The 40783-nt window shown below is 71.6% G+C and carries 39 protein-coding genes, 3 pseudogenes and 2 CRISPR repeat arrays; of the genes and pseudogenes, 25 read left to right on the plus strand and 17 right to left on the minus strand.

The annotated features are described in order from the left end of the window. Positions 1–42: 42 nt before the first annotated feature. Entirely contained in the window at positions 43–1329 is a 1287-nt protein-coding gene (fxlM, locus tag FF041_RS22865; RefSeq protein ID WP_153524543.1) for a methyltransferase, FxLD system, read from the minus strand. Between the two features lie 596 nt (positions 1330–1925). On the opposite strand from fxlM, the gene FF041_RS22875 reads away from it, so the two are divergent. The 6 genes from FF041_RS22875 to FF041_RS22900 all read left to right on the plus strand — a co-directional run bounded on the left by FF041_RS22875 (position 1926) and on the right by FF041_RS22900 (position 6860). Continuing rightward, complete coding sequence (locus FF041_RS22875) at positions 1926–2336, plus strand: NUDIX hydrolase (protein WP_323392433.1); 411 nt, start codon at positions 1926–1928, stop codon at positions 2334–2336. A gap of 61 nt (positions 2337–2397) precedes the next feature. Continuing rightward, positions 2398–3612 (plus strand): helix-turn-helix domain-containing protein, encoded by a 1215-nt coding sequence (locus tag FF041_RS22880; RefSeq protein ID WP_323392434.1) that lies wholly within the window; start codon positions 2398–2400, stop codon positions 3610–3612. A 127-nt stretch (positions 3613–3739) separates the two neighbouring features. After that, a complete protein-coding gene (locus FF041_RS22885) occupies positions 3740–4954 on the plus strand; it encodes a helix-turn-helix domain-containing protein (protein ID WP_153524545.1) in 1215 nt (404 codons plus the stop codon). Between the two features lie 149 nt (positions 4955–5103). Then, positions 5104–5694: a hypothetical protein gene (locus FF041_RS22890; protein WP_194292131.1), complete on the plus strand. Its 591-nt coding sequence runs from the start codon at positions 5104–5106 to the stop codon at positions 5692–5694. A 176-nt stretch (positions 5695–5870) separates the two neighbouring features. Further along, positions 5871–6158 (plus strand): hypothetical protein, encoded by a 288-nt coding sequence (locus tag FF041_RS22895; RefSeq protein ID WP_153524547.1) that lies wholly within the window; start codon positions 5871–5873, stop codon positions 6156–6158. Positions 6159–6278: 120 nt separating this feature from the next. Then, positions 6279–6860: a hypothetical protein gene (locus FF041_RS22900; RefSeq protein WP_153524548.1), complete on the plus strand. Its 582-nt coding sequence runs from the start codon at positions 6279–6281 to the stop codon at positions 6858–6860. Here the strand turns inward: FF041_RS22900 and FF041_RS22905 are convergent. Next, positions 6857–7261 carry a hypothetical protein gene (locus FF041_RS22905; protein ID WP_153524549.1) on the minus strand — a complete coding sequence of 135 codons (405 nt, stop codon included), beginning with the start codon at positions 7259–7261 and terminating at the stop codon, positions 6857–6859. The genes FF041_RS22900 and FF041_RS22905 overlap by 4 nt on opposite strands. A gap of 51 nt (positions 7262–7312) precedes the next feature. On the opposite strand from FF041_RS22905, the gene FF041_RS22910 reads away from it, so the two are divergent. The 3 genes and pseudogenes from FF041_RS22910 (at position 7313) to FF041_RS22920 (ending at position 9171) form a co-directional block, all read left to right on the plus strand. After that, positions 7313–7453 carry a hypothetical protein gene (locus FF041_RS22910; RefSeq protein WP_153524550.1) on the plus strand — a complete coding sequence of 47 codons (141 nt, stop codon included), beginning with the start codon at positions 7313–7315 and terminating at the stop codon, positions 7451–7453. Positions 7454–7639: 186 nt separating this feature from the next. Further along, entirely contained in the window at positions 7640–7954 is a 315-nt protein-coding gene (locus FF041_RS22915; RefSeq protein ID WP_153524551.1) for a hypothetical protein, read from the plus strand. Positions 7955–8257: 303 nt separating this feature from the next. Continuing rightward, positions 8258–9171 (plus strand): annotated as a pseudogene (locus FF041_RS22920) (maleylpyruvate isomerase family mycothiol-dependent enzyme). Between the two features lie 119 nt (positions 9172–9290). Here FF041_RS22920 and FF041_RS22925 read toward each other — a convergent pair. Further along, positions 9291–10742, minus strand: a complete 1452-nt coding sequence (locus FF041_RS22925; protein WP_228388537.1) for an FG-GAP-like repeat-containing protein — start codon at positions 10740–10742, stop codon at positions 9291–9293. A gap of 78 nt (positions 10743–10820) precedes the next feature. After that, complete coding sequence (locus FF041_RS22930) at positions 10821–12218, minus strand: FG-GAP repeat domain-containing protein (RefSeq protein WP_153524552.1); 1398 nt, start codon at positions 12216–12218, stop codon at positions 10821–10823. Positions 12219–12487: 269 nt separating this feature from the next. Between FF041_RS22930 and FF041_RS22935 the strand changes: the two genes are divergently transcribed. After that, positions 12488–15160, plus strand: coding sequence for an AfsR/SARP family transcriptional regulator (locus FF041_RS22935; RefSeq protein ID WP_228388538.1), 2673 nt, complete (start codon positions 12488–12490; stop codon positions 15158–15160). A 90-nt stretch (positions 15161–15250) separates the two neighbouring features. Here FF041_RS22935 and istB read toward each other — a convergent pair whose 3' ends face one another. Continuing rightward, on the minus strand, positions 15251–16585 hold the full coding sequence (gene istB / locus FF041_RS22945; protein WP_323392437.1) for an IS21-like element helper ATPase IstB: 1335 nt from the start codon (positions 16583–16585) through the stop codon (positions 15251–15253). A gap of 433 nt (positions 16586–17018) precedes the next feature. On the opposite strand from istB, the gene FF041_RS22950 reads away from it, so the two are divergent. Beyond that, positions 17019–17384: a PH domain-containing protein gene (locus FF041_RS22950; protein WP_153486017.1), complete on the plus strand. Its 366-nt coding sequence runs from the start codon at positions 17019–17021 to the stop codon at positions 17382–17384. Here the strand turns inward: FF041_RS22950 and FF041_RS22955 are convergent. Then, positions 17381–18316 (minus strand): NAD(P)/FAD-dependent oxidoreductase, encoded by a 936-nt coding sequence (locus tag FF041_RS22955; protein WP_153524618.1) that lies wholly within the window; start codon positions 18314–18316, stop codon positions 17381–17383. The two genes, FF041_RS22950 and FF041_RS22955, sit on opposite strands and share 4 nt — an antisense overlap. Positions 18317–18567: 251 nt before the next feature. On the opposite strand from FF041_RS22955, the gene FF041_RS22960 reads away from it, so the two are divergent. From FF041_RS22960 to FF041_RS22990, 7 genes are all read left to right on the plus strand, one after another. Continuing rightward, positions 18568–19209 carry a helix-turn-helix domain-containing protein gene (locus tag FF041_RS22960; protein WP_323392439.1) on the plus strand — a complete coding sequence of 214 codons (642 nt, stop codon included), beginning with the start codon at positions 18568–18570 and terminating at the stop codon, positions 19207–19209. A gap of 140 nt (positions 19210–19349) precedes the next feature. Beyond that, positions 19350–19691, plus strand: a complete 342-nt coding sequence (locus tag FF041_RS22965; RefSeq protein ID WP_153524555.1) for a hypothetical protein — start codon at positions 19350–19352, stop codon at positions 19689–19691. Positions 19692–19811: 120 nt separating this feature from the next. Beyond that, complete coding sequence (locus tag FF041_RS22970; protein ID WP_153524556.1) at positions 19812–20375, plus strand: GNAT family N-acetyltransferase; 564 nt, start codon at positions 19812–19814, stop codon at positions 20373–20375. A 109-nt stretch (positions 20376–20484) separates the two neighbouring features. Further along, the gene (locus FF041_RS22975; protein ID WP_153524557.1) at positions 20485–21129 is read left to right on the plus strand and encodes a hypothetical protein; all 645 of its coding nucleotides are present in this window, start codon (positions 20485–20487) and stop codon (positions 21127–21129) included. Between the two features lie 310 nt (positions 21130–21439). Continuing rightward, a complete protein-coding gene (locus FF041_RS22980) occupies positions 21440–21850 on the plus strand; it encodes a hypothetical protein (RefSeq protein ID WP_153524558.1) in 411 nt (136 codons plus the stop codon). Positions 21851–21923: 73 nt separating this feature from the next. Beyond that, on the plus strand, positions 21924–23135 hold the full coding sequence (locus FF041_RS22985; RefSeq protein ID WP_228388539.1) for a PLP-dependent cysteine synthase family protein: 1212 nt from the start codon (positions 21924–21926) through the stop codon (positions 23133–23135). Further along, on the plus strand, positions 23132–24427 hold the full coding sequence (locus FF041_RS22990; protein WP_323392443.1) for an MFS transporter: 1296 nt from the start codon (positions 23132–23134) through the stop codon (positions 24425–24427). Before FF041_RS22985 ends, FF041_RS22990 begins: the two co-directional genes overlap by 4 nt. Positions 24428–24500: 73 nt before the next feature. Here FF041_RS22990 and FF041_RS22995 read toward each other — a convergent pair whose 3' ends face one another. After that, complete coding sequence (locus FF041_RS22995; protein ID WP_153524559.1) at positions 24501–24905, minus strand: pyrophosphohydrolase domain-containing protein; 405 nt, start codon at positions 24903–24905, stop codon at positions 24501–24503. Positions 24906–25147: 242 nt separating this feature from the next. On the opposite strand from FF041_RS22995, the gene FF041_RS23000 reads away from it, so the two are divergent. Together FF041_RS23000 and FF041_RS23005 are read left to right on the plus strand one after the other, a co-directional pair. After that, positions 25148–25450, plus strand: a complete 303-nt coding sequence (locus tag FF041_RS23000; RefSeq protein ID WP_153524560.1) for a hypothetical protein — start codon at positions 25148–25150, stop codon at positions 25448–25450. Between the two features lie 186 nt (positions 25451–25636). After that, a complete protein-coding gene (locus FF041_RS23005) occupies positions 25637–26674 on the plus strand; it encodes an alpha/beta fold hydrolase (RefSeq protein WP_153524561.1) in 1038 nt (345 codons plus the stop codon). Between the two features lie 175 nt (positions 26675–26849). Here FF041_RS23005 and FF041_RS23010 read toward each other — a convergent pair whose 3' ends face one another. Further along, entirely contained in the window at positions 26850–27245 is a 396-nt protein-coding gene (locus FF041_RS23010) for a VOC family protein (RefSeq protein ID WP_153485536.1), read from the minus strand. Positions 27246–27340: 95 nt separating this feature from the next. On the opposite strand from FF041_RS23010, the gene FF041_RS23015 reads away from it, so the two are divergent. Beyond that, entirely contained in the window at positions 27341–28126 is a 786-nt protein-coding gene (locus tag FF041_RS23015; RefSeq protein WP_323392445.1) for a TetR/AcrR family transcriptional regulator, read from the plus strand. Between the two features lie 135 nt (positions 28127–28261). Continuing rightward, a complete protein-coding gene (locus FF041_RS23020; RefSeq protein WP_228388540.1) occupies positions 28262–28792 on the plus strand; it encodes a hypothetical protein in 531 nt (176 codons plus the stop codon). A 39-nt stretch (positions 28793–28831) separates the two neighbouring features. On the opposite strand, the gene FF041_RS38070 is transcribed toward FF041_RS23020, so the two are convergent. Next, positions 28832–29005, minus strand: coding sequence for a hypothetical protein (locus tag FF041_RS38070; RefSeq protein ID WP_194292132.1), 174 nt, complete (start codon positions 29003–29005; stop codon positions 28832–28834). Positions 29006–29178: 173 nt separating this feature from the next. On the opposite strand from FF041_RS38070, the gene FF041_RS23025 reads away from it, so the two are divergent. Next, positions 29179–30333 carry a sensor histidine kinase gene (locus FF041_RS23025; protein ID WP_153524564.1) on the plus strand — a complete coding sequence of 385 codons (1155 nt, stop codon included), beginning with the start codon at positions 29179–29181 and terminating at the stop codon, positions 30331–30333. Next, the gene (locus FF041_RS23030) at positions 30321–30962 is read left to right on the plus strand and encodes a response regulator transcription factor (RefSeq protein WP_323392447.1); all 642 of its coding nucleotides are present in this window, start codon (positions 30321–30323) and stop codon (positions 30960–30962) included. The genes FF041_RS23025 and FF041_RS23030 overlap by 13 nt, the downstream gene beginning before the upstream one ends. Positions 30963–30992: 30 nt before the next feature. Here FF041_RS23030 and FF041_RS23035 read toward each other — a convergent pair. Further along, a pseudogene (locus FF041_RS23035) lies at positions 30993–31166 on the minus strand (CGNR zinc finger domain-containing protein); the annotation flags it as partial. 1145 nt (positions 31167–32311) lie between these two features. Here FF041_RS23035 and FF041_RS23040 point away from each other — a divergent pair. Then, on the plus strand, positions 32312–33556 hold the full coding sequence (locus FF041_RS23040) for a cytochrome P450 family protein (RefSeq protein WP_153524565.1): 1245 nt from the start codon (positions 32312–32314) through the stop codon (positions 33554–33556). Positions 33557–33721: 165 nt separating this feature from the next. Here FF041_RS23040 and FF041_RS23045 read toward each other — a convergent pair whose 3' ends face one another. From FF041_RS23045 to FF041_RS23070, 7 genes and pseudogenes are all read right to left on the minus strand, one after another. Beyond that, positions 33722–36214, minus strand: a complete 2493-nt coding sequence (locus FF041_RS23045) for an ABC transporter permease (protein WP_323392449.1) — start codon at positions 36212–36214, stop codon at positions 33722–33724. Continuing rightward, complete coding sequence (locus FF041_RS23050) at positions 36211–36999, minus strand: ABC transporter ATP-binding protein (RefSeq protein WP_153524567.1); 789 nt, start codon at positions 36997–36999, stop codon at positions 36211–36213. Before FF041_RS23050 ends, FF041_RS23045 begins: the two co-directional genes overlap by 4 nt. 254 nt (positions 37000–37253) lie before the next feature. After that, positions 37254–37587: direct repeats of the CRISPR family, unit length 28 nt. Positions 37588–37727: 140 nt separating this feature from the next. Further along, on the minus strand, positions 37728–37928 hold the full coding sequence (locus tag FF041_RS39255) for a DUF397 domain-containing protein (RefSeq protein WP_323392450.1): 201 nt from the start codon (positions 37926–37928) through the stop codon (positions 37728–37730). Next, positions 37925–38026 (minus strand): annotated as a pseudogene (locus tag FF041_RS39260) (DNA-binding protein); the annotation flags it as partial. The gene FF041_RS39255 and the pseudogene FF041_RS39260, both read right to left, overlap by 4 nt. A gap of 15 nt (positions 38027–38041) precedes the next feature. Next, on the minus strand, positions 38042–38257 hold the full coding sequence (locus FF041_RS23060; protein ID WP_153524569.1) for a hypothetical protein: 216 nt from the start codon (positions 38255–38257) through the stop codon (positions 38042–38044). A gap of 208 nt (positions 38258–38465) precedes the next feature. After that, positions 38466–38982: direct repeats of the CRISPR family, unit length 28 nt; unit sequence GGACCACCCCCGCGTGCGCGGGGCCCAC. Positions 38983–39134: 152 nt separating this feature from the next. Continuing rightward, positions 39135–39347: a DUF397 domain-containing protein gene (locus FF041_RS23065; protein WP_153524570.1), complete on the minus strand. Its 213-nt coding sequence runs from the start codon at positions 39345–39347 to the stop codon at positions 39135–39137. Further along, entirely contained in the window at positions 39347–40186 is an 840-nt protein-coding gene (locus tag FF041_RS23070) for a helix-turn-helix domain-containing protein (RefSeq protein ID WP_153524571.1), read from the minus strand. The genes FF041_RS23065 and FF041_RS23070 overlap by 1 nt, the downstream gene beginning before the upstream one ends. Between the last annotated feature and the right edge of the window lie 597 nt (positions 40187–40783).

Raw genomic sequence — 40783 nt, forward strand, 5'->3', positions numbered from 1 at the left:
AGGTCGTGGCACCGTGCGAGAAGCCGGGATCCGGCATATCGATCACTCTCCCTCTTCTTTGATGGGGTGGTGCGGAACGTCCTGATCCGCGGCCGGGGCCGGGGGCCAGGAGAGTGCGACCCGGCTGTGCTTCTTGTCGATGACCCGGCCGTCGGCCAGCTCGGGGATCTGGTCATCGGGGGTGCCCGCCGGGTAGACGGTGATGCGCGGGCCCGGTCCGCGGCGGTGGTCGCGGTCCCAGGCGCGAAGGTGTTCGGCGACCTCGTCGGCGAACCCGGTTGCTTCGGGACCGAGGGCGTGGGCCCCGTACTCGAAGAGTGTGTCGTCGGCGGTGAGGCGTGGGGTGATGTACGCGAAGTTCCGGCCGTCCTCGGACACGGCGGCCAGTGAGAACCGCTTGTTGTACGGGGCGACGAGGCCGGTGTCGAGATTCGGGTCCACGGCCATGGTGCAGAAGCCCGGCAGCACAGTGGCCAGGTACAGCTGGAGCGAGTCCACGGGAACTCCGCGTCTGACAGTCACCCCGGTCCAGGTCTCGACCCGAGGCGTGCGCACCGCGTTGTCCAGCAGACTCGGGTCGCCGGGTAGCCCGTCGTCGAACCGCAGGGTGATCTCATCGGTGCCGGTGAGCAGCAGCACCTGGGACTCGCGGGCCCCCGTGCCCTGCATGGGAACGAAACCGCAGATCCGCGCCGAGGTGCTGACCAGATGATCGCTGATCCGCTGGAGCGCGACCGAGCGCATCAGCCCGCGCATCCGGAGGGGAACGACGATCCGGCCCTGCTGGGTGAGCTGGGTGATCCAGGCGGGCGGAATGTCCCAGGCACCGACCGTGACGATGATCCGGTCGTACGGGGCGTGAGCCGGAACGCCGCCGTGGGCGTCAGCCGGGACCACCCTGACCTGCGGGTAGCCGTTCCCCTTCAGGAGGCGGCCGGCGCGGTCGGTGACCTCTGGGTCGATGTCCACCGTCGTGACCTCGCCGGCCTCGCCGACCAGCTCCGCGAGGTAGGCGGCGTTCAGACCGCCCGAACCGATCTCCAGGACCCGCATCCCGGGCCGGATCTCGGCCTGTTCCAGCATGAACGCCTGGATCTGGGGGGCGGATACCGAACTCACAGCCGATCCGTCGCCGTCCCGTTTGGTGATCACCGCGTTGTAGGCGCTGTATGCCTCCTCCAGAGACGCCTCGGGTGCGAACAGGTGTCTGGGGACGGTGCGGATGACGTGCGCGACCGCGTCCGAGACGATCGCGCCGTCCGCGATGAGCTCATCGACGACCTGCTCACGCAGTTGCGCGGCACGGGCCTCTTCGGTCTTTTCGGGCATGAATGGATGGATTCCTTCCGGGCGCTATTCTGAGAGCGGGAGGTTCGGGAGGCAGAGGAAGCGCCGCAGTGTAGTCATCCCGCTGCCTCTCCGCCGGGCGGTGAGAGTGATTCGGCCTTCAGCTCTGCCCAGACCCTTTTGCCTTGCGACTCGGCGTCGGCCCCCCTGGTCAACCCACTGGCCGGGAACGGCACGGTGCGGGACCTGTACGAGGCCATGGGGGTACGAAGCGATCAGCACACAGCAGCCCTCGCCCGACGGGCCGGTTCTCAATGCCATGCCGCGTGCCATACGACGATTGCCAGTACGTTCGCCCGAAGATGCCTCTCTGCCTCGGTAGCGGGGAAGCCGAACGCCCCTCGGTCACCGGCGATGTCGCACCACGCGGCCAGGCTGTTGAGCCGCCGTAGAGATGTGACTCAACAGTCGTACGGGCCGACGACCGACGTGCTCCCTGCGAGTACTTCCCGTCGCAAGTACCTCGCAGATGAAGCCGTCAACATCGACGTGATATGGGTGCCCAGAAAATCAGTCACCCGCTTCATCCCCGTCGATACGATCTCCCCGCCCGTCCTGGCCATCCTGGATGAGCAGACGTGACACAGCAGAACGCTGACGACCGGCCTGCGGTCGCCGCAGCCATCGTCGTGCACGACAACCGGGTGCTGATGGTGCGGCGTCGGGTCAGTGAGGGCCAACTCTCCTGGCAGTTCCCCGCCGGAAAGGTCGAGCCCGGTGAATCGCGCGAGAACGCCGCTGTACGGGAGACCCACGAGGAGACCGGGTTGAAGGTGAACGCCCTCGAACTGCTCGGCGAGCGCATCCATCCGGTGACCGGCCGACTGATGTCCTACACGGCCTGTGAGGTGGTCAGCGGCACGGCGCACGTCGCCGATGCTGAAGAGCTGGACGAAATCGCCTGGGTCGCCCATGCCGACATCCCCCAGTACGTCCCGTACGGACTGTTCGAGCCGGTGCAGCAGCACCTGGACGCCACACTGGGCTGACCCTCCAGGGGCCTACCATCGGGAAGGAGGGCACGCACCGGAGTCAACCGCTGAGGTGAACGTGAGCAACCTTTGGGCCGATCTGACCAACGGCGAGCGGATCAAGCACCTACGGGGCTCCGATCTGACACAGCAAGGACTGGCAGAGGCGTCGGGCCTGTCGTATGCCACAGTCCAGAAGGCCGAACAGGACCGTGGCGAGCTGTCCATCGGTTCACTGCTCAAGCTCGCTTCGGCGCTGAACACAGATGTCGCCGTCGTCCTCGGACAGCAAGCGCCGCGCCGGGGCATGAGGCAAGGCGACCGCGCCGCACTTCGGCAGCTGTCCGACGCCGTGCACGAGAGCGCCCTCGGCGAGTGGGAGGGCATCGACGACCCGGGCACGGCCGAGGAGCTGGGCCGCGCGCGCGACCTCGCGTGGGATGCGTACTGGGCGAGTGACACGGCGGGCGTGAGCGCCCTCGCGGCGAAGATTCTCATGGAAGGGCAAGTCAGGTACGTCAGCGCCACGGGTGCCGAGCGGGAGCGCCTCGGGTTGATCCTGGCGAGTACGTACCGCGTGGCCGCATCCTGTGCGAACGGCTTCGGGCAACGGGACCTCGCTCTCAGTTCGCTCACCTCCGCGAAGCAACTCGCCACACAAGCGGGTGACCCGGTGATGGCGGCCCTCCTTGACTCGACTCTGTCGTGGGTCTACCTCCGTGGTGCCGAACTCCCGCGCGCCGTCGCGGTCGCCGAGCGTGCGGCGCTTGCGATCGAACCGAGTTTCAGCACGGCGACCCGCCCCCAGCTGCTCGCCTACGGGCGCTTGATGATCTCTGCGGCGGTCGCCGCGTCGCGCCGGGAGAACGAGAGCGCGGCCGACGACTACATCTCTCAGGCCCACGCGGCTGCGGCAAGGCTCGGCAGTGACGAGAAGTTGTACGGCACCAGCTTCGGCCCGACCGCGGCGAAGACGGAGGCCGTCGGCATCCATGTCGCGCTGAAGAACTACGGGCGGGCACTCAAACTCGCCGACCACCCTGACATGCGGAAGCTCCCCAAGAGCATGTCGAAGGTGGCGAGGAACCGCTACCGGCTCGATGTGTCCCTCGCGCAGTGCGCGGCCGGCTTGCACGACGCGGCGGAACGCACACTGATCGAGGTGGCTCTCGACGCCCCTGAGTGGGTCAAGCACCAGGCTCTCCCCAGCGTCATCGGAAAGCGCCTGGCAAAGGTGTCGACGGCACGGGTCCGGAGCCTCAGCGAGCTGATCGGGGTCCCCTTGATCGCGTAGCACCTACGGAACGCAGGAGTCGGCCACCAGTCACCTCGGCCGCGCTTACGCCCCGTCGCCCCGCCCGTCTTCCAGGGGGGTGCAGACGGGCGGGACCCGACTGTCTACAGCGGCTTACGCTTGGTACATGGCTGAGCATCTGGGTGACCGGCTGGGGCGTCTGCGTCGACTCGCCGACCTGACGCAGGACGGTTTGGCGGAGCGGTCCGGGGTGTCCGTAGATGTGATCCGCAAGCTGGAGCAGAAGCGCAAGCACAGTGCCCGACTGCCTACGCTGCACCATCTCGCACGAGGCTTGGGCGTTGAGCTGACCGCCTTGCTCGGTGATCCGCCCGGCGTCCCGTCGAATGGCGAGGCCGATCCGCCGCAGCTGGTCGCTGTGCGGCGCGCCATCATGCCACCACTGTTTGCCCCGCCTCCCGAGCCGCAGGGTGTCGAGCGGCTGTCCCTCTCTCTCGTGCGCGGGGAGATCGCCAAGGGGTGGACCCTCTATCACGACGCCGACTTCGCAAGCCTCATGGAGGTGTTGCCGGGCATCATCGCGGATGCTCGATTGCTCGCCGCAATCGGCAACGATGCTCAACGATCGGGTGGTCAGGCAGTGTTGGGCAAGGCGCTGCAACTCGGCGGCCACCTGGCCATCCGGCTGGGTAAGACAGATCTGGCTCTATCGGCCCTGGAACACGCCATGCGCGCCGCTGAACAGTCGTCCGATCCGTTGCTGGCCCCGATGATCAGTAATTCTGTCGCATGGAACTACCAGCGCCAGAACCGTTTGTACGACGCTAGCCGATTGGCGGTTCATGCCGCCGATGGAGTCGAAAGGGACCACGGCGTAACGGCTGCTGGTGTGCGCGTATGGGGCGGGCTGCTCATGTCCGCAGCAACGAGTGCGGCTCGCAGCGGTGATTACGACACTGCCAACGACATGATGGTCACCGCCGAGAAGGCGACCGGGCTCCTCCGGAAGCTGCCGCCCCCTCATGACAGCAAGATGCTTTCGGTCTTCAATCGCTCCTCAGTTCGAATCGAACGAGTCCGGCTGGCCGTCCAACATGGGCGACCGGAAGAGGCGTTGGGCCTTGCAAAAGGAATGCGGCTCAGCAAGGACACTCCGCCGTCCTGGCGCACCTGGCTACTCCTGGACGTGGCCCGCGCCCACACGGACACAGCAAACGCTGAAGGGGCCGTAAAAGCTCTTGAGTCACTGCGTCGGATCGCGCCTGGATGGATGCGTCACCATACGCTCGCCGTATCGGTTGTGAACGATCTCTGGGCGGGTGCGAATCACCCTCCCGGGCTACGCAAGCTTGCTGAGTTTCTGGGAGTCGGAGCTCAATAGCGCGCAAAAACTAGGACGCTCCATCCCTGTGCATGCAGTGCCGCTGACGAGACGGTTTACGGGTTACAACGTCAGCAGAGGGTAGGACGGCCATGGCGAGCGCAGGCGCGACGGGACGTTCCGGCATCCGTCGTTTGTTGTGGTCCCTGATGCCGGAGGATCGCGAACACCGAGATCTCCTGGCCGAGTTACGGCGGCTGGAGCGTGATCCTGAGTTCGCCGCTGATCAGCGCGCCGAGCCAGCCGAGGGGTGGCGGCGGGTCCAGTTCGACAAGGGACCGGCCGTGACCGGCGACCCCCGGCAGGAGCACACCTACTTCGCGGCCGTCTCGGGCGAAGGGCCTGTGTACGGAACGGGTGAGATCGCCGGGACCATACTCGGCACGTTCTCCACGCCCTACCTCGGGCGGGCCCTGCGGTGGACGCGCACGCAAGCCGTGCGCATCGCCGATCGGCTCGACCCCCCACCCGGTGTTCCATGGCGGCGCGCCCTGTGCCCGGTGCCGCCCGCGCTCACCGCCGAACACGGCGACGCACCCACCGCGCTCCGGAACTGGGCCGGTGACGACGCGATCCGCCAAACCGCCTACCGCCGGCTACGCGACGGACAGCCGGTTATCTCCACCTTCGAGGACCACACCGGCCGGTACACGCTCATCGTCTGGCCCGTGCCCGTGCCCGTACGCCCGGCGAACCCCCTGCCCGCCGCGCCCCTCATCCGCGGAGAGCGATCCCGGTGAACCCGTCCAGGGGTGAGGCGCTCCGTACTCCCGAGGGTCTGCCGCCGTCCCACTGACCCCCCGCCCCTGTCGCCTGGCCACTTCGGCGACCGGGGGCGGGCACCACCCCCCGTCCGGCTGTCCGCGTGAGGGTCGACAGCCGGACGGGTCCCACACAGAACACGAGGAGACAGCCCGTGCCCCGCCGCACCAGAGCCGACCTGAAAGCCGCCCGGGAACGCGTCCTCGCCGACAAGGACACGGTGATCAAGCGCTACACCGAGGGCGAGTCATTGGCGTCCGTCGCCTGGGCGTGCGGCGTGCGGGACACATGGCTCAGGAGTCGGCTCATCGAATGGCGCGTACCGCTCCGCACACACGCCCAGGCGATGACCGCATGGTGGCGACGCCGCGCCGCCGACACCGAATCGACCTTCCGCCGAACGCAAGGACACCCACAGACTCCGCCCCTGCCGGACGCCTGATCAGGCTTCCCCGAGCTCGAAGGATTCCCGCAGGGACGGGCCAAACCCCGTCCGGCTGTCCGCGTGACGGTCGACAGCCGGACGGGTCCGGAAGGAACCCAACGAAGAGGAGAGTGGAGAATGAACGCAGTTCTTGTCCGTCCCGCCCCCGAGAAGGCGGCGGAGCGAGCACGCGAGATCCTGGCGACCATTGAGGCCGACCCGGAGTACGACCGTCTGCGGACAGCATGCGCGAAGTACAACGACGACTGGGCCAGCTTCCAGGGGTACGCCCTGGTGGACGGCTACGACATCGCCAAGGATGTCGAACCCCTGTTCCCGGAAGCCATCCGGGCCATGGCGATCAAGGCGGCCGTCTACGACATGACGGACAACGAATACGCCGCCGAGGTCCCCGTGGCCGTTCCTGTGGACGAGATGATCCACGCCCTGGCCGCCCAGTTCACGGTCCTGTCGCGCATTCAGGACCGGACCGGCATCCGGTTCGTCCACGCCACCGACCGTGAAGCGATCGGCCAGTTGGACCACGGCGACTACACGCATCAGGTCTACCGCGCCGCGTGGGGACCGCTGAATGAGCGGTACTGGTTCGGCAAGGAAGAGACCGAGAAGCGGCGGGCGGTCGTCAGCGCGAAGTACGAGCCCATGGGGATCTTCGACGGGGGCAGGCGATTCGCCCCCGGATTCGCCACGGCCGGCTAGCTGAGTGCGCGGCGTAGCGTCGTGATGGGGTCCAGGTCCGGGAACGCTTGCCGGATCTCGACCTGTGCTTGCCCAATCAGATCGTTGAGCAGCACAGGCGCTACGCCGTACAGCAAGTCATGCAGGTACGGGACCACGTCGGATGCGTCGGCGGGCAGGCACACGGCGACCTTCAGCGGTGAACCCTCGCTCTTGTACCGCGCGGCCGGAAGTCCAACCTTCGCGGGGTGGACACATACCGGTGTTCCGTCCGCTGTGTACCGGTGGCCATCGGCGGGATTGAACGGGCATTCCCTGGTCGGACGCTCGAACACGTCGAACTCGCCGAGCGGAAAGCGACGCGAGGGGCAGATGCCACAAGCACGATGGTGCACATCACCGGTGACGAAAGCGTCAGCCATGGCGGGAGCCTAGCGCCCATCTCCCGGAGCACCCATCCGAGTACGGCTCGGATGACGACCGCAGATGCCGCCGCCAGTCGCACCTTCGAAAGCTGGGAGCGCTCCGGATACCGCTCGCTCTCCATGCGGCGAGTGCTCTCGTCCGCGATCTGCTGCCACTTCGGGCGCATGGGGCCGGACTCGGCAACCTGACGGCACCCGCCACCCCATGGGGTGAACTTCCCTCTCATGGCGTGCGCAGAGGTGCACTGGATCTCTACCGTCGAACACGACAACGCCCCGACAGACCGCGCCAACGGTCCATCGGGGCTCGCCGAGACAGCTTTCGAGGAGCTGAACCGGCACCGCCGAAACAGCTACGTTGGAGCTGAACGACGCATGCTCGACTCTATCCTCCGTGCCCTCGTATGGGTGCTGAACACGATTCCGTGGACCCGCCGCGCCCAGCCCGGACGGCATACTGCCCAGTACCTCGCGGCACGCCCGGCACCCGTCCGCGTCAGCGCCTGGTCCCGTCCCTGGGCCGGACCGTCCGCCGAAGAGGCTCGGGCGATCTTCCAGGCCGAGGAGGCGCTGAAGCTCCCTCCCGTGAAGCGGGAGCGGTATTTCGCTGTCGCCTTCGCCGAACGCGGGTACGACTATCCCTATGTCGCCCCTGGAGTACACCAGATCCGCACAAAGGTGCCCGCCTGAACCAGCCGGTGATGGGGCCGCTGTTCCACAGGTGTTCGGCAGTGGCTCATTTCATCGCCCATGCGGAGTACGGGACTTGGGACCGGACGGGCGGGTCACGGCGGCGGACAAGGCCGCTTCCAGCGCTTCCTCCGGTGGGGAGGTTCCATGGAGGCATCGGGACGGATCTGCCCCAGCAGTCACGGGTACGGCGCGATGTCTTGTCGGGGGCTCGCTCTTGGCTGATTGTGTACGCAGGCGGTCCCGGGCCCCTCTGGCGGCCCAGCGATCGGCTGCCGGAGCGCGCACGATGGGGGAACGGGTATGGAAGCAGTGGGTCCGCGAGATGTCGTACGGGATGTTCTGCCCGAGGGGCTCGGCGACGCGATCCGGGCGACCGCCCGGGAGATCGCCGGGTGCTGGACGGGGTCGACGACACGAGCGTTCCGGTGCCGGGGTCGCGGTGGGCGGTAGGCGAGTCGGCGGCCCATCTGGCGTACGCCAACGAGCTGATGGCCGATCTCGCCGTGGGGCGGGAGCGCGGTCACGGGGACGGCACACCGCAGAGCCTGGCCGGGGCCAATGAACGGGCGCTCGCCGCGTTCCCCGAGCGGGCGGCGGGGCCGCTGGCCGCGATGATCGTGGCGCAGGCGGACAGATTCCTCGCGGCGGTGGCGGAGTCCAGGGCAGGGGCGGAGTCCGGGGCAGCGGCGGAGTCCGGGACGGCGGCGGACGGGCTCAGGGGCGGGGATCACCCGGCGGAGGACGCGGTGCTCGCGGACGACGCGGTGCGTACTCCCCTCGGTCCGATGAGCCGGGCTGTACTGGGCTCCTATCTGCTCACCCATATGCTCGGCCACGGCTACGATCTCGCCCGCGCCCTGGGCCGCCCCCATATGGTCGACCGGACCCGGGCCGGGCTCTGCGTGCCCTTCCTGCTCACCGTGATGCCGCTGGTCGCCGACCGTGCGGCGGCCGGCACGCTGACGGCCGGCTACGCCGTCCGGCTCTGGGGCGGCGACTCCTTCGGCGTCGTCTTCAGCGACGGCGTGGCGGTCACGGCCCGCCGCCCGCCGGACCGGCCGGACTGCACCCTCCTCATCGAACCGGTGACCTTTCTGCTCATGGCCCTCGGCCGGATTCCGACGTGGGGCGCGCTCGCGCGGGGGCGGGTGCTCGCCTGGGGCCGCAAGCCCTGGCTCGGCGCCCGCTTCCCGACGCTCTTCACCGCGCCCTGACCCGAGCTCGCCGTACCCGCCGGGCCTCGACACGGATCGCCGCCAGACTCTGACCACAGAGCACCCGCCGGGGGACGGTCACCGTGGGACACGGCGACCGCCTCCCCCCAGGCGGTGGATCAGTGCGCGAAGGCCCTGCCGAACCAGGCCACCCCGGTCAGGCCCACCGTGCGGGCCGTCATCGAGACGGCGGACTTGGCGGTGACGCCGGCGGCCGAGTCGCCCAGCACGGTCAGACCGCCGTACTCGTTCTCCCTCATCGCGCCGACGGCGAGCTCGGCGCGGCCGTTGCCGTTCACATCGAGCAGGCGCGGCGTGCCGAAGTTGTCGTCCTTCTCCGCGGCGCCGGGGGCGCCGGCGGTGTTCTGGCTGAAGGAGCGGGCGCCGTCCGTGGTGAGGCCGTTCGAGCCGCCGCGCAGCACGGTGACCGTGCCCGCGTCCGCCGCGCCCGAGACATCCTCGCCCTGGGCGGACACGGCGACGTCCGGGTAACCGTCGCCGTCGGTGTCGCCCACGCTGAGCTCGTACCCGAAGGTGTCCCACTCCTCGGCCGTGCCGGGCACCCCCGGCGAGTCCTGGTGGAGGACCAGCGGCTTCTGGTCGAGCGAGGGGCCGAACGGTCCGCCGCGCCAGACGCTGATCCGGCCGCCGAGGCTGCCGGGCGAGCCGTGCTCCGGCTCCAGCGGGGCGCCGAGCACCAGGTCGCCGTAGCCGTCCTTGTCGAAATCGGCGACCGCGCCCACCAGGCCGTCGGCCTTGGGGAGTTCGGTGCGGATCTGCTTGCCATAGGACCAGCGGTCCACGAAGACGATGCCGTTGGCGTCGCCGTCCGTGCTGCCGTTGAGGATGATGCGCTCCGGGACGCCGTCGCCGCTGAGATCACCGGAGATGACGTTGCGCACGGTGCCCATCTGGGGGTCGACCTCGTAGTCGGCGGGGGCTCCCTTGCGGGTGAAGGGGCCCTTGTAGTGGGTGGCCCCGTCGCGGGCGGCGACCGAGACGTCCACGTCGCCGTCGCCGTCATGGTCCGCGGCCGTGAGGTTCTGGCCGAAGCCCGCCCACTCGCCGAAGTTCGGGGCGGGCAGGGTGGCGCCGGAGGCGGTCAGACCGCTCCTGCCGCCCCAGATCACGACGACGCTGCCCCGGCCCTCACGGGTGCCGACGCTTTCCCGGTCGCTGGCGACCAGCAGATCCGTATAGCCGTCGCGGTCCAGATCGGCGGAGGTCATCGCCGCGCCGAACGCGTCGTACTCCTCGGCGGTGCCCGGCACGCCCGGCGAGTCCTGGGTGAGGACCTTGCGCTTGTCGGCCTTCACGCCCGTCTTGGAGCCGTACAGGACGACGACCGCGCCTGCTCCGTACTTGCCCTTCACATCGGCGTAGGACGCGCCGACCACGAGGTCGCGGTAGCCGTCGCCGTTGAAGTCGTCCTGGACGGCCTTCTCGGGGGCGGCGGCGTACGCCGGGGAGGCCGCGAGGGTCAGCGGCGCCAGGCCGGCGGCGGCCATGACGACGGCGGCGGCGAGCGCCACCGTGCCCACGGGACGCCTGGGGGTGGTGGTGGGGTTCAACTCCGGTCCTTCACTGAATGGTGGGGAGAAAGATGTGCGGGAGGGGCGCGGGGCAGGCTGGGGCGGCCCGGCCCCGGGTCAGCGGGTGAAGAGCGCGCCGAAGCGCGCCGCCCCGGAGAGCCCCGCCGCCGGAGCGGAGACGGTGAGCGCCCCCGAGGTCGTCAGCCCCTTCGAGGTCCCGCGCAGCCAGGTCAGCGCGCCCGCCGAGGAGTTCTCGCCCTCGGCGCCGATCGCCAGATCCCCGTATCCGTCCTTCGTCACATCCGCGAGCAGCACTGCCGATCCGAAGCGGTCGCCCCGCTCGGAGCCGCCGGGCACGCCCTGGGTGGACTGGGTGTACGCGGTCGCGCCCGTGGTGTCGAGACCGGCGGCGGTGCCGCGTACGACGGTGATCTGGCCCGCGTCGGACGCGGCGCCCAGGTCCTCGCCGGGCGTGCCGATGACCAGTTCGCGGTGTCCGTCCTTGGTGATGTCACCGGCCCAGACGGCCGCGCCGAAGCGGTCCCCGGCCTCGGCCGTCCCGGGGACGCCCGCCGACGACTGGTCGATGACGGTCGCCGGCGAGACGCCGCCGACCACGCCGTGGACGATGCTGACCGTGCCGCCGCCGGGCGCGTCAGGGTCGCCGATGGCCGCGTCCATCCGGCCGTCGCGGTTGAAGTCGGCCACCGCGACGGAGGATCCGCTGGGCAGCGGGTGCCCGTGGTCCAGCCCGCCGTTGGCAGAGGTGCCGCGGAACAGCAGGGTGCCGGAGCCCCGGCCGGTGACGATCAGATGGCTTCTGCCGCCGTCCTCCACCGCCGTCAGCGCGTCGATGCCGTACCCGTCGTAGCAGTCGGCCGAGATGCCCCCCATGGGCTGCGGAATGCTGCGGTCCCCGTCCCCGCGAACGGTGTGGACCCAGCAGTCGTCGCCGCCGAGGGCGAGGTCGGCGGCCCCGTCGCCGGTGAAGTCGGCCACCGCGAAGGAGCGGCCGTGGGCGTCGCGGTAGCGGTCCGGCTCGGGGATGGACACGCCCTTGCCGGGGCCGCTCTTCGCACCCCAGAGCACGACGAGCGAACCGGCGCCCGTGTCGGAACCGACCGACTCGCCCGGCGACCCGGCGAAGAGGTCCTGATGGCCGTCCCCGTCGTAGTCCGCCACCGCGACGGCCGCGCCGAAGCGGTCGCCCGCCTCGGCGGTGCCCGGGACGCCCGGGGAGTTCTGCGTCAGGATGACGCGCTTGCCGGGCCCGGACGCGGAGCCGTACTGCACCACGACGGCGCCGGCCTTCTTCGCACCGGCCACGGTCGCGTCCGGGGCGGCGGTGACGAGATCGCGGTAGCCGTCCTTGTTCAGGTCGTACGCCGTGTCGGCGCGGGCCGCCGCGGGCGCGGCGGCCACCGCGAGCAGCCCCCCGGTCAGGGCGGCGGCCGTGAGGGCGGCGAGCGCGACGGAGGTACGGGTGCGCTTGACGGCCTTGGGGTGTGCGGGCATCTCGGCTCTTCCGGGCTGGAGTCCACGGGGGCGTCCCGGGGACGGATACGACTCTGCGTTTGACGATCATGAGACCGCCGGGGACGCCCCGGGGTTGTACCGCGAAGGAAGGTTTCTTCAGAATCTCCCCGCCACCCGCGAAACCACCTCTACAGAACGCGTTCATGACACGCGGACAAATCCCGGGGCCCGCCGCGCCCACCCCTTTACGATCGACCGGGCCCGGCTCAGCACACCGCCGGGACGAGAACCACAGGGGGAAGAAATCGATGCACGCGCGACCGGCCGGAATCTCCTTTCAGCTGCTCGGACCCGTGATCGCCTGGTCCGGCGACGAGCCGCGCGAGCTCGGCACACCCCAGCAGCGCGCGGTGCTCGCCATGCTCCTGCTGCACCAGGGCCGACCCGTCCCGGCGCTGACGATCGCCGAGGGCGTCTGGGCCGATGAGGCGCCCCCGCGGGCCTATGGCGCCGTACGCACCTATGTGTCCCGGCTGCGCACCGCCCTCGAACCGGGCCGCCGCCCGGGGGCGCCGGGCAGCGCGCTCGTATCCGAGCACGGCGGCTACGCCCTCCGGCTGCCGGACGCCGCCGTCGACTCCCTGCTCTTCGACCAGGAGACGGCGAACACCCATGACCAGGACGATCCCCGGACCGCCTACGAGCGGCTCACCCGCGCGGTCGGGCGCTGGCAGGGCACCGCACTGGCGGGGGTGCCCGGACCGTACGCACAGCGCCAGCGTGACCGGCTGGCGGAAGCGAAGATCACCGCGCAGGAGACGCTGCACGAGCACGCGCTCGCCCTCGGACTGCACACCCGCTCCCTGCCGGAGCTCTGCGCGCTGACCGCCGAGTTCCCGCTGCGGGAGCGGCTGCACGAGCTGCTGATGCTGGCCCTCTACCGGTCCGGTCGGCAGGCCGACGCGCTGAGCCGGTACGCGCGGGCCCGGCGGCTGCTGGACCGGGAGCTCGGCGTCCCGCCCACCCAGCGGCTGACCGCCCTGTACCAGCGCATCCTGACCGCCGATCCGGCCCTCGGCCTCGGCCCGGCTTCCGGTCCGGCTTCCGATTTTGCCGGCGCTCCCGGCCCCCGCGCCGAGGCCGGCGCCGTACGCCCGGCGCCCCGGCCCGCTCCCGGGCGCACCGGCGGCCCCCGGCATCTTCCCCCCGGGCCCGTGGACTTCACCGGGCGGGCGGCGGCCGTCGCCGGGATCCACGCCTTCCTCACCGGGACCGCCGGGAACACGGACAGCCCCGGCCCCCGGGCAGCGGTCCTGACCGGCACGGGCGGCGTCGGCAAGACGACCGTCGCCTTCCATGTCGCCCACGCGCTCGCCCCGCGCTTCCCGGACGGGCTCCTCCACGCCGATCTGGGCGCGGGCAGCACCCCCGCCGACCCGGCGAGCGTCCTCGCGGACTTCCTCACCGCGCTCGGCGTCCCCCCGGACGACATCCCGCTCGACCTCGATCAGCGCGCCGCGCTCTACCGGACCGTACTCGCCGACCGCCGGATGCTGCTGGTGCTCGACAACGCCCTCGACACCGAGCAGTTGAGGCCGCTGCTGCCCGGCACCGCGGGCGCGGCCGTCCTCATCACCACACGGGCCCGGCAGCTGACGATCCCCGGCGCGCACCGGGTCGAACTGGATGTGCCGCCCGAGCCGGAGGCGCTCACCCTGCTCACCGCCATCATCGGCGCGGCGCGCGTCGACGCGGAGCCGGAGGCGGCCCGCTCCCTGGTCGCCAGCTGCGGCAGACTCCCGCTCGCGGTGCGGATCATCGGCTCCCGGCTGGCCGCCCACCCCCGGCGGGAGCTGGCCTGGCTCGCCGGGCGGCTGCGCCGCCGGAGCGCGCTCCTCGACGAGCTGCGCACCGACGGACTCGCCGTGGAACCGGCCTTCCGGCTGGGCTACGAGGCGCTGGCCCCGGAGCCCGCCCGCGCCTTCCGCGTACTGTCCCTGCTGGACGCGCCGGATCTGCCGCTGCCGGTCGCGGCGGCGCTGCTCGGCCTGGACGAGTACGCGGCGGAACACCTCGCCGAGACGCTGGTGGACGCCGGAATGATCGAGTCGCACGGGCCGGGGCGGTACCGCTTCCACGATCTGCTGCGGCTGTACGCGCGCGGCCGGGCCGAGGAGGCCGACAGCGCGGCGGAGCGGCACGCGGCGCTGACCCGCGTACAGGATCTGCTGCTGGCGAGCGTGGCGCGGGCGGCCGACGCCGTCATCACCGGGGAGCTGCCCGCGGGCTGGCTCATGGTGGGCGACCACCCCGGGCTGTCCTTCTCGGGGGTGGCGGAGGCCCGGGAGTGGTTCGGCGCCGAGCACACCCTGCTGACCTCGGTGGCCGAGCAGTCGCTGAACGCCGCCGGCTCGCCGCGCAAGGCGCTGGATCTGCTGGCGGTGATCGCGGTGGGCGGATTCTTCCAGGGGCGGGCGCACTACAGCGAGGTGAGCCGGCTCACCTCGCTGTGCGTCGCGCGGGGACGCTCGCACGGGGACGCGGAGTGTGTGGCGCGCGCTCTGCACACCCGGGCCTGGCTCTCCTTCACGGTGCGGCGGTTCGGGGACGCGGAGGCCGATCTGCGGGCGGCGCTCGACTACGCCGAGGAGTGCGGGGACGCGCTGCGGCACCATCTGTCGGGCGTGCTGCTCGCGCTGGTGCTGTGGGCCACCGGCCGGGCCGATGAGGCGGTACGGGCGGTCCGCCGGGCGGAGGCGTACGCGGGCGATCCGGCGGACCCGGACAGCCCGGCGTCGGTGGCGCGGTTCGTGGCCAGGCTGCATGTGGCGCTGGGCTCGGAACTGCCCGATCTGGCCGTGCTGACCCCGGTGATGCGGTCGGTCGACGCGACCGGGGGGTCGCTGGCCACGGCGGTCGGGCTCCAGCGGCTGGGGCAGCGGCTGGACCGCCCGGCCCCGGCCCCGGGGCGGGAGGGCTGACGCCGGACGGGGCCGCTCAGGGGGGCGGGGCGACGCCGGGCCGGACGCCGCCGCCCCTTCGGGCGGGGCGACCGGGACGACCGGGGCGGGTCAGCGTGGTTCGGGGGCGGTGGCGGTGGTGGCCGAGCGCGCGGCGCCGTGGCCGCGCAGCCGGTAGCTCTCGCCCGTCAGCGTGACGATGTCGGCGTGGTGGGCGAGCCGGTCGATCATGGCGAAGGTGACCGGGGTGTCGCCGAACACCTCGGTCCAGCGGGCGAAGGGCTTATCGCTCGTGACGATGACCGAGGCCCGCTCATAGCGGTGGGAGACCAGCCGGAAGAGGAGGCTGGTCTCCTCGGACTCGAAGGGGACATAACCGATCTCGTCGATGATCAGCAGCTCATAGCGGTCGAGCTCGGCCAGCTCCTCGGCGAGCCGCCCGGCGGACTGCGCCTCGGCGAGCCGGGCCGCCCACTCGGCCCCGGTGGCGAACTGCACGTCGTGTCCGGCCTGGCAGGCCCGTACGCCCAGCGCGATGGCCAGATGGGTCTTGCCGGTGCCGGGCGGGCCGAGGAAGAGCGCGTTCTCCCGGGTGGCGACGAAGTCCGTCTTCCCGAGGCGGGCGACGGTCTCCCCGTCGAGAGCGGGCTGCCGCCCCCGGTCGAACTCGTCCAGCCCCTTGCGGGTGGGGAATCCGGCGGCGCGGATCCGGGCCTCGGACCCGGAGGGGTCCTGGCCGCCCCGGCCGCCACGGCCGCTTCCGGGGGTGCGTACGGACTGCGCGGGGACGATCTCCCGCAGAGTGACGGTGCCGGTCGTCGACTCCAGGGGCCCGGCGGACAGTTCGGACAGGATCAGTGGTGCGCCGGGCCGTCCGGGGCGCGGGGCCGGCAGGGGGGAGCTGTGGCCGTGGTGTCCCCTCTCCATCGGGCCCGACATATAGGCGAGGATCGCGGCCGACAGGATGAACGCCATATGGATCACGGTCCCCCAGAGCAGGGAGTGCTGTGAGGTGTGGTCGACGTCCACGAACATCTGGAGCAGATGCACCGAGGAGATGCCCACGATCGCCGTGGCCAGCTTCACCTTCAGCACATTGGAGTTGACGTGCGACAGCCACTCGGGCTGATCCCGGTGGCCCTGGAGACCGATCCGCGAGACGAAGGTCTCGTACCCCCCGACGATCACCATGATCAGCAGGTTGGCGATCATCACCACGTCGACGAGCTTGAGCACCGCGAGCATGACGTGGGTCTCGTTCACATGGCCGCTGACGATGTGCTGGACCAGATGCCACAACTCGTTGAAGAACTTGTAGACATAGACGCCCTGGGCCGCCACCAGGCCGAAGTACAGGGGAGCCTGGAGCCAGCGGGTGGCGAAGAGCGCGTATCCCAGCGAGGGGGCCGCGAGGCTTCTGACATCCGGTTTGGGTGACGCGGGCACGGCGTGACTGAGCAACGCAGCTCCAATGGGGGTGGCGTAACGGCGGACGGGCGCAGCCCGCGTACACGCCTACAACGAACGGCATGGAGAGGCGTCACGGACGGACGGTCCGGACTCCGGCCGAAAACAGTGGTTTCCCTTCCGGCCCGATGGCGGGGATCGGAGTGTTCGATGAGCTGATGAACGATGATGTGATCGGTGGACGACTGCGCGAGCGAATCCGGCGGGACTTCCCGGATGCGGAGACCGCCGAGTACGCGGCCCTGGAACTGCGCTTCCTCGCCGCCGGTCCGGAGCGCTCCTGGCGGGACCCCGAACGGCGAATGGCCTTCCGTACTCGACCGGGCAACGGGCTCCCCGGAACTCTGATCGCACCGATTCAGCCAGGTATACAGTGTGAAAAATCTTGTGACTTCACTAGTGGGGGCTTGGCATGGGACTCTTCGGCAACGCGCATCCGATCGACCCGGCGGCGGCGCAGCAGGACTACGTTCGACTGCTGGGCCATGGCGAGCAGGTGCACGCCGCGTATCTGCTGGTGCGGGACACCATCCTCTTCACCGACCGCCGTCTGATCTTCGTGGACAAGCAGGGGATCACCGGCAAGAAGGTGGAGTACCACTCGATCCCGTACCGGAGCATCACGCACTTCGCCGTGGAGACCGCGGGCACCTTCGATCTCGACGCCGAGCTCAAGATCTGGATCTCCGGCAACTCCGTGCCGATGCAGAAGACGTTCACCAAGGGCGTCGACATCTATGAAGTGCAGGCCATCCTGACGCAGTTCGTCGCGCGCTAGAGGCGCTGGAGGCGCTCGGGCTCGCGGTGGGCCGCCACCGCGCGCCCGATCTCCTCGTCCAGCAGATCGTGGTCGACGGCGATCGCCGCCGCCGAGCCCATTCCGGCCGCCGTGATCACCTGGGCCCGGCGGTCGGCGACATTGCCCACCGCCCACACCCCGGGCACGGAGGTCCGGCCCGACGCGTCGACGACCACCCAGCCGTCGGCGTCCCGGGCACAGCCGAGCGCGGTCAGCGGACCGTCCTGGGGCGTCATGCGCGGCACGACGAAGACCGCGCTGCGGGGCTCCACCCGGCCCCCGGCGAGCTCGACCCCGCGGAGCCGGTCGCCGTCCGCCACCAGCCGTGCGACCCTGCCTCCGGCGATCCGCACCCCCCGGGCGGCCAGCCGCTCGCGCTCCCCGCCGGTCGGCTCCAGGGTGTGCGGGAAGAACACGACATCGTCCGACCAGCGCCGCAGCAGCAGGGCCTGACCGACCGCGCCCGGGTGGGAGCCGAGCACCCCGAGGGGGCGGTCGCGTACCTCGTAGCCGTGGCAGTACGGGCAGTGCAGCACATCCTTGCCCCACCGTTCGCGTACGCCGGGGATGTCCGGCAGCTCGTCATGGAGCCCGGTCGCCATCAGCACCCGGCGGGCCCTGAGGACCGACCCGTCCGCCAGTCCCACCAGAAAGCCGGGGGCGATGTGCTCCACCCGGGCCCGGATCGTCTCCACCCCGTATCCGGCCGCCTCGGCCCGGCCGGTCTCCAGCAGCGCCCCGGGGGACATCCCGTCCCGGGAGAGAAAGCCACGCAGCCGCGCGGCGGGGGCGTTCCTCGGGGCCCCGGCGTCGACGACGGCGACCCGGCGGCGGGCCCGGCCGAGCACCAGGGCGGCGCTGAGGCCGGCCGGGCCCCCGCCGACGATGACGACGTCGTACGGGGCGGCCATGCCTTCTCCCTCTCGGGGGGCGTCCCTTCGGGGGGCGTCCCTTCGGGGGGCGCTGGTCGCCGCCTCGCCGCTCACCGCCTCGCCGCTCGCCGTGCCTGCGTCCACCGTGCCGCCGTCCGCCGTGCTCTGCTCTGTCGCACTGTGCTCTGTCGCGCTCATGGGCGATCACCTCCGCGCTCAGCGTGCGACCGGCATCCCGAAAGCGGCAAACAATGTTGCCGTTTCCGGGACAGGCGAGGTGCAATGGCCCGGTGGAGCACTCACCAGACATCGCCCGGTCCCTGGCCGGGGTCGGCCCCCGGCTCAGGGAGCTGCGCGCCCGGCGCGCGATGACCCTCGCCGCCCTCTCCGACGCCACCGGCATCTCCAAGAGCACCCTCTCCCGGCTGGAGTCCGGCAGCCGCCGCCCCAGCCTGGAGCTGCTGCTGCCGATCTCCCAGACCTATCAGGTCCCGCTGGACGAGCTGATCGACGCTCCCGAGGTCGGCGATCCGCGCGTCCGGCTGACGCCCCGGAGGGTCAACGGCAGCGTCGTGCTGCCGCTGACCCGGCAGCCCGGCCCGCTCCAGGCGTACAAGATGGTCATTCCGGTCACCCGGAGCACTCCCGAGCTCTGCACCCATGAGGGGTACGAGTGGTTCTATGTGCTCGCCGGGCGGCTGCGGCTGGTGCTGTCCGACCGCGATCTGGTGCTGGGCGCAGGGGAGGCTGCCGAGTTCGACACCCGGGTGCCGCACTGGTTCGGCAGCACCGGCGACGGGCCGGTCGAGCTGCTCAGCCTCTTCGGCCGCCAAGGCGAGCGGATGCATGTCCGGGCCAGGCCCGGGGGCGGGTCGCGGAGCGAGGCCGGGGCCGCGACTGAGGACGAGGCCGGGGGCGGGGACGGCAGCTGATCCGGGCGGGCGCCGTCGCCCGGCCGGGCGCGCACGGGATGCCGGGGCGGCTGCTTGACGGCAGGGTGACCTTCAGCGGGACTTCCCACGCCGGCCCCGCCCAGCCCCGCCCGGCCCCGCCCGACCCCGAAGGACGGCCCATGTCCGTGACCCGTTACCGGATTCCCGCCTCCGTCGCCGGCGCCGCGCTGCTGGCCGTCGCCGCCACGGGCTGCTCCGGCCTCGGCCGCACGGCGGTGGGCACCATCATCTACAACACCTCCCAGCGCCACCCTGTCGTGGTGTCGAACCCCCTGGTCAGGGGCTGCCACCGGCTGGCCCCGCCGGGCGCGGTCAACCTGCACAACAACACTCTCGTCGATCTCGTGCTGTATCCGGCGGACGACTGCTCCGGCGGGAACACGGTCTACGTGGCGACGACGACCTCCGATGTCGTCGCGCCGGGCGCGGGCGCCTGGCGGAGCTACACCACGGTCCACTGACCGGCCGTACGGGCGGCGGGAACCGCGTACCGTCCTCGCGCGTTCGCCGGGTGTACCGGGCCGGGCCGGCCCTGTTCGGCTCCGGCCCGTCATGACCCCGGGATCCCGCGAGGACTGCGCATGTTCGACTTCACCGACCCCATCACGACCGAGCGGCTGATACTCCGCCCGTTCGCCGAGCGCGACGAGGAGGACATGCTGGAGTTCGAGTCGCGCGACGATGTGGCCCGCTATCTCTTCAACGAGCCCCGCGACCGCGCGGACAACGCCCGGGAGCTCGCCGTCCGGATGACCCGTACGTCCCTGCGCAAGGAGAAGGACGACCTGGTCGCGGCCGTCGAGCTGGAGGGCAAGGTCATCGGCTATGTGCTGCTCGTCTGGCTGAGCGAGGAGCACCGGCAGGGCGAGTTCGGCTATGTCCTCCACCCCGGCTTCGGGGGCAGGGGGTATGCCACGGAGGCCGCGGTGGAAATGCTCCGCGTCGGCTTCGAGCGCCTGGGGCTGCACCGGATCATCGGCCGCTGCGACCCCCGCAACACCGGTTCCGCCCGGGTCATGGAGCGGCTGGGGATGCGCAAGGAGGCCCATTTCGTGGAGTCCGAGATCTTCAAAGGCGAGTGGGGCGGGGAGCTGCACTACGCCATGCTCGCCTCGGAGTGGCGGGCCGCCCACGGCACGGGCTGAACCACCGGCACGCCGTGGCCGGGCCCGTGAAAGGGCTGCGGGCCCGTGAAAGGCCCCCGGGCCCGCGAAACGCCCCCGGGCCCGGCCACGGCGCTTCACCTTCTGCCCTATGCACGGATGCGCCCTATATAAGTTTCCGTTCAACCTGCCTCCCGGCGTGGGAAGTTGTCCTTTCGCCTGCCCATCCGGCTATCATCACGACATGATTACGGCGCGGTCACCCCTGGGTGTTCTGCGGACCCGGGGATTTCGGCGTCCGCTGCACATCATGTGGCTGACCCTGCTGGCGCTCGGCCTGATGTACGCCCATGGCATCGGCGGCGAGAACTCCGCCCACCATCTGTCCAGCGCCGCATTTTCGAGCATTGATTCCGGCCATTCTCCGACCGGTTCCGGCCGTATCGGAAATCCCGGCGACTTCAGCGCCGGCGGCTTCAGTGCCGGTGACTTCAGTGCCGGTGACTTCAGCGCCGGCGGCGTCGACGGCTTCGGCCCCGCGACCGCCGCCGATCCGGCGCTCCGGTCCGCCCCGGGGGCCCACGAGGGCCATCACCGGGGCGGCTCGGCCCATCCGGTCGAGCAGTGCATGCCGCAACAGCCCCAACTCACCGTCACCCAGCAGGTTCCCGGTTCGGACGGGCTCGGCCAGAGCGACGCGCGCGGCCGGGCGGACCAGCGCCCGGAGCGTTCCGACGCCCGCGACGCCACCTCCGCGCCCGCCTGTCCGAGAGCGACGGGCATTCTCCGGATCTAGGCCCCGGGGTCCGATCCCACGCCGATCGACACCCGTTGAGCCACCCGCCGATCCCGCCTCGCCGATTTCACGCATGCCGACGGCACATAAGTCCGTGTCATGTGTGCCCGCAGGGCCGTATCGGTATCACCCCCGGAAATCCGGACAACCGCACCCCTAAGGTTTCCGGACACTTTCAACGGAATTCTCGACGGCGCACACCCCTGCCTGACTCCGCCCCTTCTCCCCCGGAATACCGGGAGAGAAGGCGATGCCCGGAGGAACCGTGCCGTTTCCCTCTCCTATGTTTTCGGCCATTGCCCATGGGCGAATGCGCACCCTTCTCACCGCCTGCGTTCTCGCCGCCCTGACCGTCACCGCGCTCGGCTGTGCCGCCCATCCACGGCCGACGAGCCATGTCCGCACCGAGACCCCGCCACGGACCACGGGCCAAGTCCACACCGAGGCCCCGCCACGGACCACGGCCGAGACCGTCGGCCACACCGCACCACCGCCCGGCTCCGGCTCCGGCTGCGCCCCGGACTCCCGCGCTCCGAAGGCGGCCCCGGGCAGCGCGGCGCCCCGGGTGCTCCCGCCCGGCGGGCCTCCCGCGCGGGCCCGCACCGGGTCCGCCGCGGACCGGGCGCGGACACCGGCGGCGCGTCTCATCCGGCCGCCGGGGGCCGGACCGCCGAGAACCGGGCGCGTCACCCTCACCGCCGTCTGCCGCTGGCTGATCTAGGCCGTGCGCGCGCCGGGCCCCGCCCCGGCCGCCGTCCGCCTCCCCAGCCACCCCTCACACGAGAGCCGAGACGATGTCCTCTTCTCTGACCGACACCACACCCCCCACCGGCCCGGGGTCCGCGCCCGCCGCGCCCGCCGCCCGGACCACCCGTACCGCCCTGTCCGGCCTGGTCGGCGACACCCCGCTGCTCAGGGTCACCGAGCCCTTCGCCCCGGGCGACCGGGGCTTCTGGGCCAAGCTGGAGGGCTTCAACCCCGGCGGCATCAAGGACCGCCCCGGACTCCATATGGTCGAACGCGCCCGCGCCCGGGGCGACTTGCGGCCCGGCGGCCGGATCATCGAGTCCACCAGCGGCACCCTCGGGCTGGGGCTCGCGCTCGCCGCGATGGTCTACGGCCACCCCGTCACCCTGGTCACCGACCCCGGTCTGGAGATGTCCATGACCCGGCTGCTCACCGCGTACGGAGCCGAGGTCAACGTCGTGTCCGAACCCCACCCGACGGGCGGCTGGCAGCAGGCCCGCCGCGACCGGGTGACCCAGCTGCTGGAGCGGTACCCGGGCTCCTGGTGCCCCGATCAGTACAACAACCCCGACAACACCACCGCGTACACCCCGCTCGCCCTGGAACTCGCCGCCGAACTCGGCCATATCGACGTGCTCGTGTGCAGCGTCGGCACCGGCGGCCACTCGGCGGGGGTCTCCCGGGTGCTGCGCCAGCTCTACCCCCAGCTGAAGCTGGTCGGCGTCGACACCATCGGCTCCACCATTTTCGGCCAGAGCGCCCGCCCCCGGCTGATGCGTGGCCTCGGCTCCAGCATCTATCCCCGCAATGTCGCCTACGACTCTTTCGACGAGGCCCACTGGGTGGCCCCCGCCGAAGCGGTGTGGACCTGCCGGCGGCTCGCGGCCTCGCACTACGCCACGGGCGGCTGGAGCGTGGGAGCGGTCGCCCTGGTCGCGGGCTGGCTCGCCCGGACCCTGCCCGCGGACACCCGGATCGCGGCGATCTTCCCGGACGGGCCGCAGCGCTATCTCGGCACGGTGTACGACGACGACTACTGCGCCGCCCACGGTCTGCTGGACGCGCCGCCCGCCCCGGAGCCCGAGGTCATCGGCCGGGCCGACGAGAAGGAGGTCACCCGCTGGACGCGGTGCGCGACCGTCGTCGACCCGCTGACCCTCCAAGCCGGAGCGGCCACCGCGAAGGACGGGGAGACCACCGCGCAGGACGGAGCGACCGCCGCGCAGGACGGGACGGCGCACAAGGGCAGGGGCCGGTGAAGGGCACGATCTCCCAGCTCCGCACCTACGAGCGGAGCGTCCAGCTCCTGATGGTCCACCAGTTCACCATCAACCTCGGCTTCTACATGCTGATGCCGTATCTGGCCGCGCATCTCTCCGGCGGCCTCGGCCTGGCCGGCTGGGTCGTCGGACTGGTCCTCGGCGTACGGAACTTCAGCCAGCAGGGCATGTTCCTCATCGGCGGCACCCTCGCCGACCGGCTGGGCTACAAACCCCTGATCGTCGCCGGATGTCTGCTGCGCACCGCCGGCTTCGCCGCCCTCGGCTTCGTGGACTCGCTGCCCGCGCTGCTGGCCGCGTCCGCCGCCACCGGACTGGCCGGCGCGCTCTTCAACCCCGCCGTACGGGCCTATCTGGCGGCGGACGCCGGAGAGCGGCGGGTGGAGGCGTTCGCACTGTTCAACGTCTTCTACCAGGCGGGCATTCTGCTCGGCCCGCTGGTGGGAATGGCGCTGACCGGGGTCGACTTCCGGCTCACCTGTCTGGTCGCCGCCGTCGTCTTCGCGGTGCTCAGCATCGTCCAGATCCGCGCCCTGCCCGCCCGCCGGGGCGCGGCCGGGGCCGGGGACCGGCGGGAGAGCGTGCTCACCCAGTGGCGCGGAGTGTTCCGCAACCGGCCGTTCCTGCTGTTCGCGGCGGCCATGACCGGCTCCTATGTGCTGACCTTCCAGGTCTATCTGGCGCTCCCGCTCGATGTGCGGCGGGTGGTCGGGGACGGCGGCTCCGGCACGGCGGCGGTCGCGCTGCTCTTCGCCGTGTCGGGGCTCGCCACGATCCTCTTCCAGACCAGGGTCACCGCCTGGTGCAAGGCCCGGATGGACCCCGGCCGGGCGCTCTCCCTGGGGCTGCTGACGATGGGGGCGGCCTTCACACCGCTCCTGGCGGCGACGGCCCTGCCGGTGCCGGAGGGCGGTACGGGCCGCTGGCTGCTCGCCGCGGCGCCGCCCGCGCTCGCCGCGCTGCTGCTCGCCCTGGGCACCATGATCGCGTACCCGTTCGAGATGGACACCATCGTCCGGCTCTCCGGCGACCGTCTGGTGGCCACCCACTACGGGCTCTACAACACCATCTGCGGCGTGGGCATCACCCTGGGCAATCTGCTCACCGGAGCCGCGCTGGACGCGGCCCGGTCGGCGGGGGCGCCCGCGCTGCCCTGGCTCGCGCTGCTCGCGCTCGGTCTGCTGTGCGCGGCGGCGGTGGCCGGACTGCGCCGTACGGGACGGCTCGACCCGCCCGTACGGTCGCCCGCGCCGGAGCCGGAGACGGCCTGAGGGCCTGAGGGCCTGAGGGCCTGAGGGCCCGGCCGGGAGGGCGACCTCCCGGCCGGGCCCTTCGCGTGAGCGTTTACTCCGGGCGGCCCTGCCAGCCCTGCTCGCGCAGCACTCCGGCCACATCCGGGGCCCGGTAGTGATCGCCCTTGAGGACCTTGCCGTCCGCCCTGAGCACGGGGACTCCGTCCGGGCCCAGTTTGGACATATTGGCCCGGTGCACCTCGGCGATCACGGCGTCCAGATCGATGCCGTGGGCCAGCGCCGTGCCGTAGACGACATAGACGACATCGGCCAGCTCATGCGCCAGGCTGTCGAGCGGCCCGTCGACGGCGACCTCGGCGACCTCGGCGGCCTCCTCGGCGAGCAGCTCCTGACGGTGGGCGGCGAGCCGGGGCGGCAGCCGCACCGGGGTGTCGCGGGCGTCGAGCCCGAAGGCGCGGTGGAACTCGTGGACCAGGGCGGCGGGCGACTGCTGCATCCGTCCGACTGTACGCGTTCCGTTGTACGCGTTCCCCGCCTGCGGAGGCCGGTCACCCGACGCTCGACGAATGCCCGTTCGGTATGACGAGAATCCGATCACTCGATCGCATGAGTCGCGCATGGATCGTTCCGGGCCGGAGCAGACCCCCCTTCGACCGCGCCGCCGAGGCACGCGGCCCGCGGCCTCCGGCCTCTGGCTCACGGCCGCCGGCTGCCAGCCTCCGAAGAGGGAGATTGATCATGAGCATGATTCAGACCGGCAAGGTGGACCTCAGCTCGAACAGCCCGGTGGAGACCGTCGGGGGCAATACCTCGACCTTCACCCGGGTCACCTTCCCCACCCCGTTCCCGGCGGGCTCACAGGTCGTGGTGCTGCCGCTCACCCAGACCTTCAACGGCCCCCAGACCCCCGGCATCCGCATCCATGACGTCAACCCGCAGGGCTTTCTGATCCGGCTCAACGAGGTGCTCGTCAACAACGCCGTGAAGAGCGACGGCACGCACACGACCGAGACGATCGGCTGGCTGGCCACGACCGTATGAGCTCTCGGCGCGGGCGGTCGTCCCCCTGAAGCGGGGGTGTCCGCCCGCGCCCGCGTAACGCCACCGGCGCACCGCTCACCCGAACGGCCGCTCCCGTCACTCCCCTGGCCCGTGGAGCGCGCGGGGGCGGCCCGGCGGATGAACGCTGAGGAGCGACAGCCCCCCTTCTGGAGAAAAGAGAGACCCATGGCTGTGTCGCCCTCCCGCCGTTCGCCGACCCGCCGGCGCATATCCCGGATATCCCGGACATCCCGGATACCCCGTACGGGCGCCGTCTGCCTCGCCCTCGCCTCCACGGCGCTCGCCGCCGCGCCCGCCCTCGCGTCGGACACCACGTCGGCGGACCGCTCCGGCAGTGGGGCCACCAAGCCGACGGTGGTACTGGTGCACGGCGCGTTCGCGGACGCGTCCGGCTGGAACGGCGTGATCGAACGGCTTCAGCACCATGGCTACAACGTCGTCGCACCGGCCAACCCACTGCGCAGCCTGAGCGGCGACTCGGCGTATATCGCCAGCGTGCTCAAGAGCATCGAGGGCCCGATCGTGCTGGCGGGCCACTCCTACGGGGGCGCGGTCATCACGGAGGCGGCTGCCGGGAACCCCAACGTCAAGGCCCTGGTCTACGTCTCGGCCTTCATGCCCGACAAGGGCGAGAACCTGGGCGCGCTCTCCGCGAAGTTCACCGGCAGCGAGCTCCAGCCCGCGCTCCGGCCCGTCCCGTACACGGACGGCACGACCACCGGCAGCGATCTGTACATCAAGAACGCCAGTTTCCACGCCGTCTTCGCCGCCGATCTGGCCGAGGCGCAGACCAAGGTGATGGCGGTCGCGCAGCGGCCCATCGCCGCCGCCTGCTTCGAGCAGGCGGCGACCAAAGCGGCCTGGCGGGACATCCCGTCATGGTTCGTCGTCGCGAAGAACGACAAGGCCATCGCCCCCGATCTGGAGCGCTTCGAGGCCAAGCGCGCCAAGTCGCGCACCATCGAGCTCAACTCCTCGCATGTGGCGATGATGTCCCACCCCGACAAGGTGACCAAGGTGCTCCGGGAGGCCGCTTCCGACACCAAGAGGATCGCGTCCAAGTCGGGCGAGCGGTCCTCTCTGGCGGACACCGGATCGCGCGGCGACGCCCTCGCGGGTCTCGGCGGACTGGCGGGCGCGGCGCTGCTCGCGGGCGCGGCCCTGGTGGTGAACGGCCGCAGGCGGCGCGGCGCCCGGGACTGACCCCGTACAGCTCCCGGTACTGACCCCGGTACAGCTCCCTGATCGACCCCGGCATGGACGAGCGGGCCAAGCGCCACCGCGCCTGGCCCGCTCTCCCGTGCCCATCGCCCGTGCCCGGAGGCCCCTGGGCTCTGGCCTTCCCGCCCCCGTTCCGAATGTAACGAGGCGTCACCCGCTACTGGGCGGTCGGCGTCGGCGCGTTCCAGTCGACGAGCTGGACGATGACGCCGTTGGGGTCGCGCACCTGGAAGGCGCGCTCGCCCCACTCCTCGTCGGTCAGCGGCATGGTGATGGCGACTCCCTCCTTCTGGAGACGGGCGAGCTCGCCTTCCAGGTCGTCGACGACGAAAGCGAGGATCAGCCCGCTCGCGTGGTCGTCGCGCTGGTCGGCGGGCAGGCTGCTCAGACCCCGGCGCAGAAAGACGACGTTCATCCCGGCGTCCTCGCGGGTGAGCGAGGCGAAGCCGTCGGCCGCCATCTCCTCGGTGAAGCCGAAGTGTTCGACGAGGAAGGCGCTGGACGCGGCGACATCCTCGACGTTCAGCGACACGGCACTGGAGGTGATCTTCAAGGGCGCTCCTGGGGAAGGTATGGAAGCTGACTCCGTACGACGTACAAAGTACAATGTACTGCGTACAGAGTAAAGCGGCGGAGGAGAATGAATCCGTGACGACCGAACGAACGAGTACCGGAGACCCCGCGCGCACCCTGCGACTGCTCTGGCGGGAGACCGTGGGCGAGCCCAAGCGGGGGCCCCGGCGCGGGCTGAGCGTCGACGCGGTGGTGGACGCGGCGACCGCGCTCGCCGATGCCGAGGGCCTGACCGCGCTGACGATGCGCCGGGTGGCGCAGGCGCTCGGCGTGGTCCCCATGACGCTGTACACCTATGTCCCGGGCAAGGCCGAGCTGCTCGATCTGATGCTGGACGCCGCGTACGCCCGGATGCCCCGCGACGACATCGCCGCGCGGCCCTGGCGGGAGCGGGTGCGGACCGTCGCCGACGGGAACATGGCGCTCTTCGAGACCCACCCGTGGGCGGCCGATGTCTCCACCACCCGTCCGCTGCTGGGTCCGGGGCAGATGGCGAAGTACGAGTACGAGCTGTCCGCGCTCGACGGCCTCGGGCTCGACGACGTGGCCATGGACGACTGCCTCACCTATGTGCTCGGCTTCGCCCAGTCCTGCGCACGGGCGGCGGCGGACGCGCGCGCGGTCGAACGCGACAGCGCCATGAGCGAGCGGGAGTGGTGGGAGGCGAACGCGCCGCTGCTGGCCCGGGTCCTCGACCCGGCGGCCTACCCCACGGCGTCGCGGGTGGGCGCGGCGGCGGGGGCCGCCCACGGCAGCGCGTACAGCCCCCGCCACGCGTACGCCTTCGGGCTGGCGCGGGTGCTCGACGCGCTGGCCGCGCTCATCGGGGACCGTGCGCCGGTGGAGCGACCGTCCTCCTGAGCCCACGCCCTCCTGAACCCTCTGCCCCGTACGGAGTACACCGGCGTGCGCCCGGCCCCGGCCGCTCTTTGACTGGGGTCGGGGACGCGGGGACGCGGGGACTCGGGGGCTGACGAGCATGAGGAGGCGGACGGCTTGGCCGGAGACCGGAGGACAGTACGGCGATGGGCCATGGGCGCGGGGATCGCGCTGACCGTGGCGGTGACAGGCTGCTCCAACGGCGGCAACGCGTCGGGCATCGCCTCCGGCGTCGCGTCCAAAGCGGCGTCCGCGGTGTCGTCGGCGGGCACGAGAATCGGCGGCGCGGCCTCATCGGCCGCCGCCCAGGCCCCCGCCGCGGTCGCGTCGGCGAGCGCCGCCGCCCAGGCGAAGCTCGCCGCCGTGAAGGGCGGGGTGAACGCCAAGGGCGAAGTGCGGCTCGGCTCCCTGAAGGAGGAGAGCGACGGCCGCCGGACGGTGGAGGTCACCGCGGCCAACAAGGCCGACGCGGCGAAATCCTTCGCCGTCCAGGTCAACTTCCGGGACGGCGGCGGGAATCTGCTGGACACCGTGGTGGTGACCGTCGCGGACGTGGCCGCCGGGAAGTCCGGCACCGCGACGGCGCGCAGCAACAGCACGCTGGCGGGCGAGGTGAAGACCGAGGTGGGCCGGGCCCTGCGGTACTGAACGGGGCCGGCCGGGCCCGGGTCCTTGGCCGACGCTCCGTCAGGCCGTCCGCCGCTCCCGGGTCCGCCACAGCCCGGCGCCCGACGCCAGCACCACCACCGCCGTGCCCACCTGCGCCCAGATACGCGCGGCCCCTTCGAGACCGGCGAACGAGCTGAGGTAGGCATTGCCGGCGAGAGCGACGGTGAACAGCAGCCAGAGCGCGGGCCTCATAGGAGACATCTCCTGGGTTCTCGGTGGGGGTGGTGGGGCGGTGTGTCGTGGTGACGGGTACCAGCCTGCCCGAGACCGGTCCCCGCCACAGCGGTGCTCCCTCCCCGGTCCGGGGTGTAGCCCGCTACACCACGGACCGGGGCCCGGGGAGCACGGTCGCCTAGCATGACCGGATGCGCGCGGCGGTCCGGGAGGCGGGGAGAGCGACGGTCCATCTGCTGACCGGGGCCGGAGTCGCCCTGCTCTGCCATCTGATGCTCGGGTTCCTGATGGTCACCGCCGTGCTGACCGCGGCCGTCTTCGGAGCCGCCGTACTGCCCGAGGCCGTGCTCACCCTGCGCCGGCTCGCCGGGCTGGAGCGCCGCCGCGCCGCTGCCTGGTCCGGCCAGCCGGTCCCGGAGGCGTACGAACCGCTGACCGGGACGCTCCGGGAACGGATCCGTACGGCGGTGCACGACCCCGGCAGCAAACGGGATCTGATCTGGGGCGGGGCACAGCTGCTCTACGGCATGGTCCTGCTGTACGCCGCCCTGATCCTGTGGGGCCCGGCGCTGCTCGTGGACGGCTTCTGGTGCGGACTCGCGGGCCGCCGGCCCGTACTGCTGCCGCTGATCGGACGCCTCGCCGATGTGGGGGCCGGCTGGTCGCGCACCCTGCTGTTGCCCTCGCCGGAGGCCCGGCTGGCCGAGCGCATCGAACAGCTGACGGTGACCCGGGCGGACGCGGTCGCCGCGCACGGCGCCGAACTGCGCCGGATCGAACGCGATCTGCACGACGGCGCACAGGCCCATCTGGTCGCCCTCTCCATGCGGCTCGGCCTCGCCCGCCGCGCCTACGGCAAGGACCCGGAGACCGCGCTGCGGCTCCTGGACCAGGCCCAGGACCAGGCGGAGTCGGCCCTCACCGAGCTGCGCCATGTCGTGCGCGGCATCCATCCGCCGATCCTCACCGACCGGGGGCTGGCCGGTGCGGTCCGGGCGCTGGCGGCGAGCAGCGGGCTCGATGTGGCGGTGGAGACGGGCGGCGCGGAGGACGGCCCGCGCGCTCCCGCCGCGGTGGAGGCCGCCGCGTACTTCGTCGTCGCGGAGACCCTGACCAACGCGGCCAAGCACAGCGGCGCCCGCCGCGCGGCGGTGGAGCTCGGGCGTGCCCCGGGACGGCTGCGCATAGCGGTACGGGACGAGGGGTGCGGCGGTGCGGAGGAGGGGCGGGGCTCCGGGCTGCTGGGGATACGGCGGAGAGTGGCCGCGCTGGATGGGACCGTGACGGTGGCGAGCCCCGCCGGGGGGCCGACCGTGATCGAAGTGGAGCTGCCGTGCGCGTGGTGATCGCCGAGGACAACGCCCTGTTGCGGGAGGGGCTGATCCTGCTGCTGACCTCGGCGGGTCATGAGGTGGCGGGGGTGGCGGCGACGGGCCCCGAGGTGCTGCCGCTGCTGCTGGAGCACCGGCCCGATGTCGCCGTCCTCGATGTCCGGATGCCGCCCGGCTTCCGCGACGAGGGCCTGCGCGCGGCGCTGGCGGCCCGTAAGGAACTGCCGGAGCTGCCGGTGCTGGTGCTCTCGCAGTACGTGGAGGAGACCTACGCGGCCGAGCTGCTGGGCGGCGGCGCGCAGGGCGTCGGCTATCTGCTGAAGGACCGCATCGGCCGGGTGGACGAGTTCCTCGACGCCTTGGACCGGGTGGCGGCCGGGGGCACGGCCCTGGACCCGGAGGTGGTCACCGAGCTGATGTCCCGCCGCCTCGACGACCCGCTCCGGGCGCTGACTCCGCGCGAGCGGGAGGTGCTGGGGCTGATGGCGCAGGGTCACGGCAACGCGACGATCGCGGAGTCGCTGGTGGTCACGGAGCGTTCGGTGCACAAGCACATCGGCAACGTCTTCGCGAAGCTGGGCCTGCCGCCGAGCGACAGCGGCCACCGCCGGGTGCTGGCGGTGCTGGCGTACCTCAACGCCTGAGCCGGGGACCACGCATGGCGCTCTGTCGGCTCAGTCCGTTTCGGCTTGGGTGCGCCGGGCGTACGCGCGGGCGGCTCGGGCGCGGTCGCCGCAGCGGGTCGAGCACCAGTGGCGGCGGCCGTGGCGCAGGAGGTAGCGGTTGCAGGGGGCGGAGCCGCAGGCGGTGAGGCGTTCGGCGGCGGGGCCGGTGAGGAGGTCGGCGGCTGACAGCCGCCTTCACCGCCGCCGGACTGGCCGACCGCCTGGACCCGGGCGACCGGGGCTGACCGGCCCGGCCGGCCGGTCGCCGAACAGGTCCCGGGCGCGCTGTCCCGGGACATCGGCTCTGTCACAGCGGGGGCACCGTCGCGGGCGGGTCAGTAACCGCAGCGGCCCGGCCCCGCGACAGGATCGCCGGGGGCCGGGCCTGGTCCATACGTTCAGTGGACCGCTCTCACGGGCCTGCGGGCCGCCCGCGTCTTCACCCTCGGGCGGCGTTCTCGCGCGCTGCTCCGGGAGATCAGCGGATCACACCCAGACGTAGAGGTCGAACAGGCCGCCGGCGTTCCGTTCGCACTTCGCCCTACCCGCGTAGGAGTCCCGCAGCGCATAGCACTGCGATCGCGGGAACTCGCCGATGTATTCCCAGGCTGTGGCTCCTGACGGTGCCAGGGGGGCGGGTGCGGCACCGGCTGTGCCCGAAGTCGTGGCGGCTGAGGCTCCTGTCGCGGCCATCAAGACGACGGCCGCGCTGGCGACGAGTGTCGTGAAGGCCCGATTCGCTGCTGTGCGCATGGTGTCTCCTTTTCCTGGGGTCTGCTGAGGCCCGTCCTGCGACAGAGGACGCTCAGCGGGAAGTGATGTTCTGACGAACAGAATTCACTCAGCTCTACAGGGATATCGACTCGCTTCGGCCTGCCCCGAAACGAGGGCGTGACGTGCACGCATGAATCTCTTCTTATCTGGGTGAATATGGTGAACTGGGCTCGCACTGAGCCGTGTGGGAGAAATGAGTTGCAGGAACCCGGCCAACGGTGACGTCTCCCTGCGCCGTGGCGAACAGGTGGGCCGACCAGGCACCACAAAGACTGTCGGCCTTCGACAGGCCGAGACAACGTCAACCGCCCGTCCCGGACAGGCCCGGGCTGTCCGGGCTGGTCAGAACCTTGTCCGGATTGCGTCCCGGACAGCCCTTGGCTCAGCGACGGTGTGGCCATGGGCCATGGGTGGGAAAGTCCCCGAAGTGATCGCGTCGACAGCGGGCATGTGTCCTCACACCACCGGCACATAGCCCGAATAGAACGGCAGTTCGTCGAACCGAGGGCCCTCGCCGTGCGTGCTCCAGTGCGTCCCCCGAAAAGGAGCCCAGCATGACATCCGAGCTCATCGACCTCACCCCGTCGGCCACCGGCATCGAGACAGATCTTCACCAGGAGTTCGCCGCGGCCCGGAAGGCGGGCCCCCTGGTTCCGGCGGTGCTGCTGGGCCTGCCGGGGTGGGTCGCGACCGGGCAGGAAGTCGCCCGTGACCTGTTCACCGATCCACGGCTCAGCAGCAACCCCCGCCTGGCCGCCCCTCATCTGAAGGAAATCGCGCCCTGGGCGTTCGCTCAGATAACCGCGGGTTTCGCCCCCAGCATGCTGAGCAGCGACCCGCCGGACCACAATCGGTTACGCCGGCTCGTGAGCAGCGCGTTCACCACACGACGGGTCGAGGCGCTGCGCCCGCGGACCCAGGAGATCTGTGACGAGCTGCTGGCCCGGATGCTGCCGCACGGCCATGCCGATCTCATCGAGGACTTCGCCGTCGAACTGCCGCTGAGGGTCATCATGGAACTGCTGGGCGTGCCTGTCGAGGACCGCCACAGCTTCCGCGAATGGTCGGTCGTAGCGGTCTCCGACCCCGAGGATCCCGCGAGGACGCTCGCCGCTCTGGCCTCCATCCACGGCTATCTCGATGATCTGATCTCCCGTAAGAGCGCCGAAGCAGCCCGGGGCACGGCGGGCGGCGAGCACGAGCAGGATCTGCTCACCGCTCTCATCGCCGCCCGTGACGAGGGCGGCCGTCTCAATGCGGCCGAGTTGCTCTCCATGACCTTTCTGCTGCTGCTCGCCGGGCACGAGACCACGACCAACCTCATCGGCAATGGCACCCTGATGCTGCTGCGCGACCCCGTACTGCTGCGCACCCTGCGCGACGATCCCTCGCTGACCGGGGCGAGCATCGAGGAGTTCATCCGGCTGGACTCCCCCGTCGCCGTCGCCGCTCTCCGGTTCGCGACCGAGGAGATACGCATGGGTGATGCGGTGGTGGCCCCCGGCGAGGTGGTCTTCATCGCCACCGGCGCCACCGGACGCGACCCGGACGTCTACCTGGACCCCGATGTCCCCGACGTCCACCGTGAGCCCGCCCGCCACCTCGGGTTCGGCCACGGCATCCACTTCTGCATCGGGGCGGCGCTCGCCCGGATGGAGGCGGACATCGCGTTCCGCGGTCTGCTCTCCGCCTGCGACGACCTCGCACTCGGCGTCCCCGAGGAGGATCTGCGCTGGCGCCGCAGCCCCCATATACGCGGTCTGCGGAACCTGCCGGTGGTCTTCAGCCCCAGACCCTGAGACCAGGGCCGGGTGCGGGCAGAGGGATTCGCCCCGGCTGCGGGCGCTGGGCGAAGACCGGGAACCCGACCGCCGGACACCACCGCACGCCCGGACGGGCTTCTCCGTACGGATCCGGAGCGCCGACCCAGGAGGCGGCCCGCCCACTGGCCTGCCCGGCAGGGCTCAGGCGCGGGCCCGCAGGCTCGCGCGGGCCGGCAGGAGGACGCCCGCGAAGGCGGTCAGCGTCGTCGCGGCGGCGATCGCCGCGAGGTGGGGGGCCGGGAGGTACGGCAGGGTGTCCGCCGCCGTGAGGGAGAAGGCCGTCAGGGGGACCAGGGCGACCGCCGCGCCCACTATGAGGCCCGTGAGCGTCACCGCCGTCGCCTCCGCTCGGAGCATCCAGCGCAGCTGGCCACGGCCCGCGCCCACCCGGCGCAGCAGGGCGAACTCTCCCCGGCGGCCGGTGGTGATGAGCGCCAGCGTGGTCAGTACGGTGACGGCGGTCAGAGCGCCGATCGACGCCACCGCCACCAGCGAGAGCGCCGCGCCCGCCCGGTGGTCCTCCGAGGTGAGCCGCTCGGGCGGCGGCGAGCCGTCCACCCGTACCCCGGCGAGCCGCGCGATGTGCGTCCGTACCGCCGCCGGGTCCGCGCCCCGCTCCGGCGAGATCAGCACCCGGGACGGCAGCGGCGACGACATATGGCGGGACAGCTCCGCGCGGGAGAACAGGAAGTCGCCGAGCGCCAGCGCGTTCCGGTAGACCGCCGCCACCTTCAGCCGGCGCTCCGCCCCGTCGCCCATCCGCAGCGTCACCGCCGACCCCGGGCCGATCCCCAGCGCGTCCGCCCGGTCCTCGCCCACGGCCACCGTCCCCCGCCCGCGCAGCGCGTCGAGGCTCCCGGCCGTCACCCCCGGGTCCAGGGTGCGGGTCAGCCCCCGCGGGGTGACCCCGAGCACCGGCAGCCGCTCCAGCCGGGGCGTGCCCAGGTCGCTCCCGGCCAGCACCACCGTGCTGCGCAGCACATCCGTCGCCACCGCCACCCCCGGCACGCCGCCCAGCCGCGCCGCGTCCGCGCCGGTCGCCGCGAACCCGGCCCGGAAGGCGCGTTCCGCCTGGAGGTCGCCCGCGCGCTGTACGGTCGCACCGGCCGAGAGCTGCACCCCCGCGAACGCCGTCATCAGCACCAGCGGGGTGATCGCCGCCCCGAATCTCGCCGCGTTCGCCGTGCTCGCGGCGGCGGCCAGCCGTCCCGCCGGGCCGCCCGCGCGGCGCAGCGGGCCGCCGAGCACCCGCAGCGCCCCGGCGGCGATCCACGGTCCGAGCAGCGCACAGCCCACGACCATCGTCACCGCCGCCGTGCTCACCGCCATCGCGGCGGCCTGACCGCTCTGAACCATCGCGCCGCCCGCCGCGCCCACCCCTCCGACGAGCAGTACGAGACCGGTGATCCGGCGGCCGTTCCCGGGCCGGGCCGCTCCGCCGCTCTCACCGGGCCGCGCGAACGGCACCACCAGCCGCGCCACGCCCACCGTCAGCCCGGCGGTCAGGACCGTCGCCGGGAAGAGCCACCACGGCGCGGGCAGCACCAGCCCCTCCGGGAGCACCCCGCGAGACCTCAGCCACGCCCGCAGCGCCAGCTGCGCGGGGATCGCGGCCACCGCTCCGAGCAGGGCCGCCACGGCCGCCACCCGGATCACCTCCCGGCCGACGACGGCCCGGATCCGACGCGGGGTCGCCCCGACCGAGCGCAGCAGCGCCAGTTCCGGCGCGCGCTGCCGCAGCGCCTGCGCGACCAGCGAGCCGATGACGAGCACGGAGATCATCAGGACCGTTCCGCTGACGGCGGCGAACATCTCCACGGTGCTCCGGCGCGCGGCGGCGGCAGCGAGATGCTCGGCCGCGCCCCGCCCCTCTCCGGTGTACGCCCGCACCGGCCGGCCCGCCGCGACATCCCGTACCCCTGCCCGGTCCAGCGCCCGCCGCACCCGGGAGTGCGCTTCGGCGGCGGAGACGCCGGGTTCGGCCAGCACGCCGATCGCGGCCACGGAGCCGGGGCGGCCGGCCAGCCGCCGCGCCTCGGCCGCGGCGAACCAGAGGTGCGCCGGGCCCGTCGCGGTGCCGGTGACCCGGTACGCGCGTACGCCCCCGTCGCCGGCGCGCACCAGCATCCGTCCGCCGACCCGGGTCCCCAGTCCGGCCCCCACCACGACCTCGCCCGCGCCGCGCGGCGCACGGCCCGCGGTCAGCTCATGGGGCGCGAGCCGGGCGGCGGCCCAGGGCCGGCCGTCGGCGGTACGCCCCGGCGCACCGCCCCCGCCCCGCTCCACGCGCACCGGGAACACCTCGTCCGCGATCGCGTCCCGCACCCCCGGGACCGCGCGCAGCACCGCCGCCGTGCGCTCCGGCAGCCGTACCCGCTCGGTGAGCGCGGCGTGCGCCGTCTCGGTCCCGCCGCCCAGCTGCTCCATGGTGTGACGGGTGCTCTGGTCGCCCGCGACCACCACGTCGGCGGCGGCGTACCGCTCGGTCCCGGCGTGTCCGAGCGCCGCCGATCCGATCGTCAGGGCGCTCGCGCCCAGCAGCGCCGAGGTGAGGGCGACGGCGGTGAAGACCGCGGCCCACGCCGTGCGGTGGGCGCGCAGAAAACGGGCCGACAGCAGCTGTACGGCGTTCACCGGCGCTCCCCGAGGGTACGCAGCATCCGGCGGATTCCGGCGGCGTCCGGGCTGCCGATCCGGCCCGCGACCCTGCCCCGGTCCAGGAAGAGCACCTCGTCGGCCCATTCGGCGGCCAGCGGGTCATGGGTGACCAGCACCACCGCCCGCCCCTCCTGGTCGGCCGCGCGGCGCAGCAGCGCCAGCACCGTCCGGGCGGTCTCCGGGTCGAGCGCGGCGGTCGGCTCGTCCGCGAAGATCACCTCGGGGCGGGTGACCAGCGCCCGTGCCACCGCGACCCGTTGGCGCTGGCCGCCGGAGAGATGCGCGGGGGCGTCCTGGGCGCGGTCGGCGAGGCCCACGGAGGCTAGCGCGGCCAGCGCCCGTCCGTCGTCCGGGACGCCCGCGAGCAGCAGCGGCAGCGCCGCGTTCTCCAGCACGCTCAGCGAGGGCACCAGATTGAGGGACTGGAACACGAACCCGACCCGGTCGCGCCGCAGCCGGGTCAGCGCGGCCTCCCCGAGTCCGGCGAGAGCACTCGACCCGATGCACACGGTCCCCGTCGTGGGCCGGTCGAGGCCCGCGGCGCACTGAAGCAGCGTCGACTTGCCGGATCCGGAGCGGCCCATCACTGCGAGGAAGCGGCCGTGCGGCACGGTCAGGCTCACCCCGTCGAGCGCGACCGGGCCATCGCCGTTTCCGTCTCCGTCTCCATAGACCCGGCCGACCCCGTCGAGGGTCAGCGCCGCCGCAGGGGCGGCCACCGCCTCCGGGGCCGCTCCGCCACGCCGTGACAACCTGAACATCCCTGCGCCCCTCCGGTGATGACCAGCGCCGATCGCTGCACCGGCAACGCTAGGAAGTTCCAGGGGCGGGTCCCAGACAGCGGGCTACCGTCCCGGTGGTGGAGCGGGCTCCACCACCGGGCGTCGCGGGGCGCTCCCCCGGTGATCCTGGGCGGGACTCTCGAAGCCGCGCTCAGCGGGTGACTGGGGCTCTGTGCTGGGCTGTTACGGGCCGGTGCGGAGTCTTACGGGCTATGGAACCGCCGCCGTACGGGCGGGGACCCCCGCGTGCGCGGGGCCGACGAAGAGCTGAAGCAACTGAACGACCCGTTCGGGGGACCATCCCCGCGTGCGCGGGGCCGACTCGCGGGCCGCCTCTGATGCGTACGCGCCGGTCGGACCATCCCCGCGTGCGCGGGGCCGACGGGCGGACCGATGGTTGTACCACGGTCCGCCCCGGACCATCCCCGCGTGCGCGGGGCCGGCATGGGGGTTGTTCTGTATTCGTGTTCGCGGCCGGGACCATCCCCGCGTGCGCGGGGCCGACCGCGGTACGGACTGCCCGTTCTGCTGCCCGCGGGGACCATCCCCGCGTGCGCGGGGCCGACACTTCCTGACCTGCGCGTTTACATCGTGGAGTAGCGGTTTTCATTCACTTGCGAGCGGTCGGGCATCGAGGTCTCCCGGGGCGAAGAGGTGCCAGGCGCAGCCTGATGGACGGCGGAGTCGGTGGGGCTCAGGGCCGTGCTCTACAGCTCGGCGGACTGAGCGAGGACGACCAGTCCGGCGAACGCGTCGGCGGAGACCATCAGGACCGGTCCGGTCGGACACTTGCTGTCCCGGACGGGGACGACGCCGGTAGTGGACACGGTCGCGGGGGCCCACTCGACGCAGTTGCCCCCCTGCTGACTGTATGACGACTTGAACCATCGAGGGGAATCGGTCGTCACAGGAGTCCCTTTCGAATCTGGTTGATCACGGCCACGGATGCCGCTTGAGACGTTGCTTCGGCCTGTAGCTGATGGTAGGCGGTCAACATGGGCAGTACGAAAGCACAGCGAAATCACACGCCGCCGGGATTGCAGGCGGAGCATGCGACGCTGAAGGGCTCCTTCTCCGAGTGCACGATCACGATCACGCGGAGGCCGTGGCAGGTGTTGCACGCCGCATTGCCGCGATGGCGGGCAGTGTGCTGTGCCTCTGCGGTGAAGTGGCGAATCATCCCTTCGTACTCGGGGTTGACCCACTCGCTGACGTTCTCGCCTTCGCCGCTGCTCATTCTCGCCCCCTCTTTCTGGACTGATCGTCACTGTACGGCGGTTGGGGCCTACTCCTGCACGCTCCCGCCGCAGGCTCCAAAGGAGATGTCCTTCATCTTCCCCGTGTTGGGTTCCTTGTAGATGATCCGGCCGAGGCCCCCACAGGTGCCGCAGTTGGCCATGAGCCTGCCCTCGTTCCGTGATGGATGGTTCTCCGGGTGCTGGAACGGACCACCCCCGCGTGCGCGGGGCCCACAGCAAACGCCTCGGTCAGGCCACGAGCGCCACCGGACCACCCCCGCGTGCGCGGGGCCCACTGCTGCGCCGGGCTGGCGTCGCGGAAGCGGGGGGGGACCACCCCCGCGTGCGCGGGGCCCACCCCCACACTGGAAAGGACTGATCGTGAGGACTCGGACCACCCCCGCGTGCGCGGGGCCCACGGGCGAGGGTCGCGTTGAGGTTCGTGTCCGCTGGGACCACCCCCGCGTGCGCGGGGCCCACCCCTCGGGCAGCGGCTCCCCGGCGAGGAGAGCCGGACCACCCCCGCGTGCGCGGGGCCCACTAAAGCCGGATCGGGGAAAGTCCTCGGCTCGCAGGACCACCCCCGCGTGCGCGGGGCCCACCTGGGAGGACAGGAGAGCGGACTGTCTGAACGCGGACCACCCCCGCGTGCGCGGGGCCCACGGTGGCGGCGTGATCCAGCACATGAACCTGATCGGACCACCCCCGCGTGCGCGGGGCCCACCCTTCCTGAACTGCGCATTCACATCGCGGAGTAGCGGTTTTCATTCACTTGCGAGCAGTCGGGCATCGAGGTCTCGTGCTGTCCGTGACGAGTGACATAAGCCCCGCCGACTCCGGGGAATTGGAATCGGCGAGACTCGGGGCCGTGAGGTTCTACAGCTCGGCAGACCGGGCGAGGGCGACGAGTCCAGCGAACGCGTCGCCGGAGAGCATCAGGACCGGGCCGGTCGGGCGCTTGCTGTCCCGGACGGGGACGACACCGGTGGTGGGTGCGTGCTCGGGGGCCCACTCGACGCACGCCCCGCCGTTCTGAGTGCTGTAAGAGGACTTGACCCACCGCATCGGGGGGGCGTTGGTCTTGGCCATCACAAGATGCCCTTTCGTAGCTGTTCGATCATGGCAACGGACTCTGCCTGGGAGGCTGCTCCGATTTGCAGCTGATGGTAGTTCTTCACCAACGGCAGTACGGATGACAGCCCACGGTCTAGATTCCCCTGCGTCTGCGACTCGACGTAGGACATCAGGGAACGATCAGGCAACGTCAGGAGGTAGACCAACCGGATGAACGGTTTCCGCTCCGCCATGGAGTACGGAGCGATCTGAAGCGAGGTGTTCGACTGTCCGGCGAACTCGACCAACCGCGCCAACTGGGCATCCATGATGGCGGGTCCGCCGATGGGGTTACGGATGCAGCTCTCGTCCAGTACCGCGAAGATCAGCGGTGGTGGCGTTCGGACGAGGGTGGATTGCTGCTCTATCAGGAACTCGACTCGTTCAGACGCCTGGTCGGATGTGATGTCACCTCGCTGTACCGCGCTGTCCGCCAACACGTTTGCGTACTCCTGTGTCTGGAGCACTCCGGGGATAATTCCCGATTCAAAAAGCCGGATCTCTGCCGCACGGCTCTGGTACCCGACGTACTCCGGGTAGCCCTCCAATAGCGAACCGTTGTGCATCTCATGCCACTGGCGTTCGAACGTATCTACCGTCCCCACCAGCCCAAAGACCACATCGGCAGCTTTCGCGAAGCGCAAGGAAGATGACTTGCGCGTAGTTTCAACGCCCGAAATATGCCCGCTTGAAACGCCCATGCGTGTGGACAGAGCCTCCTGCGTCCAGCCATGCGCTTCGCGTGATCTGCGAATACGTGCCCCGAACGCCGCTTGTGGCGATGCTTCCGGGTTCAAATCCTTGCGATTCACCATCCGACCCCCAACCGTCCTGCCCTACAGGCCACGTTGATTGAGTTCTGACTCTAGGCCACTCTGAATGCCCTCGGTGGTGGAACGGCTACGGAGAGGAGTGGTCGGTGTCTAGCAAGAATGTTCGCCCGAAGCAGCAGAACCTCCCGCCTGCCCACGGTGCGGTCATGCTGACCGCAGAGGTGCGGGTCGTTGAGCGTCCCAATGAACGTCTGCGGTGGGTTTCCGTGGATCCGGTCGGCGGATGGTCGCCGGTATCACGGTCCCTGGTCCAGGGTGTGTTGACCGGGCTGGAGAGCTACCGGAGACGCCTCGCCGCCGGAGGCGAGCGCGCGGCGGCTCCATCTCCGTCTCCGGCCCCTGCGCCCGAGCCCGCGCCTGTTCGTGGGTGCCGGATCTGCGTCGCGCATGCGCGGCTGCGCCGGAGTTCGCGCGAACTGGGCCGCGCCGGCCGGGTCGAGCACTGTGACGAGATGATCCGGCGGCACCCGCACCGGCCGGGGGAGGCGACATGAACGACGTTCTCGCGGTCGGGTCTCTCGCGTATGACACCCGTACGAAGCGTGTGGGGGAGGTCATGGAGGAGTACGGGACGCGGTA

Origin of the sequence: Streptomyces jumonjinensis, from assembly GCF_009600885.1 — a bacterium.
Classification (GTDB): domain Bacteria; phylum Actinomycetota; class Actinomycetes; order Streptomycetales; family Streptomycetaceae; genus Streptomyces; species Streptomyces jumonjinensis.

Bases quoted from the DNA above. Each gene is read 5' to 3' on its own strand.
- FF041_RS23065 (WP_153524570.1), bottom strand. From the start codon at position 39,347: ATGGCCAAGACCAACGCCCCCCCGATGCGGTGGGTCAAGTCCTCTTAC.
- FF041_RS22970 (WP_153524556.1), top strand. From the start codon at position 19,812: ATGTTCGACTTCACCGACCCCATCACGACCGAGCGGCTGATACTCCGC.
- FF041_RS22905 (WP_153524549.1), bottom strand. From the start codon at position 7,261: ATGGCTGACGCTTTCGTCACCGGTGATGTGCACCATCGTGCTTGTGGC.
- FF041_RS23025 (WP_153524564.1), top strand. From the start codon at position 29,179: ATGCGCGCGGCGGTCCGGGAGGCGGGGAGAGCGACGGTCCATCTGCTG.
- FF041_RS22975 (WP_153524557.1), top strand. From the start codon at position 20,485: ATGCACGGATGCGCCCTATATAAGTTTCCGTTCAACCTGCCTCCCGGC.
- FF041_RS22890 (WP_194292131.1), top strand. From the start codon at position 5,104: ATGCCGGAGGATCGCGAACACCGAGATCTCCTGGCCGAGTTACGGCGG.
- FF041_RS22885 (WP_153524545.1), top strand. From the start codon at position 3,740: ATGGCTGAGCATCTGGGTGACCGGCTGGGGCGTCTGCGTCGACTCGCC.
- FF041_RS22910 (WP_153524550.1), top strand. From the start codon at position 7,313: ATGACGACCGCAGATGCCGCCGCCAGTCGCACCTTCGAAAGCTGGGAG.
- FF041_RS22995 (WP_153524559.1), bottom strand. From the start codon at position 24,905: ATGCAGCAGTCGCCCGCCGCCCTGGTCCACGAGTTCCACCGCGCCTTC.
- FF041_RS23050 (WP_153524567.1), bottom strand. From the start codon at position 36,999: ATGTTCAGGTTGTCACGGCGTGGCGGAGCGGCCCCGGAGGCGGTGGCC.
- fxlM (WP_153524543.1), bottom strand. From the start codon at position 1,329: ATGCCCGAAAAGACCGAAGAGGCCCGTGCCGCGCAACTGCGTGAGCAG.
- FF041_RS23000 (WP_153524560.1), top strand. From the start codon at position 25,148: ATGAGCATGATTCAGACCGGCAAGGTGGACCTCAGCTCGAACAGCCCG.
- FF041_RS22985 (WP_228388539.1), top strand. From the start codon at position 21,924: ATGTCCTCTTCTCTGACCGACACCACACCCCCCACCGGCCCGGGGTCC.
- FF041_RS23040 (WP_153524565.1), top strand. From the start codon at position 32,312: ATGACATCCGAGCTCATCGACCTCACCCCGTCGGCCACCGGCATCGAG.
- FF041_RS22930 (WP_153524552.1), bottom strand. From the start codon at position 12,218: ATGCCCGCACACCCCAAGGCCGTCAAGCGCACCCGTACCTCCGTCGCG.
- FF041_RS22955 (WP_153524618.1), bottom strand. From the start codon at position 18,316: ATGGCCGCCCCGTACGACGTCGTCATCGTCGGCGGGGGCCCGGCCGGC.
- FF041_RS22980 (WP_153524558.1), top strand. From the start codon at position 21,440: ATGCGCACCCTTCTCACCGCCTGCGTTCTCGCCGCCCTGACCGTCACC.
- FF041_RS22950 (WP_153486017.1), top strand. From the start codon at position 17,019: ATGGGACTCTTCGGCAACGCGCATCCGATCGACCCGGCGGCGGCGCAG.
- FF041_RS22900 (WP_153524548.1), top strand. From the start codon at position 6,279: ATGAACGCAGTTCTTGTCCGTCCCGCCCCCGAGAAGGCGGCGGAGCGA.
- FF041_RS22935 (WP_228388538.1), top strand. From the start codon at position 12,488: ATGCACGCGCGACCGGCCGGAATCTCCTTTCAGCTGCTCGGACCCGTG.
- FF041_RS38070 (WP_194292132.1), bottom strand. From the start codon at position 29,005: ATGAGGCCCGCGCTCTGGCTGCTGTTCACCGTCGCTCTCGCCGGCAAT.
- FF041_RS23005 (WP_153524561.1), top strand. From the start codon at position 25,637: ATGGCTGTGTCGCCCTCCCGCCGTTCGCCGACCCGCCGGCGCATATCC.
- FF041_RS23060 (WP_153524569.1), bottom strand. From the start codon at position 38,257: ATGAGCAGCGGCGAAGGCGAGAACGTCAGCGAGTGGGTCAACCCCGAG.
- FF041_RS22915 (WP_153524551.1), top strand. From the start codon at position 7,640: ATGCTCGACTCTATCCTCCGTGCCCTCGTATGGGTGCTGAACACGATT.
- FF041_RS22965 (WP_153524555.1), top strand. From the start codon at position 19,350: ATGTCCGTGACCCGTTACCGGATTCCCGCCTCCGTCGCCGGCGCCGCG.
- FF041_RS23070 (WP_153524571.1), bottom strand. From the start codon at position 40,186: ATGGTGAATCGCAAGGATTTGAACCCGGAAGCATCGCCACAAGCGGCG.